The organism is Vibrio sp. McD22-P3, assembly GCF_021568915.1.
Lineage (GTDB): Bacteria > Pseudomonadota > Gammaproteobacteria > Enterobacterales > Vibrionaceae > Vibrio > Vibrio mediterranei.
Window position 1 is genome coordinate 1 of record NZ_JAKGTN010000018.1, and the last position, 57671, is coordinate 57671.

52 protein-coding genes and 7 tRNA genes (1 of these 59 running past the window's edge) are annotated in these 57671 nt (G+C 45.5%); 37 read left to right on the forward strand and 22 right to left on the reverse strand.

The window, feature by feature from the left end; genetic code table 11:
- Window positions 1-11: 11 nt before the first annotated feature.
- Both L2W36_RS19595 and L2W36_RS19600 read left to right on the forward strand, forming a co-directional pair.
- Window positions 12-88: transfer RNA gene (locus tag L2W36_RS19595), tRNA-Asp, on the forward strand.
- An 89-nt stretch (window positions 89-177) separates the two neighbouring features.
- Window positions 178-254, forward strand: a tRNA-Trp gene (locus tag L2W36_RS19600).
- Window positions 255-416: 162 nt separating this feature from the next.
- Here L2W36_RS19600 and ilvY read toward each other — a convergent pair.
- Window positions 417-1307: an HTH-type transcriptional activator IlvY gene (ilvY, locus tag L2W36_RS19605; protein ID WP_124940473.1), complete on the reverse strand. Its 891-nt coding sequence runs from the start codon at window positions 1305-1307 to the stop codon at window positions 417-419.
- Between the two features lie 145 nt (window positions 1308-1452).
- On the opposite strand from ilvY, the gene ilvC reads away from it, so the two are divergent.
- On the forward strand, window positions 1453-2937 hold the full coding sequence (ilvC, locus tag L2W36_RS19610) for a ketol-acid reductoisomerase (protein ID WP_006075378.1): 1485 nt from the start codon (window positions 1453-1455) through the stop codon (window positions 2935-2937).
- A 123-nt stretch (window positions 2938-3060) separates the two neighbouring features.
- Here the strand turns inward: ilvC and ubiK are convergent, their stop codons facing one another.
- The 4 genes from ubiK to L2W36_RS19630 form a co-directional block, all read right to left on the reverse strand.
- Window positions 3061-3312, reverse strand: coding sequence for a ubiquinone biosynthesis accessory factor UbiK (gene ubiK / locus L2W36_RS19615; protein WP_006075379.1), 252 nt, complete (start codon window positions 3310-3312; stop codon window positions 3061-3063).
- Between the two features lie 113 nt (window positions 3313-3425).
- The gene (locus L2W36_RS19620; RefSeq protein ID WP_038228628.1) at window positions 3426-6542 is read right to left on the reverse strand and encodes a multidrug efflux RND transporter permease subunit; all 3117 of its coding nucleotides are present in this window, start codon (window positions 6540-6542) and stop codon (window positions 3426-3428) included.
- A gap of 11 nt (window positions 6543-6553) precedes the next feature.
- Window positions 6554-7660, reverse strand: coding sequence for an efflux RND transporter periplasmic adaptor subunit (locus L2W36_RS19625; RefSeq protein ID WP_006075383.1), 1107 nt, complete (start codon window positions 7658-7660; stop codon window positions 6554-6556).
- Between the two features lie 18 nt (window positions 7661-7678).
- Window positions 7679-8260 carry a TetR/AcrR family transcriptional regulator gene (locus tag L2W36_RS19630; protein WP_198558546.1) on the reverse strand — a complete coding sequence of 194 codons (582 nt, stop codon included), beginning with the start codon at window positions 8258-8260 and terminating at the stop codon, window positions 7679-7681.
- Between the two features lie 177 nt (window positions 8261-8437).
- Between L2W36_RS19630 and rep the strand changes: the two genes are divergently transcribed.
- On the forward strand, window positions 8438-10456 hold the full coding sequence (gene rep, locus L2W36_RS19635) for a DNA helicase Rep (protein ID WP_236111249.1): 2019 nt from the start codon (window positions 8438-8440) through the stop codon (window positions 10454-10456).
- Between the two features lie 53 nt (window positions 10457-10509).
- Here the strand turns inward: rep and L2W36_RS19640 are convergent, their stop codons facing one another.
- Window positions 10510-10923: a c-type cytochrome gene (locus L2W36_RS19640; protein WP_031493886.1), complete on the reverse strand. Its 414-nt coding sequence runs from the start codon at window positions 10921-10923 to the stop codon at window positions 10510-10512.
- A 295-nt stretch (window positions 10924-11218) separates the two neighbouring features.
- Here L2W36_RS19640 and L2W36_RS19645 point away from each other — a divergent pair.
- The 5 genes from L2W36_RS19645 to L2W36_RS19665 all read left to right on the forward strand — a co-directional run bounded on the left by L2W36_RS19645 (window position 11219) and on the right by L2W36_RS19665 (window position 11797).
- A tRNA-Arg gene (locus L2W36_RS19645) sits at window positions 11219-11295 on the forward strand.
- A 29-nt stretch (window positions 11296-11324) separates the two neighbouring features.
- Window positions 11325-11400: transfer RNA gene (locus tag L2W36_RS19650), tRNA-His, on the forward strand.
- Between the two features lie 68 nt (window positions 11401-11468).
- A tRNA-Pro gene (locus tag L2W36_RS19655) sits at window positions 11469-11545 on the forward strand.
- Window positions 11546-11589: 44 nt separating this feature from the next.
- A tRNA-His gene (locus L2W36_RS19660) sits at window positions 11590-11665 on the forward strand.
- 55 nt (window positions 11666-11720) lie between these two features.
- Window positions 11721-11797: transfer RNA gene (locus L2W36_RS19665), tRNA-Pro, on the forward strand.
- 276 nt (window positions 11798-12073) lie between these two features.
- Here the strand turns inward: L2W36_RS19665 and L2W36_RS19670 are convergent.
- The gene (locus tag L2W36_RS19670; protein ID WP_236111251.1) at window positions 12074-12664 is read right to left on the reverse strand and encodes a porin family protein; all 591 of its coding nucleotides are present in this window, start codon (window positions 12662-12664) and stop codon (window positions 12074-12076) included.
- Between the two features lie 118 nt (window positions 12665-12782).
- Window positions 12783-13637: a LysR family transcriptional regulator gene (locus tag L2W36_RS19675; protein WP_198558522.1), complete on the reverse strand. Its 855-nt coding sequence runs from the start codon at window positions 13635-13637 to the stop codon at window positions 12783-12785.
- A gap of 159 nt (window positions 13638-13796) precedes the next feature.
- Between L2W36_RS19675 and L2W36_RS19680 the strand changes: the two genes are divergently transcribed.
- The 11 genes from L2W36_RS19680 to L2W36_RS19730 all read left to right on the forward strand — a co-directional run bounded on the left by L2W36_RS19680 (window position 13797) and on the right by L2W36_RS19730 (window position 24871).
- On the forward strand, window positions 13797-14687 hold the full coding sequence (locus L2W36_RS19680; RefSeq protein ID WP_236111253.1) for a LysR family transcriptional regulator: 891 nt from the start codon (window positions 13797-13799) through the stop codon (window positions 14685-14687).
- Window positions 14677-14826, forward strand: a complete 150-nt coding sequence (locus tag L2W36_RS19685) for a LysR family transcriptional regulator (RefSeq protein WP_236111255.1) — start codon at window positions 14677-14679, stop codon at window positions 14824-14826. The genes L2W36_RS19680 and L2W36_RS19685 overlap by 11 nt, the downstream gene beginning before the upstream one ends.
- A 70-nt stretch (window positions 14827-14896) precedes the next feature.
- Window positions 14897-15505 (forward strand): hypothetical protein, encoded by a 609-nt coding sequence (locus tag L2W36_RS19690; RefSeq protein ID WP_236111257.1) that lies wholly within the window; start codon window positions 14897-14899, stop codon window positions 15503-15505.
- Between the two features lie 104 nt (window positions 15506-15609).
- Window positions 15610-16065, forward strand: a complete 456-nt coding sequence (locus tag L2W36_RS19695; protein ID WP_236111258.1) for a hypothetical protein — start codon at window positions 15610-15612, stop codon at window positions 16063-16065.
- A 60-nt stretch (window positions 16066-16125) separates the two neighbouring features.
- Window positions 16126-17151 (forward strand): dimethylarginine dimethylaminohydrolase family protein, encoded by a 1026-nt coding sequence (locus tag L2W36_RS19700; RefSeq protein WP_236111260.1) that lies wholly within the window; start codon window positions 16126-16128, stop codon window positions 17149-17151.
- Window positions 17152-17211: 60 nt separating this feature from the next.
- The gene (locus tag L2W36_RS19705; RefSeq protein WP_236111262.1) at window positions 17212-17730 is read left to right on the forward strand and encodes a hypothetical protein; all 519 of its coding nucleotides are present in this window, start codon (window positions 17212-17214) and stop codon (window positions 17728-17730) included.
- 663 nt (window positions 17731-18393) lie between these two features.
- Complete coding sequence (locus tag L2W36_RS19710; RefSeq protein ID WP_006072061.1) at window positions 18394-20112, forward strand: dipeptide ABC transporter ATP-binding protein; 1719 nt, start codon at window positions 18394-18396, stop codon at window positions 20110-20112.
- A gap of 85 nt (window positions 20113-20197) precedes the next feature.
- The gene (locus L2W36_RS19715; protein WP_236111263.1) at window positions 20198-21751 is read left to right on the forward strand and encodes an ABC transporter substrate-binding protein; all 1554 of its coding nucleotides are present in this window, start codon (window positions 20198-20200) and stop codon (window positions 21749-21751) included.
- A 144-nt stretch (window positions 21752-21895) separates the two neighbouring features.
- Complete coding sequence (locus L2W36_RS19720; protein WP_006072065.1) at window positions 21896-22873, forward strand: ABC transporter permease; 978 nt, start codon at window positions 21896-21898, stop codon at window positions 22871-22873.
- A gap of 2 nt (window positions 22874-22875) precedes the next feature.
- The gene (locus tag L2W36_RS19725; RefSeq protein WP_006072067.1) at window positions 22876-23820 is read left to right on the forward strand and encodes an ABC transporter permease; all 945 of its coding nucleotides are present in this window, start codon (window positions 22876-22878) and stop codon (window positions 23818-23820) included.
- 115 nt (window positions 23821-23935) lie between these two features.
- Window positions 23936-24871, forward strand: a complete 936-nt coding sequence (locus L2W36_RS19730) for an SPOR domain-containing protein (protein ID WP_236111265.1) — start codon at window positions 23936-23938, stop codon at window positions 24869-24871.
- A gap of 3 nt (window positions 24872-24874) precedes the next feature.
- On the opposite strand, the gene L2W36_RS19735 is transcribed toward L2W36_RS19730, so the two are convergent.
- The 5 genes from L2W36_RS19735 to L2W36_RS19755 all read right to left on the reverse strand — a co-directional run bounded on the left by L2W36_RS19735 (window position 24875) and on the right by L2W36_RS19755 (window position 31105).
- Window positions 24875-25891, reverse strand: a complete 1017-nt coding sequence (locus tag L2W36_RS19735; RefSeq protein ID WP_236111267.1) for an acyltransferase — start codon at window positions 25889-25891, stop codon at window positions 24875-24877.
- A 115-nt stretch (window positions 25892-26006) separates the two neighbouring features.
- Window positions 26007-27506, reverse strand: a complete 1500-nt coding sequence (locus L2W36_RS19740; RefSeq protein WP_236111268.1) for a glycoside hydrolase family 19 protein — start codon at window positions 27504-27506, stop codon at window positions 26007-26009.
- Window positions 27507-27773: 267 nt separating this feature from the next.
- Window positions 27774-29129: a glutathione-disulfide reductase gene (gene gorA / locus L2W36_RS19745; RefSeq protein ID WP_006072074.1), complete on the reverse strand. Its 1356-nt coding sequence runs from the start codon at window positions 29127-29129 to the stop codon at window positions 27774-27776.
- Between the two features lie 220 nt (window positions 29130-29349).
- Window positions 29350-30048 (reverse strand): glutathione S-transferase family protein, encoded by a 699-nt coding sequence (locus tag L2W36_RS19750; RefSeq protein ID WP_236111269.1) that lies wholly within the window; start codon window positions 30046-30048, stop codon window positions 29350-29352.
- A gap of 217 nt (window positions 30049-30265) precedes the next feature.
- The gene (locus L2W36_RS19755; RefSeq protein WP_006072078.1) at window positions 30266-31105 is read right to left on the reverse strand and encodes a 23S rRNA (adenine(2030)-N(6))-methyltransferase RlmJ; all 840 of its coding nucleotides are present in this window, start codon (window positions 31103-31105) and stop codon (window positions 30266-30268) included.
- A gap of 199 nt (window positions 31106-31304) precedes the next feature.
- On the opposite strand from L2W36_RS19755, the gene prlC reads away from it, so the two are divergent.
- Together prlC and L2W36_RS19765 are read left to right on the forward strand one after the other, a co-directional pair.
- On the forward strand, window positions 31305-33347 hold the full coding sequence (gene prlC, locus L2W36_RS19760; RefSeq protein ID WP_236111270.1) for an oligopeptidase A: 2043 nt from the start codon (window positions 31305-31307) through the stop codon (window positions 33345-33347).
- A gap of 549 nt (window positions 33348-33896) precedes the next feature.
- On the forward strand, window positions 33897-36650 hold the full coding sequence (locus L2W36_RS19765) for a cation-translocating P-type ATPase (protein ID WP_236111271.1): 2754 nt from the start codon (window positions 33897-33899) through the stop codon (window positions 36648-36650).
- Window positions 36651-36823: 173 nt separating this feature from the next.
- Here the strand turns inward: L2W36_RS19765 and asnC are convergent, their stop codons facing one another.
- Window positions 36824-37285, reverse strand: a complete 462-nt coding sequence (asnC, locus tag L2W36_RS19770) for a transcriptional regulator AsnC (RefSeq protein WP_006072083.1) — start codon at window positions 37283-37285, stop codon at window positions 36824-36826.
- 148 nt (window positions 37286-37433) lie between these two features.
- On the opposite strand from asnC, the gene L2W36_RS19775 reads away from it, so the two are divergent.
- Both L2W36_RS19775 and L2W36_RS19780 read left to right on the forward strand, forming a co-directional pair.
- Window positions 37434-38213, forward strand: a complete 780-nt coding sequence (locus L2W36_RS19775) for a class I SAM-dependent methyltransferase (RefSeq protein WP_236111272.1) — start codon at window positions 37434-37436, stop codon at window positions 38211-38213.
- Between the two features lie 131 nt (window positions 38214-38344).
- Entirely contained in the window at window positions 38345-38860 is a 516-nt protein-coding gene (locus tag L2W36_RS19780; RefSeq protein WP_006072086.1) for a hypothetical protein, read from the forward strand.
- 19 nt (window positions 38861-38879) lie between these two features.
- Here the strand turns inward: L2W36_RS19780 and L2W36_RS19785 are convergent, their stop codons facing one another.
- Window positions 38880-39758 (reverse strand): carboxylate/amino acid/amine transporter, encoded by an 879-nt coding sequence (locus tag L2W36_RS19785; protein WP_171390103.1) that lies wholly within the window; start codon window positions 39756-39758, stop codon window positions 38880-38882.
- 105 nt (window positions 39759-39863) lie between these two features.
- Complete coding sequence (gene uspA, locus L2W36_RS19790) at window positions 39864-40289, reverse strand: universal stress protein UspA (protein ID WP_006072089.1); 426 nt, start codon at window positions 40287-40289, stop codon at window positions 39864-39866.
- 365 nt (window positions 40290-40654) lie between these two features.
- Here uspA and ftnA point away from each other — a divergent pair, with 365 nt between their 5' ends.
- The 5 genes from ftnA (at window position 40655) to L2W36_RS19815 (ending at window position 46588) form a co-directional block, all read left to right on the forward strand.
- Entirely contained in the window at window positions 40655-41182 is a 528-nt protein-coding gene (gene ftnA / locus L2W36_RS19795) for a non-heme ferritin (protein WP_006072091.1), read from the forward strand.
- Window positions 41183-41251: 69 nt separating this feature from the next.
- The gene (gene uspB, locus L2W36_RS19800) at window positions 41252-41575 is read left to right on the forward strand and encodes a universal stress protein UspB (RefSeq protein WP_006072092.1); all 324 of its coding nucleotides are present in this window, start codon (window positions 41252-41254) and stop codon (window positions 41573-41575) included.
- Between the two features lie 192 nt (window positions 41576-41767).
- Window positions 41768-42955: an NAD(P)/FAD-dependent oxidoreductase gene (locus L2W36_RS19805; RefSeq protein ID WP_038228672.1), complete on the forward strand. Its 1188-nt coding sequence runs from the start codon at window positions 41768-41770 to the stop codon at window positions 42953-42955.
- Window positions 42956-43282: 327 nt separating this feature from the next.
- Window positions 43283-44569 (forward strand): L-cysteine desulfidase family protein, encoded by a 1287-nt coding sequence (locus tag L2W36_RS19810; RefSeq protein ID WP_006072096.1) that lies wholly within the window; start codon window positions 43283-43285, stop codon window positions 44567-44569.
- A 696-nt stretch (window positions 44570-45265) separates the two neighbouring features.
- Window positions 45266-46588, forward strand: coding sequence for an amino acid permease (locus L2W36_RS19815; protein WP_038228676.1), 1323 nt, complete (start codon window positions 45266-45268; stop codon window positions 46586-46588).
- Between the two features lie 63 nt (window positions 46589-46651).
- Here L2W36_RS19815 and L2W36_RS19820 read toward each other — a convergent pair whose 3' ends face one another.
- The 6 genes from L2W36_RS19820 to flgA all read right to left on the reverse strand — a co-directional run bounded on the left by L2W36_RS19820 (window position 46652) and on the right by flgA (window position 51585).
- Window positions 46652-47923 (reverse strand): NRAMP family divalent metal transporter, encoded by a 1272-nt coding sequence (locus L2W36_RS19820; protein ID WP_038228678.1) that lies wholly within the window; start codon window positions 47921-47923, stop codon window positions 46652-46654.
- Between the two features lie 327 nt (window positions 47924-48250).
- Window positions 48251-49135 carry a DMT family transporter gene (locus tag L2W36_RS19825; protein WP_006072101.1) on the reverse strand — a complete coding sequence of 295 codons (885 nt, stop codon included), beginning with the start codon at window positions 49133-49135 and terminating at the stop codon, window positions 48251-48253.
- A 91-nt stretch (window positions 49136-49226) separates the two neighbouring features.
- On the reverse strand, window positions 49227-49949 hold the full coding sequence (locus tag L2W36_RS19830; RefSeq protein WP_236111273.1) for a lytic transglycosylase domain-containing protein: 723 nt from the start codon (window positions 49947-49949) through the stop codon (window positions 49227-49229).
- A complete protein-coding gene (gene flgN / locus L2W36_RS19835; protein WP_006072104.1) occupies window positions 49939-50376 on the reverse strand; it encodes a flagellar export chaperone FlgN in 438 nt (145 codons plus the stop codon). Before flgN ends, L2W36_RS19830 begins: the two co-directional genes overlap by 11 nt.
- Window positions 50377-50417: 41 nt before the next feature.
- Window positions 50418-50702, reverse strand: a complete 285-nt coding sequence (gene flgM, locus L2W36_RS19840) for a flagellar biosynthesis anti-sigma factor FlgM (RefSeq protein ID WP_236111277.1) — start codon at window positions 50700-50702, stop codon at window positions 50418-50420.
- Window positions 50703-50862: 160 nt separating this feature from the next.
- Window positions 50863-51585, reverse strand: a complete 723-nt coding sequence (gene flgA / locus L2W36_RS19845) for a flagellar basal body P-ring formation chaperone FlgA (RefSeq protein ID WP_006072107.1) — start codon at window positions 51583-51585, stop codon at window positions 50863-50865.
- A gap of 133 nt (window positions 51586-51718) precedes the next feature.
- On the opposite strand from flgA, the gene flgB reads away from it, so the two are divergent.
- The 8 genes in view from flgB to L2W36_RS19885 are tightly spaced (at most 58 nt apart) and all read left to right on the forward strand, a layout consistent with a single transcriptional unit that may run on beyond the window.
- A complete protein-coding gene (flgB, locus tag L2W36_RS19850) occupies window positions 51719-52081 on the forward strand; it encodes a flagellar basal body rod protein FlgB (RefSeq protein ID WP_006072109.1) in 363 nt (120 codons plus the stop codon).
- A gap of 2 nt (window positions 52082-52083) precedes the next feature.
- Window positions 52084-52518: a flagellar basal body rod protein FlgC gene (gene flgC, locus L2W36_RS19855; protein WP_006072110.1), complete on the forward strand. Its 435-nt coding sequence runs from the start codon at window positions 52084-52086 to the stop codon at window positions 52516-52518.
- Window positions 52518-53195, forward strand: coding sequence for a flagellar hook assembly protein FlgD (gene flgD, locus L2W36_RS19860; protein ID WP_006072112.1), 678 nt, complete (start codon window positions 52518-52520; stop codon window positions 53193-53195). Before flgC ends, flgD begins: the two co-directional genes overlap by 1 nt.
- A gap of 58 nt (window positions 53196-53253) precedes the next feature.
- Window positions 53254-54450, forward strand: a complete 1197-nt coding sequence (gene flgE, locus L2W36_RS19865) for a flagellar hook protein FlgE (RefSeq protein WP_006072114.1) — start codon at window positions 53254-53256, stop codon at window positions 54448-54450.
- 10 nt (window positions 54451-54460) lie between these two features.
- Complete coding sequence (locus L2W36_RS19870; RefSeq protein WP_006072116.1) at window positions 54461-55192, forward strand: flagellar basal body rod protein FlgF; 732 nt, start codon at window positions 54461-54463, stop codon at window positions 55190-55192.
- 23 nt (window positions 55193-55215) lie between these two features.
- Complete coding sequence (gene flgG / locus L2W36_RS19875; protein ID WP_006072118.1) at window positions 55216-56001, forward strand: flagellar basal-body rod protein FlgG; 786 nt, start codon at window positions 55216-55218, stop codon at window positions 55999-56001.
- A gap of 40 nt (window positions 56002-56041) precedes the next feature.
- Entirely contained in the window at window positions 56042-56716 is a 675-nt protein-coding gene (gene flgH, locus L2W36_RS19880) for a flagellar basal body L-ring protein FlgH (protein ID WP_006072121.1), read from the forward strand.
- On the forward strand, window positions 56716-57671 hold the 5' portion of the coding sequence (locus tag L2W36_RS19885) for a flagellar basal body P-ring protein FlgI (RefSeq protein WP_006072123.1). The gene runs 166 nt beyond the window's last position; the window shows 956 of its 1122 coding nt (coding positions 1-956); the start codon lies at window positions 56716-56718; its stop codon lies beyond the right edge, outside the window. Before flgH ends, L2W36_RS19885 begins: the two co-directional genes overlap by 1 nt.

The window sequence follows — 57671 nt, forward strand, 5'->3', positions numbered from 1 at the left end:
TAGACCACTGCGGAGTGGTAGTTCAGTTGGTTAGAATACCGGCCTGTCACGCCGGGGGTCGCGGGTTCGAGTCCCGTCCACTCCGCCACTTATTAAAAAGCCTCGCTTATTGCGAGGCTTTTTTGAATCTAACATGTTGATTTAAGCGATTAAATAGCATAGATTAGATAGCACTTTAGGGGTGTAGCTCCAATTGGCAGAGCAGCGGATTCCAAATCCGCGTGTTGGGAGTTCGAATCTCTCCACCCCTGCCATATTTAAAGGCTCTGACTTAGGTCGGAGCTTTTTTGTTTTCGCTTTTTCAAAGCGATGTGTTGGGAGCTGGGTCGCCAGCCCGGTCAAATCTCTCCACCCCTGCCATATTTGAAGGCTCTGACTTAGGTCAGAGCCTTTTTCGTTTTTGATGATTATTAATGCTAAGGCTGGATATACACTTTCTCAGCCACTTTCCAGAAAGCTGAGAGCAATTGATTCTCTAGATTAGAGCGTTTACATACCACGCCAAGTTTGAATGGTTTAATAGGCTCTAGTTTTAGGCGTTGAATTTTATCTCGAACTGGGCTGTTTACGATAACCACTTCCGGAGCAATTCCAACGCCACATCCCAGTGCAACCATACTTACAATTGCCTCATGTCCTGATACTTGAGCGTATATATTGGGTTTAATGCGCATTTTTTTAAACCACGCATTTGCTCGCTCTCGTGCTGTTCCTGCTTCGGGGACAATGAATGGGATCTTGTTCCAATCAGGCAGCCCTTCGGCTAATTCCAAGCCAAAACTACTAACACCAACAGGGGCTATTACAGAGAGTGGTATGTCACTGATCGGCTCAAACTCTAATCGAGCAGGTAACAGTTCTGGTAATGCTGAGATGGCTATATCGGTTTCATCGCTGAGGACTTTATCTATAGCTTGTGCAGGATCGCCAGTAGAGAGTTCGAACTCGATATAAGGGTAAAGCAACCTAAACTCAGCAAGCAACTCTGGAAGGTGGCTGTAGCTCGCGGTAACGGAGCAAAACAGTCGAAGCTTACCTCTCAGCTCATTCTCGCCATGTTGGCTTTCTGATTGGAACTGTTGCCATTCACTAACGATATTTACAGCAACAGGGAGCAGTTTTTTTCCTGCTGGCGTGAGTTCGACAGAGCGGTTATCGCGCAAGAACAAGTTTTGATGAGTATCTTGTTCAAGCTTTTGGATCTGTCTACTGAGGGCTGACGCACTGATATGCATTGCCGTTGCGGTTTTATTGAAGCTTTTACTCTCACACAAATGGATAAAAGCTTGGAGACTTTTAATATTCATAGTACTAAAGATATCTGTTGTTGCATTATTTGCAATGACAAATTGTGAATATATCACTTTAAGCAATTTCGACTCTGCATTAGTATGAACTCATTCGATGATAACCATCGACACTACGGACAGAATTCAACAGGAGAGCCCCACTATGGCTAACTATTTCAATACTCTTAACTTGCGTGAGCAATTGGACCAACTAGGTCGTTGTCGTTTTATGGATCGTTCTGAATTTGCTTCAGAAGCGGATTACCTAAAAGGTAAGAAAGTAGTCATTGTTGGTTGTGGTGCTCAAGGCCTAAACCAAGGCTTGAACATGCGTGATTCTGGCCTAGACGTGTCGTACGCACTTCGTCAGGCAGCAATCGATGAGCAGCGTCAATCGTTCAAAAACGCAAAAGACAACGGCTTCGTTGTTGGTAGCTACGAAGACCTAATTCCTCAAGCTGACCTAGTTGTTAACCTAACTCCAGACAAACAGCACACTAACGTGGTAGAGACGGTAATGCCGCTAATGAAAGAAGGCGCATCTCTAGGTTACTCTCACGGCTTCAACATCGTTGAAGAAGGTATGCAAATCCGTAAAGACCTAACGGTTGTCATGGTTGCACCTAAGTGTCCAGGTACTGAGGTTCGTGAAGAATACAAGCGTGGCTTTGGTGTTCCGACTCTTATCGCAGTTCATCCAGAGAACGATCCTCAAGGTGATGGTCTTGAAATTGCTAAAGCATGGGCAGCAGCAACAGGCGGCCACCGTGCTGGTGTTCTAGAGTCTTCATTCGTTGCTGAAGTTAAGTCCGACCTAATGGGTGAGCAAACTATTCTTTGCGGCATGCTACAAGCTGGTTCAATCGTATGTTACGAGAAAATGATTGCTGACGGCATCGACCCAAGCTACGCAGGTAAACTACTTCAGTTCGGTTGGGAAACTATCACTGAAGCACTGAAATTCGGTGGCATCACACACATGATGGACCGTCTATCTAACCCAGCGAAAGTGAAAGCGTTTGACCTGTCTGAAGAGCTAAAAGACCTAATGCGTCCTCTTTACAATAAGCACATGGATGACATCATCCAAGGTGAGTTCTCAAGCACTATGATGGCTGACTGGGCAAATGATGACGTAAACCTTCTAGGCTGGCGTGCAGAGACGGCTGAAACTGCATTCGAAAACTACCCTGCGTCTGATGTAGAAATTTCAGAGCAAGAGTACTTCGACAACGGTATCCTAATGGTGGCTATGGTTCGCGCAGGTGTTGAGCTAGCGTTTGAAGCAATGACCGCATCTGGCATCATTGATGAGTCTGCATACTACGAGTCTCTACATGAGCTACCACTAATTGCAAACACGATTGCTCGTAAGCGTCTATACGAAATGAACGTAGTAATCTCAGATACAGCTGAGTACGGTAACTACCTATTCGCTAACGTAGCAACACCACTGCTTCGCGAGAAGTTCATGCCATCAGTCGGTACTGACGTAATCGGTAAAGGTCTAGGTGAGACATCTAATCAAGTAGATAACGGCAAACTAATCGAAGTAAACGACGTTATCCGCAATCACCCTGTTGAGTACATCGGTGAAGAGCTACGTGGTTACATGACAGACATGAAGCGTATCGCTGTAGGCGGCTAAGCCGACCAAATAAAAATCAGATAATAAAGTAAACACAACATAGCAAAGGGGGGCTACCAATTGGTAAGCCCCCCTTTTTTGTCTATGCAATTTGGCAATTTGCGAAGACCGCGAAAGAAGCGATTACTTATCCGCTAGCTTTTGCTCTAGATCTGCTAGTTTTTGTTCCATTTCTGTCAGCTTTTGACGAGTGCGCAGTAGCACTTGAGTTTGCACATCAAATTCTTCACGGCTAACGACGTCAAGCTTATTCAATTGGCCTTGAATGACTTGGCGTACTTTCTGATCAACATCCGCACCAAGTTCTTTCACTGGTTGAGGCATTGAGTCGTGAATTTGCTTAGCAATCTGTTCAAGTTTCTTTGGATCAAACATGTCTGGTAACTCCTTAAGTGATACTTCTTATTCTATGTAATCCGATAAAGAAAGTCGTTATTTGAGCTAATAAAAAAGGCCACATTGTGGCCTTTTTCTAATTAGTCATCACCTTAAGAGCGATTTTCTCGACAAGCTGCTGAAGCTTCGTCAACTCGAGCTATCTTCTCTAGGTCTTTGTCTTCAACAAAGACTGGTAGAGGTTTGTGCTTCTCTGCTAGGTAAGTATAAATTACCGGAAGAACAAACAGAGTAAACAGAGTACCAATAGCAAGACCCGCTACGATTACGATACCGATACTAAAGCGCTGAGCTGCACCAGCACCTGTGGCGTACATCAGTGGGATTAGACCTGCAATCATCGCCGCGGTTGTCATCAAGATAGGGCGAAGACGAACTTTCGCCGCTTCCATAACTGCTTCCATTCGGCTCTTCTTGTGGTTTAGCTGCTCTTCTTTTGCTACTTCACAGATAAGGATACCGTGTTTGGTGATAAGGCCGACCAAGGTAATCAGACCTACCTGCGAGTAGATATTCATGGTGGCTGCACCCCATGCCAGAGCAATCAGAGCACCACATATCGCCAGTGGTACGGATACCATGATAACGAATGGGTCTTTGATGGACTCGAACTGGATAGCAAGTACCAAGAAGATAATCGCCAAAGCTAGACCAAACGTTGCGTAAAGTGCGCTTCCTTCAGTTACGTATTGACGAGCTTCACCCATATAGTCATGGTTGTAACCACTTGGTAGTTTGTTCTCTGCTGTTGATTCAAACCAAGCAATCGCATCTCCCATCGCCACACCTGGAGCTGGAACTGCTCCTACGGTCGCAGAGTTTAACTGGTTGAAGTGAGGTAGAGAGCGAGGCTCTGCCACAACATCAATAGAGATTAAGCTGCCTAGCGGAATAGCTTGACCATCATCAGAACGAACAAAGTACATGTTCATCGATTCTGGGTTTAGACGATATTTACGCTCAACCTGAGGGATAACCTCATAAGAACGACCATTGAGGTCGATACGGTTAACATAACCATCTGCCATCATCGCACTCAGCGTGATACCAATATCTTGCATGGTCACGCCATAAGCGCCCGCCATATCTTTGTCGATATTGATTTTCATCGTCGCTGAATCGTAGTTTAGATCCAGTGTTGAATAAACAAACTGAGCATTCTTTTGTACGTCAGTCCAGATATCAGTCGCAATCGTAAACAAGCTTTCGAAGCTGTTAGGTGTGGTAATAACAAACTGAATCGGAAGACCTGAACCAGCGCCTGGTAGCTCTGGCATCTGGAATGCTGTTACAGCCATACCCGGTACATCAGCCACAAGACCACCTACGCGGTTAGCAACTTCTGCTTGGCTAGCTTCACGCTGGCTCCAAGGAACCATAGAAGCAATACCAAATGCTTGGTTTGAGTTAGGCACACCAGTGAACACCTGAGCGAACGCCACTTCTGGCTGATCAGTTAGGATTTTGTTTACGTCGTTCATGGTGTTTTGCAGGTAGTCTAAGTTTGCGTTAGACGGTCCTGTACCCATTAACATCACCACGCCTTTATCTTCCGATGGTGCCAGTTCACTTGGAATGAACTTAAACAGCATAGGTAGAGAAGCAAACACGATAACAGCAAACGCAATGATCACAGGACGGTGTTGCATTACCGCGCCAAGCATTTTTTCATAACGTGATGTCATGCCGTCTAGTACGTGATGTACTTTTTCCTCAAAGCGGTTTGGTGTCTCGTTGGCTTTAAGCAGCTTCGAACACATCATCGGTGATAGCGTTAATGCGATAATGCCTGATACAAATACCGACCCCGCCAGCGTTAATGCGAACTCCTTAAACAACGAACCAGTGATACCGCCCATTAACGCGATTGGCGCATATACCGCACCAAGCGTCAGCGTCATCGCAATAACTGGTACCGCAATTTCACGTGTACCAATAATGGCAGCACGGAATGGAGATTCACCAAGCTTGATATGACGGTCAACGTTCTCAAGAACAACGATTGCATCATCTACCACCAGACCGATAGCCAGTACCATAGCCAGTAGCGTCATTAGGTTCCAAGAAAAACCAATCGCCTGCATCACCATTGCCACACCGATCAACGATAGTGGAATGGTCACGATAGGGATCAATACCGCACGGAAAGAACCTAAGAACAGAGTGATAACCACAAGTACGATCAGTGCCGCTTCAAGAATGGTCTTAATAACCTCTTGAATCGACTCGTTGATCGCAACTGTAGAGTCATACATCACATTCATTTTGATGTTGCTAGGCAGGTTCTTCTCTAGTTGTGGAAGAAGCTGAAGCACATCTGCAGCAATGTTGATCGGGTTAGCACTAGGGGCCGCGTTGATCGCTGCTACTACCGCCTCTTGACCGTTAGCACTTGCACGGTAAACGTCATGACTCTTCTCTAAGGTGACCTTTGCGATATCACCTAGGCGAATCACTTGGCCGTCTTTAGAGCTCACCACAAGGTTTTTCAGCTCTTCAGTGTTTGATACCTGAGTATCAGCACTGCCGTTGTACAACACGAATTCTCCCGTAGCCTGACCAGTCGCTGACTGGTAGTTATTGGCATTAAGGACATTCATGATGTCAGAGGCTGTCATTTTAAGCGCGGCCATTTTTAGTGGGTCTAGCCATACGCGAAGCGCGTATTTCATGCCACCATACATGTCGACCTTAGATACACCGTTTACGGTGAACAGCTGCGGGTTAATTACACGCTCTAAATAGTCGGTAATCTGGCTCGAAGCTAGCTCGTCACTGGTAAAGCCGATATAAAGTACCGCCGTTGTTGAGCCAGTAGACATAGTCACCGTTGGGTCTTCTGCTTCTTTAGGAAGCTGAGAACGAACAGAGTTGGTTTTAGCCAATATGTCTGAAAGCGCCGCATTAGGGTCGGTATTTAGCTTCATGTTCACAGTGATGGTCGACTGACCAAGGACTGACTGTGACGTCATGTAGTCGATATTATCGGCTTGAGCAACGGCCTGCTCCAATGGCTGGGTAATAAAGCCCTGGATTAGGTCAGCACTCGCGCCGTAATAACTCGTGGTTACGGTAACCACGGTATTCGTCATTTCTGGGTATTCACGTACCTGCATTTTGAACACAGCTTGCAGACCAAGCAGTGCTATCAAAAAGCTGATCGATACCGCAAGAACAGGACGTTTTATGAAAACATCAGTAAAACGCATTTTGCCTCCAATTACAGCATCGGTGTCTCAGCCGGTGGTACTGTCGCATCGCTTTCTACCACTTTGACCTTGACGTCGTTACTTAGGCGAACTTGACCAGATGTAACGATGACATCATCTGCTTTCACGCCTTCTAGAATATGAGCGATATCGCCTGTGCGTTCACCCACTTTAACTACTTGCTGTTTAACGCGTTTCACACCATCAACATCTTCAACGACATAAACATTGTCACCATATAGGGTGAATGTAATCGCCGTTTGTGGAAGGGTTACTTGGTTTTCAAGTTTAGGTAGGATGATATTTGCACGTGCAAACATACCGCTACGCAGCTTACCGTCGTTGTTTGGAATGTCCGCTTGAACTTGAATCAGACCACTTTGGATGCTCACCGCAGGTTCAATCGCACTGATAGAGCCCTTAAACGCTTGGTTTGGATACGCATCAACGAAGATGTCTACATCTTGACCAATAGAAATACGAGAGAAGTCAGTTTGTGGAACCGTAAAGCGCAGTTTCATCAGGCTAGTATCTTCTAAGCGTACAATATGATCGCTTGGTTGAAGGTATTGACCCAAGAACACGTTACGAATACCAACAACACCACCAAATGGCGCTTTGATTTCACGACGGTCAATTTGAGCTTTCAAGCTTTCAATATCAGCAGATAGAGAGAAGTAACTAGCCTCCGCTTCATCATAAGATTCTTTTGAAATTGAACCTTTCTTATAAAGACCTTGGTAGCGCTTGTACTTTGCTTTTGCTGCAGGAAGGCGAGCTTCTGAGCTTTTAAGGTTGGCTTTCTCTACATCAGAATCAAGAGAAACAAGGAGTTGACCTTTTTCTACTTGAGAGCCTGACGCGAATGAGATATTGCTGATAACGCCACTGGTTTCAGAGGTTAACGTCACACCTTGGTTTGGTTCCACAAAACCAATAGCTTCGATAACCGGTACCCAATCAACAGGTTTCACGGTTGTTACGGTGACTGGAAACTCAGGCTCCGGGCGGTTTGCTAAATATTCAGCGATTTTCTGTTGCTTAAACAGATTGAAACCTATCACGCTGCCAAATAGCAGAACGGCGATAAGTAGCATGAAAAATGTCCACTTTTTCATTCTAACGAGAACTCCACATTAGTGTTTTATTATTGCATCCCAACTGGCTTCGATAGCTGCATCTAGCGCATCGTCATCCAGTTGATATAGACCCAGAGCATGCTTACGTGCAAGCGATACACTTGCTTCTAAGCTTAGTCCAGATAGGATTTCATTATCGAGGTTTTTAAAAACCCCTTGTTTCTTTCCTTCTGTGAATAGGTTGTCAACTTGGGCAAACATTTTTCGTTCTTGTTCCCTAGTTGTATAACAATTTTTCGAAGGAATAGAGTCATATTGAGCACGAGTTTTCAACGAATCGATGTTTGAAGCTGCGACGTGCCAGATATTGAGCCACATCTTACGATACTGCTCTTTCAATGGTTGGTCGGCTCCTACACCTGCTTGAACGGCTTTGGCCATGCGTGATACCACGTAAAGCCTCAATTCTTCTAACAGATGGTCTTTGTCATCGAAATATCGATATATTGTGCCAGCTGCAACACCGGCCTCATTGGCCAGTTTCTGCATTGATACGCCTTGAATCCCTTTTTCCGCCACCATTTTTTGTGCCGCTTCGAGGATTTGTAGTCGTTTATCACTGGTATTCATAGTCGTCATAGCCATCCGATAGATAGTGAATGAACGTTCATTCATTATAAAACAATTGAGGTATATTTACGCAACTTATTTTTAATCACTATTCTATAAAAGTTAAAAAATCCTACGGAGCGTGGCATTGTCAGCATTAGCAGTCTATTATGTGCGCGTTACAATTCGTGAGTAGTGAGCACACCAATGAAGCTAAATCCGCAGCAAGATATGGCGGTAAAATACGTCTCTGGTCCATGTCTGGTTCTTGCCGGTGCCGGGTCGGGCAAAACCCGCGTGATAACTAATAAGATAGCGTATCTAGTACAAAGCTGTGGTTATAAAGCGAGAAATATTGCTGCCGTAACGTTTACCAACAAGGCCGCGCGTGAAATGAAAGAGCGTGTAGGACAAACCTTAGGTAAAAATGAATCCAAAGGCCTTATGGTTTCCACCTTTCATACCATGGGACTCAATATCATACGTCGCGAGTATAATGCACTTGGACTCAAAGCTGGTTTCTCCTTGTTTGATGATCAGGACCAAATGGCGCTACTCAAAGAGTTGACCGAACAACAACTCGATGGTGATAAAGACCTGCTGCGTTCATTGCTTGGCGCTATTTCTAACTGGAAGAACGACATGCTGACTCCAGAGCAGGTAAAAGGCTCAGCTCGTTCAGAGCAAGAGCAGTTATTTGCGCACTGCTATGAAATGTATCAAGTACAAATGAAAGCGTATAACGCGCTCGACTTTGATGACTTAATTGCTCTGCCCGTTATTCTGCTAAAAACCAATGAAGAAGTTCGTACTCGTTGGCAAAAGCGCATTCAGTACCTGCTGGTCGATGAGTACCAAGATACCAACACTAGCCAATACGAATTGGTTAAGTTGCTGGTGGGAGAGCGTGCACGTTTTACTGTCGTAGGTGATGATGATCAATCAATCTACTCGTGGCGCGGCGCAAAGCCTCAAAACTTGATTCTCCTGAACAAAGACTTCCCTAGCCTCAAAGTTGTGATGCTTGAACAGAACTATCGTTCAACCAGTCGTATCTTGCGTGCGGCCAACATCTTGATTGCTAACAACCCACACGTGTTTGAGAAGTCATTATTCTCAGAGATCCCTGACGGTGAAAAGCTCAAAGTACTCAAAGCGAAAAATGAAGATCATGAAGCGGAGCGCGTGACGGGTGAACTAATTGCGCATCGATTCGTGAATCGAACTGAATATCGCGATTACGCTATCTTATATAGAGGCAACCACCAGTCACGACTTATCGAAAAAGTCTTGATGCAAAACCGTGTGCCTTACAAAATTTCCGGCGGTACTTCATTTTTTGGTCGTGCTGAAATCAAAGACATCATGGCCTACCTGAGAGTTTTGGTAAATCCTGATGACGATAATGCTTTCTTACGTATCGTTAATACGCCTCGTCGTGAGATTGGTCCTGCTACGTTGGAAAAACTAGGTAGCTACGCCAATATGCGTGGCAAAAGCTTGTTCGAAGCTAGCTTTGAGTTGGGTTTGGAGCAACACTTATCAGGGCGTGGCTTAGAGAACTTACGACGATTCACGCAGTGGGTTGTGACCATAGCTGATAACGCAGAGCGCGGTAATACAGTTGAAGCTGTGCGTTCATTAGTTCGCGACATCAACTATGAAGATTGGCTCTATGAGACCTCTTCCAGTGCTAAAGCCGCAGAAATGCGCATGAAGAACGTTTCTGATCTCTACTCATGGATTGTCGCAGATTTAGAAGGCGATAATTATGATAAGGAAGAGAAGTCATTAAAAGAGGTCGTTCAACGGCTCACGCTTCGAGATATGATGGAGCGCGGAGAAGATGAGGACGACAGTGATGCTGTTCAGCTAATGACACTGCATGCCTCGAAAGGTCTTGAGTTCCCTTATGTTTATCTTATTGGTTCTGAGGAAGGCATCCTGCCACATCAAACCAGCATAGATGAAGATAACGTAGAAGAAGAAAGGCGACTAATGTATGTAGGCATTACTCGTGCCCAAAAAGAACTCACCTTTACTATATGTAAAGAGCGAAGACAGTATGGCGAGCTGATTAAGCCAGAACATAGTCGATTCTTAGATGAATTGCCGTTTGATGATGTCGAATGGGAACAAGCAAAAAAAACGGTGTCTGCAGAAGAACGAATGCAAAAAGGTCAGGCACACATTGCTAATATTCGGGCAATGTTTAATAAGAAGTAAAAATAAACAAGGGGGCTGAATCAGCCCCCTTGTCGATCATTGAGTTCGTGACACTATAGTCCGGCAATCATATGCTCGATAGCATCAACGATTTCTTGATCAGAACAGTCCATACAAGAGCCTTTTGCTGGCATCGCGTTGAAGCCATTAATTGCATGGTCTTTAAGAACGTCTTTACCTTGAGCAATACGAGGTCCCCAATCGGCAGCGTCACCCGTTTTAGGTGCGCCACTAACGCCAATGGAGTGACAGGCAGTACAGAAGGTGTTGTAAACGGTAGCGCCATCACGTGGACCGGTAGGTTCAGCAACCACAGGCTCACTACCTGCTAAGTAAACATCACCCACTGGTTTAATACGCTCTGCGATAGCGTCATATTCTTCTTGGCTCACATCCGCTGCGAAAGAGGCAGTAGAAAAAGTTAGTGCAGCGAACAACACTGTTAAGATTCGACGAGACATATCCATTAAACTCACTTTACTATCCAACAAGGTAGCAAGTCGGTGCTTGCTATTCATTTATACGATTTATTCTGCTTGCTGACTTAACGACTGTTAAATCAATGTAAACATTGGGTGATTATATCCTGTTAACTTGTTGCAATAAACCACAACTTTTCAGCTTCACGGGGTGAATCACATCGTAAAGCCACTATTTATTGCTTCAAAGTGCTGAAAAAGACAACAAACGAGAAAAAAAGTTGAAAAAGTACTTTACGACATAGTGTGATATACGTATTATTCCCATCCGCCGATAGGGCATGCGCCCGTAGCTCAGCTGGATAGAGCGTTGGCCTCCGGAGCCAAAGGTCGAAGGTTCGAATCCTTTCGGGCGCGCCATCCGGATAAAATATTGGCAAAACATAATGGTGGCTATAGCTCAGTTGGTAGAGCCCTGGATTGTGATTCCGGTGGTCGCGAGTTCGAATCTCGTTAGCCACCCCATTATTTTGGTGACTTCGGTTTCCAGTTTTGATTTAATCGAAACGAAAACGTTCTGAAAAGAACATTGTCGGTGAATAGCGCAGCTTGGTAGCGCATCTGGTTTGGGACCAGAGGGTCGGGGGTTCGAATCCCTCTTCACCGACCACTATTTCAGTTATCGTTATAAACGGTAACAAAACAAAATTTGTGGTGGCTATAGCTCAGTTGGTAGAGCCCTGGATTGTGATTCCGGTGGTCGCGAGTTCGAATCTCGTTAGCCACCCCATTTATTTTGGTAGCGTTTGCTCCCCTTTACGAATTAACTCGTAATAAAACATCGTCGGTGAATAGCGCAGCTTGGTAGCGCATCTGGTTTGGGACCAGAGGGTCGGGGGTTCGAATCCCTCTTCACCGACCACCATCTAAAAGCCTCGTCTTTCGACGAGGCTTTTTTTCGTTTGAAATCTGGTTTATTGAACCGAAAGTTGGATGACAAGGTGCAATACACTTTCGTCTTTAGTAGCTTTGTTTGTTAAATATCTAGCTCAAGTAAGTCTTGTCATGTGCTGAGGATTTTTGCATTTTGGGATGGTAATAAATAGAGTGAAAGGTAAAGGCAGCCAAGAGAAGGCTTGGTGCTAAGTTGTAGTGGGCAAGTTGCATCCTTGCAAACTTGGTTAAGTTGTAGAGAGAATTAGAATTTGTAAGCTAGACCTAGGTTGATAGAGTGCGCATCAAACTGTTTGTGGTTAGACAGCTTCATTAGCTCTAAGTTTGCGCCTAGTGAGTTGGTAAAGTTGTATTGAGCTCCAACACCGTATGAGAAGGAATTGATGGTCTTTTTGCTGTCATTTTCCTTAAAACCAGCTTGTTTTAGGCGGATGTTATTTACACCAGCTAAGCCATACAGCTCAATGCTGTCTGATACATTGAATTTGATCTTTCCGTAAAGTCCGGTTTGACTGCCAACTTCTAAACCTTGACCATTTTTCTCTACCTTGCCACTGTCGCGACTGTGACGCATTTCCGCCCCAAACATCGAGTTAAAGTCGTAACCCGCTTTAAGTCCTAGTGAGCGAAAGTTGCTTTTAACATTTGTATCGTCAATGTTGCCTGGGTAGCTAGGTTGATTAATGGTGCCTTTGCCTGCGTCTGTGTTTGATGCTGACATCGCACCCATATACGTTCCCACATAAAACCCAGAATCGTCTGACGCCAAAGCAGGAGCCGAGATTGCGCTCACTAGAGCCAGTACGGTAACGGTTTTCAAAGTTGCTTTTTTCATATTTTCCTCGTTTTAAAGTTTGGTCTTGTGACCTTATTGTGTGTTTCGAAGCGCATAGTAATCAGGAGCGCGTTTTTGTAAAAATCAGACTCTGTCGATGTTTATGACAGAGGCGACGCTAGTGCGAGACGTGCTGACGAAGAACGTTATAGAGTACTTCTCGTATTCCATTAGCACAGTGTGAATCGCGGTAGCCAAGGCCAAACTTACTTCGCTGAATGGCTTCGCGGTGATTGATGATGACGAGCTCATTGTTGTTCAACTCATGTTTAATTGAGTCTTGATCGATACAGATCCATCCAATGCCATCTTTGGCGAGTTGTCTTGCGGTTGCCACGTTGTTGACCGACATGGTGTCGAACTTGTAACTACCCCATAAAGATTCATTTTGCTGCGTAATAGCGATAGCTAAATGCTGACTGAGCTGTTCTGTAGAGACTTCATCGAGTTGGGCGATAGAATGTTGAGGCGCGCAGACTGAAACGAATTGGCGCTGTGTGACATTCATAAACTCCCAGTGACCAATCCCGCTATAGGGATAGTGACTAATAATAAAGTCGTAATCGGTTGACGCTATGAGGTCATCACAAGGCGAAAATTCAATCTGCAGATCCATTTCAGCATCAATGTCGCGCAGCTGGTGGATAAGATGAGAAACAATTTTCGGGTCGATAAATGTCGTGATCCCAAGTCGGATGCAGCCTGCGCCCGAACCGTTTATTTTCTCGACGTGAGACGCTAACTTTTCAGACAGCTGTAGAATGGATGATGCTTTATCCAAGAGCGCTTGACCTTGTTCTGTTAACACGGGTTTGTGCCCAGCACGATCAAACAGCTCGATCCCCCAATCCAACTCAAGATTGGCGATCCACTGACTTACTTGGACCCGACCTTTGTTCATCGCTTTCGCAGCTGCGGAAATGGAGCCGAGCTCGGTAGTAATAACAAACGCTTTGATGGCATTGATATTCATAAAAACCTCATATAGACATTGGGTGAATGTGCTTGTCTTATCCCGCATTCCCTACATGATGTTGCAAGCCAAAATCAGTGCTTTCCCTAAAACGTGAGGCCATGTTAAATATCTTTGATAAACTAATATCTAGAGCTAATGGTTTAAAAAGGTTATCACTTGGCATCAATTGAGCAGTTAGAGAGCTTTGTCGCTGTTGCGAAAACAGGATCGGTGGTAGCGGCGGCTGAAAAGCTTGGCAAGACTCACGGCCCGGTAAGTCTGGCGATACAGAATTTGGAAAGCCGCTGGGGTGAGTTGTTTGTGGTTGGCACGGGCAAGAAACAGTTGTCGGAAAAAGGGGAGGCGATACTTCCTTGGGCAGAGGCTGTGATTGCTAGTTACTACGAGCTAAAAAACGCAGTGGCCGTTGAGTCACCAACACAGATGACACTCGGTGTTGATATCGCTTTACCCCGAGTCTGGCAACAAGAAATCTTAGCTTCTATCATCGATTTGGATATCAGTATTAGAGTCAATTGCTTGCCCAGTGATGAATTGATTGCCGCCTTTAATGCCCAGCGCCTAGATTGGATAGTGACACTGGTTGATTTACCTTGGCCCGAAACACCAAACTTTTTTTCACTTGGTACTGTGGATAGTTACTTGATAACCAGTAGTGAAGAGCTGTTAGAATCCAGCAACCAGTCGCCAATCGTTTTCGACAGTGGCCACCTTCTGACACTGCCTCAACTCTCTATTTCTCATGCTAAGCGAACTTCCGCTCCGATATACAAGCGCTTCGATTTCCCTTGTCCTTGGCAAATTCGAGTCACCGATCATCAACAAATAGCTGCCATTCTTTCGGAGTTACCGAGTCATACGTCTGCGGTATATAACAATATTGATCTAACAGACACTATGAAAATCGTAACAGAACCGCACCTTAAAGCGACTTGGGGAGTGTCGGTTTTCTGGGGAGAGCATTTAACAGGGAGTCAAGTGTTGCAATGTTTGACAGACTGGGCGATGAGTAAGTCAATGAGAGGTAGACAACAGGATGACTCTTGACCAAATCAAAACTTTTGTTGCTATTGCTCATCATGGCAGCGTGAGAAAAGCGGCACGAGCACTTGGCAAAAGTCAGCCAGCGCTTACGGCAACAGTGAAGTCGCTTGGAAGCTTCTCTTGGTTGCGAGCTGTTTATTAAAGGTACTCGGCCACTCAAACTCTCGTCTTTTGGTCTGAGGTTTTTACCGCGAGCAATGGAGTTTGATGATGTGCTGACCCTCACTCACACCTTCTCTAGCAAAGAGAATGTCAAAAGTCTGAGGGTTTGTTTTGATTACGGCATCGCACTGGATGAAGTGAATCAGCTCTCTCAGCTCATCATCGCTGACAATTCGCTTCGAAGCATAGATTTGTTTCGTACTGATACGGTAACCATTCATCAGTTACTGATAAAACAGCAATGTGACTTAGCGTTGACTCAACCGTTATCGCATTTACCTCCCTTTCTTGAAGCTCAACACTTAGGAGAGCGCGAGTTTGTCGAGGTACAAGCACCATTACAGGCAGGCAAACAGCATCGGATGATGTCTGTTCACAATGAAAGCGGACAGTCGTTGTGGGCTAACGGTACACAACAATACAAAGACCTTATTTCATTTAACCGACCGGCCGATATGCTTGAAGCCTTGATAAATTTTCATGGCAAAGGCTGGCTACCAAAAGGTGAGGTAATTATGGCTTTGAGCGAAGGCAAGGTAGAACTGACGGAAAAACCAAGCTATCAACGGCGCTTTAGCTTGGTCTGGCAGCAACAGCTAAGGGCAGAAGCTAAGTTGGTTAATCGCCTAGCTCGTCATAGTCAGCTGAACAGAAGCTAGTTGGTAACCAGTGCTGTATGGATTTACGTTCAGAGTTTAAGTTTCTTGCTGAACTTAACTCGACTACGCTGCTGTTCCGAAGAAAATGTGTAAAGGTGTTAGAAATGGATTGTTTACGAAAGCTATCCTTCATTTTGGTGTTAATCGCCGCTCCCTCTTTACGTGCAGCAGACTATGTCGCTGAATTGCAACTCAATGTTGTGAATGTGTTTAGTGGTGATGTCATCATTGGGTTGCGAGAAAGCAAGTTGATTAAGAAAGACAAGCATACTCGCGTGTTGCTGGTCAGCGAGTCGTCAGTGGCAAACAATATTGCCGACTTGCATTACACCATTATCGAGCAAAGTAATAGTGAGCCGTTAAACTCGAATCAGCTGCAATTGCCCAGTATATCAACTTATATTGGTAGTGAAGCGGGTGTTGAAGTTGAGGGGTTGGTTTCCTATCGAGTTGTGGTCAGGGCGCATTATCCTCCTGTTTCAGTTGTCTTCTTATATCCGCCCAAAGTGAAAGCCTTTCACTGCGCAGAGTGTTTTTTGCTCTTTAGCCGACTGGGTTAACCTCAAAGTGTTCATCGGAGAAAGGACTCTCTTTTTCTAACCCATTTGAGGAGTAATCCTATGTCGAAAATCACAACACAAAACCAAGTTTATGTACCAGCTGCAACCAAACACAGTTATGGGGAGTTCAACCTTTATGGGAAGCTTCTAGAGGTGATTGTGGGTTATAGCCAGAACTTCCGCCTGCCAGTACTAACAGAAGAGGTAAAAGCAACATATCAGAGTGTACTTCAGCCCGACTTATATGATCTCTGTGAAAAAGCGGGAGGACAGTTACTTTCTCATGCTTCTCCGTCATTTTCTGCGGCTCTAGAGCGTGAGAATGATGCGTTGGTCAAGGCGTTTCAGAGCTTTGGCGTAAAGGTTCATCAGGCTAGGGAAGTGCCTGAAGAAGAGATAACCGCGTGCCAAAGAACGAATGTCTTTACCCAAATCTTCGCTGCAGAACCTATTTGGGTTGTAGGTCGAAATGTTTTGGAGAATGTTTGGGCAAGCGATATGGGCTGGGCCTCTATTGCGCCAGTGCGAGAACTCCATCAGCCATTTATTGATGGTGATAACCACATTTTACATTACACGGCACCAAGGCCGACGTTAAGTCGAGATTATATTTATGAGGGGGGAGATGTACTCAACTTAGGCGATGGAAGAGTACTGGTGGCAACGGGCCCTTCATCAACTAACGCTCGTGGCGCTGAATGGGTTAAGCGCATGCTAGAACACGATGGTTACCAAGTATGCATAACAGAAGTGGAGGATACAGGAATCCATCATTTGTTCGCCGTTATGTGTGTAGCCGGCCCTAAACTTGTTATCGCCTATCGAGATGCCTTTCCAAAGGGCTTACCTGAATTTATGGATGACTTTGATGTGGTATGGGCAAACAGAGAAGAGGCGCTGGCAACCGGGCCTTGTGCAGTGATGCTTGATGAAAACCACATCTTAATGCCAGAAGAGACCCCAGCCCTCAATCGAAAACTGGAAGCAAAAGGGCTAACGGTTGTGACCGTTCCATTTGCTCATCACGCGAAGCTTTGTGGTGGAATACGCTGTAAGACCTCAGTGCTCCGCAGGGACATACACTAGTCGCTTTCCCCTTCTATCCTCCCCTTATTCTTATATGAGGGGTAACAGGGTGTTCGATAAATGAAATTAGATTTTGGCGTTTTGTTCCGCTCAGTATTAGCTTATTTGCGAGTTAGCTTGGGCATGGTGGCACTGTTGCTCGCTTTATCAAGTCCGTTACTAATTCCCTTGATTAGTTCAATGGAGATTTGCAGCAGTAAAAAAGCGCTACTTAGCGGTGCAATGATTTTTGGTGTACCTGAAGTGGCGACTATTGTCGCTCTGTGCTTGTTAGGCAAGGAGCGCCTGCAGCATATCAGAAATTGGTTTGTTAGACATTTACTGAAGCTCAAACCTAGCCGCCACTCGACAAGGCTTGGCTATTATGTGGGATTACTGCTGATGGTAGTGGCGGGCCCTGTTATGAATATTGTGCTGTTTTACTTTCCCACCTTTGGAGTGGACTGGATGGAATATCGAAAGGTAATAGCACTAGCTTGCGATATCACCTTTGTTGCGGCGATATTTATTGCGGGCGAACAATTGTGGAGGAAAATAGAAGCTATTTTCCGTTTTGAACCGACAACTACACCTCACTAAAACGTAATTACGGCGCTTGATGGGGGATTTGGACTGTTAAGTGCCATTGCTACGGCTAAATCTTCAGTGGTTCGTCTATGAGAACTGCCATTGAATAACATTTCCCCCATTCTTCATGAGTAAGAATTGGAGCTAAATTCTACCGATCGAACGATAGCCAGTATTTTGTTCAATATGCAGGATTGTGACTTGTTGTAAATCACAATAGCGGAAAATACTGTGTAATCGAATTATCAAAGTGATCAGTGTATTAAATGTGATGAAGATCTAGAGTTTGGTGCTGCACTCTGTCATGTTACAAAATTTATGTTTCTATAGTGTTAAAACTACATCAGAATAAATATGCGGGTGGCATTAGTCATAAATATTGCCGATAACGTGAAGTTCGGCGTTTTATGTTCGTTGTCTAGCACGAATTTCTGAGTGTACATCAACTTTTCATGCCACTTGTACCACTACTATATGTACTTAAACTGCATATATATTTATTTATACTGCTTTAGATTTGCTCAATTTCGAATTTTTATCCTATTTTTGTTGCTTTTCTGTGAAAGATTTGCCAAATTGATGCCCTTATAAATAGTCAGCAGAAAATGCTGCCTAAGAATGGATTCAATTTTTCAGACAGGGGCAGAAAGCTGCCAAAGCAGTAGAGGTCTGGTAATGTCACTATTAGAAGTAAAAGATCTTCGTATCGAATACCCATCACGCCATGGGGTACATGCCGCGGTTAAATCTTTGTCGTTCAATATTGAACGCGGCGAAATAGTTGGTGTGGTTGGGGAGTCCGGCGCGGGCAAATCAACGGTAGGTAACGCAGTTATCGATTTGCTTTCACCTCCTGGCGTTATTGCTGGTGGTGAGGTTTTCCTAGATGGAGAAAAAGTCTCTGGTTTAACGCCAGAAGCGATGCGCAAAGTTCGTGGCTCAAAAATCGGGTTTATATTCCAAGACCCAATGACCTCTCTCAACCCACTATTCACTGTTGAGCAACAATTAAAAGAAACCATCCATGCCAATATGAAGGTATCGGATGATGAAGCGTATCAACGCGCGCTCAATCTTATGAATCAAGTGGGTATCCCACAACCAGAAAACCGCTTGAAGCAATATCCTCACCAATTCTCTGGTGGTATGCGTCAGCGTGTGGTGATCGCTATCGCGCTTGCCGGCGAACCGGACCTGATCATTGCGGATGAACCTACGACAGCACTTGATGTATCGATTCAGGATCAAATTTTAGGTTTGATTCGCGACCTGTGCATCAAGAACAATGTTGGTTGTATGTTGGTGACGCACGATATGGGTGTGGTTTCTAACGTAACGGATCGCGTGGCGGTAATGTACCGTGGTGACTTGGTAGAGTTTGGGCCAACGGCAAAAGTACTGGGTGAACCTGATCACCCATACACACGTAGCCTGATTTCTGCAGTACCGCGTTCAGACATGAAACTCGATCGTTTCCCTCTTGTGAGCTACATAGAAGAAGCACATGAGATGGAACCGTTGGATGTTAAGAACCACTGGTTGGGTCAAAGCCAAGATCACCGTGATTATACTGGTCCGCTTCTTAACGTAGAAAACGTCAACCTACGCTTCGTTACTAAAGATTCGCTATTTGAAAGCCGACGTGAGTATGTTCAAGCATCAAACAACGTTAGCTTTGAAGTACATGAAGGTGAAACGTTTGGATTAGTGGGTGAATCGGGATCGGGTAAATCGACCATTGCACGTGTGATTGCAGGTCTCTATGCCCCTAACTCTGGCAAAGTCACGTTTGAAGGTATTGACCTTACGTCGCTGAAGTCTGAGAAAGAGCGTCGCCCGATGCGTCGCCAGATGCAGATGGTGTTCCAGAACCCGTACACGTCGATGAACCCTCGTATGAAAATCTACGACATCATTGCAGAGCCGATTCGATTCCATAAACTGACGGCAAACGAAAGCGAAACTAAGCAAATCGTCGAAGACCTGCTTGAGCACGTAGGCCTAGGAAAAATGGCGGGAGTGAAGTACCCACATGAATTCTCAGGTGGTCAGCGTCAGCGTATTTCTATCGCACGTGCACTAGCAACGCGTCCTCGTTTGTTGATTTGTGATGAACCAACGTCGGCACTTGATGTATCGGTTCAGGCTCAAATACTTAACCTACTCAAAGATCTACAACAAGAACTTAATCTGACCATGCTGTTCATCAGTCATGACTTGCCGGTAATTCGTCAAATGTGTGACCGAGTGGGTGTGATGCAAATGGGTACTCTATTGGAAGTGGCACCGACGGAGCAGTTGTTTACTGATCCGCAGCATGAATACAGTCAGCACCTAATTTCCTTAATGCCTGAATTCAAAGGCTTAAGAGATGATGTAGCAAAAACGGCGTAAGCCATACAATTCCCTATTGGGACTCGATAACAGAAGCAAACACAACAACAAGGGATCCGGATCCCCGCATGAAGGAGTTATGCAAATGAGAACCATGAAAAGCAAATTAGCAGTGGCGCTAATGGCAGCGGGCCTAAGTTTTAATACTCTGGCAGCAGATATCAAAGTTGGCTATGCAGCTGACCCAGTATCTCTAGACCCGCATGAGCAGTTGTCTGGTGGCACATTGCAAATGTCACACATGGTATTTGACCCACTCGTTCGTTTCACCCAAGAAATGGACTTCGAACCTCGTCTAGCTGAAAGCTGGGAACGTGTGAATGACACGACGGTTCGTTTTAAGCTACGTGAAGGCGTTAAGTTCCACTCTGGTAATGACCTAACAGCAGACGATGTTGTTTGGACATTTAACCGTCTTCAAAGCTCTCCTGACTTTAAAGCTATCTTCGACCCGTATGAGAAAATCGTTAAGGTTGATGACTACACGTTTGACCTAGTGACTAAAGGTCCTTACCCACTTGTACTGCAAACAGCGACGTACATCTTCCCTATGGATAGCAAGTTTTACTCAGGTAAAACGGCAGATGGCAAAGACAAATCTGAGCTAGTTAAGCACGGTAACTCTTTTGCATCGACGCATGTTTCTGGTACTGGTCCATTCATCGTAACGGCTCGTGAGCAAGGCGTTAAGGTTGAATTTGAGCGTTTCGCTGATTACTGGGACAAAGAATCTAAAGGTAACGTAGACAAGCTAACACTAGTACCAATCAAAGAAGATGCAACGCGTGTAGCAGCACTTCTTTCTGGCGGTGTTGACATGATTCACCCAGTTGCGCCAAACGACCACAAGCGTGTAGCTAGCGCTGAAGGTGTTGATCTAGTGACGCTACCTGGTACGCGTATCATCACATTCCAAATGAACCAAGAAAGCAACGAAGCACTGAAAGATGTTCGCGTTCGTCAGGCGATTGTTCACGCAATCAACAACGAAGGTATCGTGAAGAAAATCATGAAAGGCTTCGCAACAGCTGCTGGCCAGCAAAGCCCAGCAGGCTACGTTGGTCACAACGATGCGCTTGTTCCACGTTACGACGTGAAAAAAGCGAAAGAGTTGATGAAAGAAGCTGGCTATGAAAATGGCTTCACGCTAACGATGATGGCACCTAACAACCGTTATGTGAACGACGCGAAAGTAGCGCAAGCAGCGGCAGCGATGCTGTCTAAGATCGGCATCAAAGTAGATCTTAAGACAATGCCTAAAGCGCAATACTGGCCAGAGTTTGATGTGTGTGCAGCAGACATGATGATGATTGGTTGGCACTCAGATACTGAAGATTCAGCGAACTTCAACGAGTTCCTAACAATGACTCGTAACGAAGAAACGGGTCGTGGTCAGTACAACTGTGGTCACTACTCAAACCCAGAAATGGATGCGATTGTTGAAGCAGCAAACGTAGAAACGGATCCTGCTAAGCGTGCTGAAATGCTGAAAGACGTTGAGGCGACACTATACAACGACGCAGCATTCGTACCGCTACACTGGCAAAGTGAGGCGTGGGGCGCGAAGTCTAACGTGAAAGCAGCAGCAATTGTTAACCCAATGGTAATGCCTTACTTTGGCGACCTAGTGGTTGAATAATCACAAGTGATTGTGATGTAGGAGGGGAGTGTTCCCCTCCTCAATTCTCTCTACTCAGCTCAGTTTATTTCAGTCGGATTGAGTGGTTATTAAGACTGAATGTTTCTCTCTCAATGAGATCTATGGATAGTTAAGGGGCAAGGAATGTTTTCGTTTCTGGTCAAGCGCCTGTTTCAGGCACTGATAGTGATGTTTGTGATCAGTTTGGTGGCGTTTGCCATTCAGGATAACCTGGGTGACCCGCTGCGTGAGCTTGTAGGTCAGTCGGTTTCGGAAGCAGAGCGTCAAGCACTGCGTGATGAGTTGGGCCTCAACGATCCTTTCGTAACAAAATACACTCGTTTTATTGGTGCAGCGCTGCAAGGCGATCTTGGCACTTCATACTTTTTCAAACGTCCTGCCGTTGAGGTTATTCTCGATAAGCTGGTGGCAACACTAGAGCTGGTATTCGGCGCGACGCTTATTATTATTTGTTTATCGATACCACTCGGTGTGTACTCGGCAATTCACCCAAAGAGTTTCTTTACCAAGCTGGTGATGGCCGGCAGTAGTATTGGTATCTCGATTCCGGTTTTCCTAACGGCGATCATGCTGATGTATGTATTCTCTATTGAGTTAGGCTGGCTACCGTCTTTCGGGCGTGGTGAAACTGCGAACGTGCTCGGTTGGGAGTCAGGATTCTTCACAATTGATGGTATTAAGCACCTTATCTTGCCATGTATCGCATTGGCATCGATTATGTTGCCACTTTTCATTCGCTTGGTTCGTTCTGAAATGTTAGAAGTACTGAGCTCGGAATACATCAAGTTTGCGAAAGCAAAAGGGCTACCTCTTAAAAAAATCTACTATCAACATGCCCTTAAAAACACGATGTTACCTGTTTTGACCGTTGGTGGTGTTCAGATCGGTACTATGGTGGCGTATACCATCCTGACTGAAACCGTCTTCCAGTGGCCTGGCACAGGCTTCCTTTTCCTTGAAGCGATTAACCGTGTAGATACACCATTGATTACCGCTTACGTTATTTTCGTTGGCCTTATCTTCGTGGTGACGAACACTATCGTTGACTTGTTGTACGGCTTGATTAACCCAACCGTAAACCTAACTGGAAAAGGAGCATAACCATGAGCCAAGCAAATGTAGCTGCTGCTCCTTCAGCGTGGGAGCGTTTTAAAAACTCGGACTTCTTGTATTACTTCAAGCGCGACAAAGTCGCTATGGCAAGTTTTACGGTCTTCATGATGTTCTTGGTGTTAGCACTAGCTGCGCCTGTCATCGCCCCTACTGACCCATATGATTTATCGTCTATCGATATTATGGACTCGGAGCTGCCGCCATCTTGGATGGAAGACGGTGACGAGAACTTCGTATTAGGCACCGATGACCAAGGTCGTGATATTTTATCCACCATTCTTTATGGTTCTCGACTGTCTCTGACCATTGGTTTCCTAGCGGTAGGTTTACAGTTATTCCTAGGTATTGTGATTGGGCTATCAGCGGGTTACTTCGGTGGTCGTATCGATAGCTTCTTGATGCGTTTTGCTGATGTTCAGTTGTCGTTTTCAACCATGATGGTTGCGATCATAGTCTCTGCTATCTTTAAGGCCAGCTTCGGCACTGAGTTCTATAGCCAATATGCCGTGACAATGCTGGTCGTGATAATTGGTGTGGCGGAATGGCCGCAGTATGCACGTACTATCCGTGCCTCGGTTCTTGCAGAGAAAAAGAAAGAGTATGTAGAAGCAGCGCGAGTGATGGGCTTTAGAGCGCCACGTATCATGTTCCGTCATATTCTGCCTAACTGTTTGTCGCCAATTTTGGTTATCTCAACGGTACAGGTTGCGAATGCAATCATGTCCGAAGCGGCGCTGTCGTTCTTAGGTCTTGGTCTGCCAGTAGACCAGCCATCATTGGGCTCTTTGATCAGTATCGGTTTTAACTACATTTTCTCTGGTTCGTGGTGGATTACCGTGTTCCCAGGCATTGTTCTGATTACCTTAGTGTTGGTTATTAACCTATTAGGTGACTGGCTACGTGATGTATTCAACCCGAAAATCTACAAAGGGTGATCCAGAGTGATTGATTTTTAATCCCGATCGTCACTACACTAAGAGTCGCAGATAATTGCGGCTCTTTTTATTTGTGCCGCTGATAACAATAGCCAAGAGTGTTCAGAGGATGTTTATGAGCTCTTTAAATGGTGTTAAGGGATTAGGTTGTTTTTCGTTTAGTGCTTTGTTGGGCACCTTGTTGTTAACCAGTAGTGTGGTTCCTTTACCAGTTTATGCTGAGGATGCGTTGTGTGACGCTTCCCAGCCCTCCACCAATGAACTGCCGGTTTTAGATAAATCCTGTCCGATTGGAAATGGGATTTGGAGCAATGACGTTCCTGTGAGCGCAACATCGCTTTATTGGATTCAGTGCGGCATTCTTGATGCACCCATGGCACTAACTCAAGCGAAAACCTTGTACGCCAAAATCACCACCGATGTTTGGATGCTGCCTCAGAAAAATAGCTATCGTTGTCTGATTGGTCCATACAGCGATGCTGAGATCGCCAAGCAAGAGCTTGTTCAAGTCAAAGCCTTATCTGGTTATCGTGATGCTTTTATCCGCCAAGTGGAACGCAACGCTTCTGCCAATACACCTCAACGTACTGCCAAAGTGACGCAGCAAGTTCCCGCTAAAACGGCTAAGCCGCTGACATCCAAGCCAGTAGCAAAAGCGATTGAGAAGCCAGTAAGGAAAGCAGAGAAGATAACGCCTCTTGCGACCAGCGCTAAGGCTTCATTGAGTGTTCGGTTAAATGCGGAAGTTAATGGACAGCGTTATAGCGTGCCTTATATCGCTAATAGTAGTCATCAGTTCTATATGGAACATGATAAAGCGTGGAACCGCTTGAGTTATCAGTCTGCCATAAAGGTATGCAGTGACCTTGATATGCATTTGGCGAGTAATGAAGACTGGCAAGCCTTGGTAAAATCACAAGTGATGCAGAAAAATCGCTGGCCACTACAAATGCCGTATTGGGGAGATGGTCAGAAAGGGCTGTTTACTAATGGCAAAGTATCACCGTTAAAAGGCAATACTTTGCTCAATGTAGTGTGTGTGGGTAAATAACCTTTAAGGCAATAACCAACGAGTCTTACTGCTGAGTGACAGCAACCAACTGGTTGCTAATGCCAAACTGCCGCTGACAATAACCCAAAATGGAATCATATAGATTGGGTGACCTTGATGTAGGCCGAGTTCGTTCATCGGCCACAGGAATAGCGGGTGAAGAATATAAATACCCAAGCTGTATTTACTAATAAAGCTCACCACTTTCTTTGCTCTTGGCCAAAGCTTGTCGGCGTAGGCTTTGCAAACAATAAATATCATACTGGCCGCTAGGACGGTATTTAGAGTCTTGTAAGAGAACCAGCGTCCAACATAATAACGACCTTCGTCAATACTTCCGTGAACTACCATATAACTGCTCAGCGCCATCGCGCCAATACCCAGAATAATGGACACAGTAACCACGCCTCGGCTCGCTGGCAGCTTTTGATACAGGATATAGCCCAGAGGTAATAAGCCCATATAAAGCCAGAACTGCTCGCTCCAAGGACCATCAACTCTTAATAAGAACAACAGCGTAGTGAGTAACCAAAGGCCGGTAAATGCGTAAAGTGCGCTGTCATCAAACTTGCGAACGAACACCTGCAAGAACGGGATCGCCACATAAAGCGGAATAAAGTAGTAAAAGAACCCAAGATGGTAATAGGTCTGATGGTGATAGCTCTCAGATAAGACTTCTTTAACCGTATTGCCGTTAAAGCCTTCAATGGTCCATCCGGATAAGTAAGCGTAGAAAAGTGACCATGCGATAAATGGAATCAGCACTTTGCCGAGACGACGAGACAGATAATATTTCATATCAAACGGTCGTTTGTCGTTGAGCATGAGAGCGCCGGTTATCAAAATAAACACCGGGACTGCCCAGCGACTGAATCCATTAAAGGTGATAGCGGTAACCCATTCGCCCATAGGGATCTGTCCGAGTTCATGACGGTAAGGGCCTAGCGCATGAATAATGATGACAGCGAGTGCCGCCACACAGCGCATGGCATCGAAGAAAAATATGTGCTTTTTATCCATTAATAACTCCTTACAGTCTTTAGAAACTATAAGAAATATAATCAGGTGCGGGAAGAGTACTTAGATAAAAGTTGTGTAAAAACTGCTCCATACAGAGCAGCTTTTACTGGTTTGATCACGCTGAAGGGCAAACGACTTCACCCCAGAACCAGTTTGATTGTGTGGGTGACTCCCAAACACCAGGGTTGTTCTTAGCAATAAAACACTTTCCTTGGTAGCTTACGGTATCGCCATTGCTGACAGATGTACTACCCGGAACCCAAGTAACTAGATTAATTTCAGGTGACGTGGTGGCGCTTCCACCACTATTCCCGTCGCCAGTACCTCCATTGCCGTTATCTGTTGAGGGAAGAGTGTCCACAATCCGCACTTCTGGCCAATTGGCGTGGGAGCCATAAAAGTTGGTGACGCATTTTTCATAGTCATCGGGTACGAGAGCAGAGTAAGCAGTTTGGTAACCGACCAAGTTACATTCAAAAGAGACGCCTTCAGGACGGTCAGCATGATAAGCCCAACTGGCTTCCCAGTTAGTGTAAAGTACATCTGTTGCGCCGTTTAAGTTCAAGCTTCCATAAGGGGTTTGTTGCCAACACGTATTGGTCTCGTCGGCTTCAATGGGAATCTGATAGTGTGCAGCGAGCCCTTCCCAGTAACGAATTCGGTTAATTGGCTGCCCTTTGTTTTTATTCTGCTCCCCACATTCAATACCACCATTGATGATGTTGATGGTGGTACCAAACCCATAGCCAATACCAGCCTCTACTTCTCGCTGAGATGGGACCCAAGTTCTATCAATAACATGCAACATGGCGGGCTTTGGTGCTTGTGGCGTTAAGAAAAACCAGATAGCAGAGGCGAGGTTTAACCACGAGTCAGCCACAAGCGCTGGGCTATCGAGTAACACCGTTGCATCACCATCAAACATCACTTCAGAAAAAGGACCATAGTTGAAGTGGTAAGAGAGTTGTTTAGCGCCACGACCAAAATAGCCTTGGTTGGCGGCGCAAGGCCAACGTTTGTTTTGCCAATCATTCTGACCACACCCCGTGGTATAGCCTGGCTGTCCTTCGGACCAACCCATTTCGCGCACATGAACCAGTGCTTGCTGCCATTCTTCGAGAGCTAAAGGGTTATCCCAAGAGTTATCCTTGGCGATGTGACCTCCGGTTTCTTGGGCAAAATGGGCGAAGGCGGTCACGATGGAACGCTTACAAATAGCATCGGCATCTCGATTGTCGCTATAGTCACCACAAAACGCTGGAAATTTACCAATAGCCTGTAAAAAGCGCTGATAGGTGTACTCTGGCGCAGCCATATGAGTGAGAAAGTCCCATTCATCACGTGGGAAGACTCGCTCAGCCCGTTTTACGTTACTTGGGTTGGTTGCTAAGCCTGCATCAATCGAATCCACGACAGAGTTTGAGGCTGTCTGCAATGCCTCAGCCCACACTCTGTACATTGGGCTGCTAGTTTTGCTTGCTTCACTATTTTGTATGTCGCTACGGGCAATAATATACCCGGTTGGATTTTGTGGATCAGGGTGCGGGTTTACCGCAAGGGTAGGTAAGCTTAAGCAGGTAGTGCTTGCTGCCATAAGCCATCGAGAGGTTTTCATCTGACGTTCCTTTTCAATATTATTTATCTAGGCTAGATAGATTCACCTGTAGTGAGAAGGCGTTACTTTCTAGCGCAACAAACTATAGAAAAGGCCATGGAAGAGTGATCGTGAAACCCATGAATTTCGTGCTTGATGCTTTCTCTATGCGAGGCATTTCAAACCTTACTTGAGTGGCTAAGGTGAAACTCTCGTTGAAGTGTGCAATGACTCTAAAACAAAAAAGCCCAGCATGAGGTGCTGGGCTTTGAAAATAGAGTGTATGCGTTAGCGCATCGTCACGAATTCCTCGGAACCCGTTGGGTGAATTGCCACGACAGAGTCGAAGTCTGCTTTGGTCGCGCCCATCTTCATCGCAACGCCAAAACCTTGAATCATTTCATCAACAGTAAAGCCGATGCCGTGCAAGCCAACAACCGTCTCTTCTGGGCCAGCACAAACCAGTTTCATCTTACATGGCTGGCGATGCTTGGTTACTGCTGTGTACATAGCAGTGAAGCCAGAGGTGTAGACTTTGATGTTATCTTTGCCGTACTTCTCTTCCGCTTGTTGTGTGGTTAGGCCGATGGTGCCGATAGGTGGATGACTGAATACCACAGTTGGTACTAGGTCGTAGTCCATCTTCGCATCTGGTTTGTTGTTAAATAGGCGCTCAGAAAGCTGACGACCTGCTTTAACGGCAACTGGAGTGAGCTCAATGCCGCCTTCCATGATGTCACCAACACAGTAAATACCATCTACATTCGTGGTTTGGTACTCATCGACTTTGATGTAGCCACGATCGTTGGTTGCCACACCTGTAGCACCAAGATTAATTGCATCTGTCGCTGGGTGACGACCGATTGCCCAAATCAACGTATCAACATTTTGGCTCTCACCGTTTTCAAGATGTAGCGTTAGGCTACCGTCCGCCTCTTTAACCACTTCTTTAGGCACGGAGTGGGTGTGCAGCGTTGGACCTTCGGTATTCATTACTTCAACCAACGTCTCGATGATCATTGGGTCAAAGCTACGTAGAGGTGATTCTTTACGGCAGAATAGGTGAGTTTCTGTACCTAGTGCGTGTAGTACACCTGCGATTTCTACTGCAATGTAGCCTGCGCCGATAACTGCAACGCGTTTTGGCTGCTCGCTTAGCTCAAAGAAACCATTAGAATCGATGCCGTATTCTGCGCCTGGAATATTTGGAATGGTTGGACGACCACCAACGGCAATAAGGATGTGATCAGCTGTGTAGTGCTCGCCGTTCACTTCGACAGTTTTCGCATCAACAAACTTAGCAAAACCACGAATGACATTAACTTTGTTGTTGCCAAGCACGCGATCGTAAGATTGGTGAATACGGCCAATGTATGCTTGGCGGCTCTCAACCAGTTTGCTCCAATCGAAGCCTTTAACGTCGACATCAAAACCATAGTCTTCTGCGTACAGGTTCATCGCTTCAGCAACTTGTGCACCGTGCCACATGACTTTCTTTGGCACACAGCCAACGTTTACACAGGTACCGCCAAGATCTTGAGCTTCAATCAGCGCGACCTTCGCGCCGTACATTGCCGCACGGTTAGCAGATGCGATACCGCCGCTGCCACCACCAATACAGATATAGTCAAAATGCGTTGCCATTACGTTCTCCGAGAGCTTATTAATTTTATGATTGCTAGTAACAGATACATTGGGGTGAAGAGTAGGGAACTCAATATCATCGCAATGTTTTGTTAAGAATCGCTATCCATACTATAAATCGAGTCTAGCAACTTTCTCCAATGGGAAAAAGCAGAGTTAATTATGAGTAATAACGATTAATGACGAGATAAGAGGGCATTACGCCCTCTATAAAAGTCGCTTAGCCACAACAGCTTGATGTTGAGCAATCTTGTTTAGCCTGTACGTCTTTTCCAGTAGCAAGGTAAGTATTAGTTAGGTAGAAATCAGCAAACCGCGTTTCAAAGTCGCTAGAGACGGTCTTCTCGACCAATCCTGATTCCATGATGTTGCGTTGCCACGCTTGCATTTTTGGCAGTCCGCAGAAAAAATCATAACCTGAATGCGCTTTAACAATCGCAGCGCGATGCAAGAGTGGTAACCACGCCATATCAACATTGCTGAAGGTGTCCGACTTGAAGAACTTGGTGTTGCCAGATAGCTGGTTCTCTGCCTTTTGGAATGCTTTAATCAGCTTTTCCGCACGTTCTTTAAAGGTCTCTTTATCTTTGCTGCTCATTGTGCCGCATTGCGCAAGGTAGTGTTTAGAGCCTAAATAACTCCATGCACGATCGAGTGCGCGCTGTTCGTTACTTACGCCTTGCTCAATCGGGCCGTATTCATCTTCGATGTATTCAATGATGGCGTCTGATTCAAACAAAGCAGTCCCTGATTCCGTGATCATCACGGGTACCTGACCATTGGGTGAGATATCTAGGAACCATTGTGGTTTGTATTTTAAACTGATGTATTCAATCTCGTACGGTATCTGCTTTGCTTCCAGTGCCGCCGTGACACGTTGAACAAAAGGACAAATCTTAAAGCTAACCATCTTAATCATCTGAGTTTTCCTCACTAGGCTATTAGGGTGTACACATTGCACTTGGCTTCGGTACTTTCACTAGTAAGACGCGGGAGGAGAAAGAAAGACGAAAATAATTTCAAAAAAGTCGAAATATTTTCTTGAGAGCTAAAATAAGCGCAATTAAAAAAGGCGCAATATTGCTTTAAAACAATTGATTACGCCTTTTCTTGAGATTGAATGTGTTTCCCCAAAATTATTCTGGGACAATCCATTCCACTTTAAAGTGGCCTGTTGCTGGAGCGATCTTGTCTTTAAGGTACGGCAAAATGGCATTCATTTGCTGCTCTAGCTTCCACGGAGGGTTGATGACAATCATGCCCGAAGCTGTCATTCCGCGTTCGTTAGTATCTGGTGAGACACCAAGTTCGATTTGCAAAATCTTGCGAATACCAAGACCTTCTAAGCCTTCAATCATATCGTCGATATCATAGCGATTGACCACAGGGTACCAAATCGCATAAATACCCGTTGCCCAGCGTTTATAACTTTGGGCAATGGCCGTCACGACATCACGATATTCACGAGCGAGTTCATAAGGTGGATCGATCAAGACCAAACCACGGCGTTCTGCTGGTGGCAAGCTGCCTTTTAAGCGCTTAAAACCGTCTTCTTTAAAGATTTTGACTTGACGGTCACGATGGAATTCTTGCTCAAGTAATGGAAAGTCGCTTGGGTGTAATTCTGTTAATACCATACGGTCTTGAGGACGCAAATGAGCACGCGCCACACGAGGAGAACCTGGGTAATAACGCAGTGTGTCGCTGTTGTTCAGTGTCTCTATCGATTCAATGTAGCTGGCGATATCTTCAGGAATGTCGGCATTTCCCCAAATACGACCGATGCCTTGCTTATATTCACCAGTTTTCTCAGACCATTCGTGGGTAAGGTCATAACGGCCTACGCCCGAATGAGTATCGTGATAAACGAATGGCTTTTCCTTGTTTTTTAGTGAATTAAGGATAAGACTTTGTACTATGTGTTTAACCACATCGGCATGGTTACCCGCGTGAAAACTGTGACGATAGCTCAGCAAAATAAAGACTCTGTTTAACAATAATGGACGGATTATAACCTCTTCTGACGAGAAGCGGCAGAGGAGTTGGTGTTTTGAATCACCGTAATTGAATCTCGAAGGATTGAAATTTCTCTTTCGAGACTACATTTATCTATTAATTACGCTCACTTGCCTTCCAATGAAGTGAGGGAATCCAATAACTAAAAAGGGACGCTGCATGGCAAATCCACTACTGACGTTTACCGACTTACCTCCTTTCTCTCAAATTAAGCCTGAGCATGTGAAGCCAGCTGTTGAACAAGCGATTGAGGCATGCCGAGCTAAAATAGATGAAGTGCTTGAAGGTAACACCAACCCGACTTGGGACAATGTCGTTGCGCCAATCGAGCAGATTGATGACAAGCTTAGCCGCTTATGGTCACCTGTGAGCCATATGAACTCAGTGATGAACAGTGATGAATTGCGTGAAGCGTATGAAAGCTGCCTACCAATTCTTTCTGAATACGGCACTTGGGTGGGGCAGCACAAGGGGCTGTATGAAGCGTACAAAGCGATCAAAGCCAGTGACGCGTTTAACACGCTTTCCCAAGCGCAACAGAAAACCATCAAAGATTCACTGCGTGATTTTGAGCTGTCTGGTATTGGTCTGCCAGCCGATGAGCAGCATCGCTATGGTGAAATCAGCAAGCGTATGTCTGAGCTAGGCTCGCAATTCTCTAATAATGTCCTAGATGCCACCATGGGTTGGACTAAGCACATTACTGATGAGAAAGAGCTAGCCGGTATGCCAGAATCGGCACTCGCGGCGACAAAAGCGGCAGCTGAGGCGAAAGAATTAGAAGGTTATCTACTGACATTGGATATTCCGTCTTACCTTCCTGTTCTTACCTACTGTGATAACCAAGAGCTACGTAAAGAGCTATACGAAGCCTACGTGACGCGCGCTTCTGATCGCGGTCCAAATGCGGGTAAATGGGACAACACTGAGATTATCGCTGAGCAACTTAAGCTGCGCCATGAAATCGCGCGCTTGCTTGGTTTTGGTACTTATAGTGAAAAGTCACTGGCGACCAAGATGGCAGAAAGCCCTGCTCAAGTGCTTGGTTTCCTGAATGATCTTGCGACTAAAGCTAAACCTCAAGGTGAGCGTGAAGTAGAAGAGCTACGCCAGTTTGCTGAAAAAGAGTTCGGCGTGACTGAGCTAAACCTTTGGGATATTGCTTACTACAGTGAGAAGCAAAAACAGCACCTGTTCCAATTCTCTAATGAGGAGCTGCGCCCTTACTTCCCAGAATCAAAAGTGGTCAGCGGGCTGTTTGAAGTGCTAAACCGCGTCTTCGGGATGCAGATTAAAGAGCGTGAAGGGGTGGACACTTGGCATGAGTCAGTACGCTTCTTCGATATTTTTGATAGCACTGACACACTGCGCGGTAGCTTCTATCTTGATCTGTATGCGCGTGAGCACAAACGTGGCGGTGCGTGGATGGATGAGTGTCGTGTACGACGCACCGATCTTGACGGTGAACTGCAAACACCAGTGGCGTATCTAACGTGTAACTTCAATAAGCCAGTCGGCGGTAAACCTGCCATGTTCACTCATGATGAAGTCGTGACTTTGTTCCACGAAACAGGTCATGGTATTCATCATATGTTGACGAAGATTGATACGGGGGCGGTGTCAGGCATTAACGGTGTTCCTTGGGATGCAGTTGAGCTGCCAAGTCAGTTCCTAGAGAACTGGTGCTGGGAAGAAGAGGCACTTGCGTTTATCTCAGGCCACTATGAGACAGGCGAACCGCTACCTAAAGAGATGCTCGACAAAATGCTAGCGGCGAAAAACTTCCAATCTGCGATGTTTATTTTACGTCAGCTTGAGTTTGGTTTGTTCGATTTCACGCTGCACACGGAATACGATCCAGACATCGGTGCACGCGTGCTAGAGACCTTGGCAGAAGTGAAGTCGAAAGTGGCCGTACTTCCAAGTCTTGAATGGAACCGTTTCTCACACAGCTTTGGTCATATCTTTGCGGGAGGTTATAGCGCGGGTTACTACAGCTACTTGTGGGCAGAAGTGTTGTCTTCCGATGCCTATTCACGTTTTGAGGAAGAAGGCATCTTCAATAAAGAAACCGGACAAAGCTTCTTGAATAACATCCTTGAAATGGGTGGCAGTGAAGAACCAATGGAGCTATTTAAGCGCTTCCGTGGTCGTGAGCCGGAGATCGATGCTCTATTACGTCATTCTGGCATCAGTGCGTAGTATCTAATTGAAGTAATATTTGGAGCCCTTAATCTTTGATTGAGGGCTTTTTTATTATGTTGAGAAAGCGAATTTTACCGGCTGAGCCAATAGTTAAGTGGGTAGAAAAAACCGTTAAGATGATATATCTCCCCAATTGAATAACTATTGAATAGCGATTAATAATCGATAATTCGTCATCAAAACCTTCCGACCTTGAACAAGGTCCGTCGTGTAAACAAGTTTCAATATTCGAAAAAACAGAAGTGTTATTTCAGTGAAAATTAGGTGTTATTAAAATCTGCTTACAATGAATAATTAGTTCTAAGCTCTGAATAAAAAACTAGTTTGTTTTAAGTCAAAGAATCGTCCTAGAGTGCATGTAAGCGCTCCGAAAGTTAATTACAAGCCTATTTGGTTTCGGGTAATTTATTTTTACTCATCGCTTACGCATTAATTGTTAATAAACATGCAAACGGCGTTGAGATTTTAAAAATTTATATTCAGCGATTGCTTTTTATCGGTTTGCCATTCTACCGGTGTCGACTGAATTTATTCGGAGTATCCCCTATGACTAAAAAGTGGTTCACTGAAACCGTTGAGAATACCCAGCAGATGATGGGTGTAGCGCCAGAGCAAGGTTTGTCTTCACAAGAAGCGGCGGAGCGTCAATCTCAGTACGGTAAAAACGAACTTCAAGAAAAGGCAGGAAAATCTGCGCTTGAACTCTTTGCTCATCAATTTAAAAACCCACTGATCTTCATTCTAGGTGTGGGTGCCATTGTTTCCTATTTCACCGGACACTTAGTGGATGCTATCGCGATTACCGCGATCATCTTTATCAATGCGCTTATCGCATTCTGGCAAGAATTCAAAGCTCAGAAAGGGATGGAAGCGCTGCGCCAAATGGCCGCACCGTCTGCACAAGTGAAGCGTGATGGTGAATGGATTGATATTCCAGCAAGCGACATCGTGCCTGGTGATATCTTAAAAATCAGCACAGGTGACATCCTAGCGGCTGACGTTCGTATCTTAGAAGCTAATCGTCTATCTATCGACGAAGCGGCACTGACTGGTGAATCTGAGCCGGTAGATAAAACGGCTAAAGTGATTGACGACGAAACGGTAGGTCTTGGTGACCAGTTAAACATGGGCTTTATGACTACCATGGTTACGTCGGGCACGGGTCTAGGTTTAGTTGTGGCGACAGGTATGCAGACCGAAGTAGGTCACATTGCCGACCTGATGGCGAACACTGAAGAAACTAAGACACCAATGCAAGAGCGTATGGATACCATCGCCAAGACTTTGATGCTAGTTGCGCTTGGCGTAGTAGCAGTAGTGTGTGCGATTGGTCTTTATTATGGCATGCCTTGGCTAGAGATCTTAAATACAGGTATCTCACTGTCGGTAGCCGCTATTCCTGAAGGTCTTCCTACGGTTATCACTATTGTTCTGACCATGGGTTCTACTCGTATGGTGAAGAATAATGCTCTGGCTAAGCAGTTGGCGGCGATAGAGACTTTAGGTTCTACCACAGTTATCTGTTCAGATAAAACAGGTACGCTCACCCAAAACCAAATGCAGGTAATGAAGGCGTATGATGCAAGCGGTCGTTACTGGGAAGTAAGTGGTAAAGGCTTCAGCCCTGAAGGTCAATTTAAGCCGCTATCGCACAGCACAGATGCAAAGCAAAGCCCAGAAATGATGAAAGGGCTAGTGGTTGCAACATTATGTAATGACTCTGAATACATCATGGATGGCGACAAGTCGACGGTTCGTGGTAATCCAACAGAGGGTGCCCTGATTGTGGCGGCGGCGAAGGCGGGTCTTAACCAATCTGAGATGCTGACTTCAGGCGGCTATTCAATTGTTGAGAAGTTCCCATTCGACTCTTCTCGTAAGATGGCATCAGTGATTGTTAAAGATCCAGAGGGTAACCATTTCCTAGCGATTAAAGGTGCACCAGATGTGATTCTTCGCAATGCTGCAGGCTTTATGGTTGATGGTATGCCAGTAGACCACACACCAACCGCGACAGACGGCAACTTAGCGCTAGCGGCAAGCCCGAGCGAAGAGATTGTGGCGAACTATGAAGCGGCGATTGAGAACTTTGCTCAAGATGCATTACGTACGCTAGCGGTTGGCTATAAAGCGTTATCTGAAGCTGACCTTGAGCGTGACCATAGCGAGCTTGAGAAAGACATTACTGTGCTTGGCCTATACGGCATCATGGATCCACCGCGTCCTGAAGTACGCGATGCCATTGAAAGCTGCTGCCAAGCAGGGGTAAGAACGGTAATGATCACCGGTGACCACGCGCTAACTGCCGCGGCGATTGCTCGTGATATCGGTATCATCCGCAGTGAGAAAGACTTGGTTGTGACGGGTGCAGAGCTCGATGAGATGGATGATGATAAGCTTCGTCAAATCTGTCCAGAAGTTGCGGTATTTGCCCGTGTAACGCCAGAGCACAAGTTACGTATCGTTCAAGCTCAACAGTTCAACAACGAAGTGGCTGCGATGACAGGTGATGGTGTGAATGATGCGCCAGCACTGCGCCGCGCAGACATTGGCGTTGCCATGGGTATTACTGGTACGTCGGTTGCGAAAGACTCAGGTGACCTTATCTTACTGGATGACAACTTCAGCACTATCGTGAAAGCGGTACGCCAAGGTCGTCAAATCTTCGATAACCTTCGTAAGTTCATCCGTCAGGCTCTGACAGCGAACGTTGGTGAAGTATCGGTAATTCTGTTCGCATTCTTAATGATGGGCCCAGAGGCTATCTTGCCACTAACACCGCTAATGATTCTATGGATCAACTTGGTATCGGACGGTCTACCAGCACTAGCGCTAGGTGTTGAGCCAGAAGAGAAAGATCTGATGGAGCGTAAGCCTCGCAAACGTAACGAGAGCTTCTTCAGTGACCATCTAGGTACTCGTATCCTGACTCGTGGTCTGGCACTAGGTGGCATGAGCTACATGGCGTTTAACTGGGCACTGACGAACGGTTTCTCAGCGAACTACGCACAGACAATGGCATTTGCGATGCTGGTGTTTGCTCAGCTATGGCACCTATTTGACTCACGTACCTTTACGTCGCTATACCGCAGAAACCCATTCACTAACCCGTATCTACTAGGTGCGGTAGCGGTGTCAGCGATTCTATCGCTAGGGGTTATTTATACCGGTCTAGGTCAGCTAATCTTCAACACGGAAGCACTAGCAGCAGGTCACTTATTCGGTGTCGTTATGGCAGCATCACTACCGACGCTGGTTATGTCTGCAGTGAAAGAAGCAACGAAGACTAAGTGGGTTTAATCCTTCACTTGGGATAGTAAAAAGGCGCTCTAAAGAGCGCCTTTTTTTGGGTTGGTGGGGCTTTGGAGTAGATCCCTGCCTGCGCAGGGGGGACGGACTTAAAAGTATATTTCCTCAAAATGTTCCGTCATTCCGCTAGCTTCGCAGGAATCTACATACGGCGCACACAACCCTTAAGGATTCACATTGCGACTAATCGGGTTCTGCAACGAGATCAATGTCTCCGTCGATTGTACTTCTTCAATCGCTTGCAGTTTATCGATTAACACGTGCTGCAACTCCTCAATTGAGCGACACATCAGCTTCACGAAGATGTTATATGCCCCTGTGGTGTAGTAGGCTTCAACCACTTCATCCAAGGCATTTAGTTTCTCTAGTGCAGAATGGTAGTCACGCGCAGCGTAAAGGTTAATACCGATAAAACAGCACACGTCGTAGCCGAGTTTTTTGGTATTCACGACCACTTCGGTACCTTCGATAATTCCAGCGGCTTTCATCTTTTCAATGCGCACATGGATAGTGGCAGGGCTGACATCGAATTGCTTCGCCATCTCTGCATAGGGGCGACGGGCATCTTCCATCAGTGTTTTTAGGATCGCTTTGTCGAGGTCATCAAGTCCATTAGTGGCATGCATATCGAGTCCTAGGTTATGGTCGTATTGATGGGGCTAAAGCTTATCACTATTTCCATCTGGTCGTCTTAGTGCGGATCACGGTTATTGGTCACCGTTGCGACTTGAGGTAAACTTGCGCGCTATACCTTAGCCTTATTCGGAGCCTATCTTGCAAATCCAACTTATCTGCGAACATGAGCCACGCCAACAACAGCTACTGGATCTTGCCAGTCGTTGGGGCTTAACGGCGTGCCAATCGTCTGAGTTCGCTCTGGTTTTAACTGAAGAAAGGCTAGAACTACGCAAGTTGGATGAGCCTAAACTAGGCGCTATCTTTGTTGATCTTGCTGGTGGTGCGGTGGCTCATCGTCGTAAGTTTGGAGGTGGCAAGGGACAGGCTATTGCTAAAGCGGCAGGGTTAAATAAAGGTGCGACCCCCACCGTTCTTGATGGAACAGCAGGTCTGGGCCGCGATGCTTTTGTACTAGCTTCTCTGGGCTGTAAAGTACAAATGGTAGAAAGACACCCGGTAGTGGCCGCTTTACTTGATGACGGTCTTTCACGTGCCAAGCAGGATGAAGAAATCGGAGAGTGGGTCAGCGAGCGAATGTCTCTGTTGCACGCATCAAGCTTGGAAGCTTTGGATTCCCTCGCCGATGACAGCCAGTTTGAACGCCCCGATGTCGTTTACCTTGACCCGATGTACCCGCATCCAGAAAACAAGAAAAAATCTGCTCTGGTAAAAAAAGAGATGCGAGTTTTCCAGTCTTTGGTCGGCGCTGATACAGATGCCGATGGGTTACTGGATCCAGCTCTGAAGCTTGCGACTAAGCGGGTTGTGGTGAAACGTCCTGATTACGCCAATTGGCTGGATGAGAAAAAACCGACAATGGCGATTGAAACCAAAAAAAACCGTTTTGATGTTTATGTCAATGCATCAATGAGTTAACGCTCTTCATTTGTTTATTTGAGTAATTTGCTCGTTGTAACTGGAGCAAGTTACTTGAAACTGCCCGCATTAGACGTTATATCTAACTAAGAATCATTCCTGTTTTCGTTGTCTGGGTGTTGGAGAGTGGTATGAGTAAGCGTCTGTGTAAGTTAAATCGTCGTGATATTAGCGACAACCTCGGTGAAATACACCGATTAGTCACTGAGCCTAAATACCTATGCCGCTCCTGTTCCCGATCTTCTGTGGACAAATCAACGCTGTGCAAGCCTGCAGCGATTCCTCCTGCCTCTTGTCAAAATAAGCCAGTTCACGAGCAACAGCAATGTGGTGTTCTTGCTGAAGCTTTGCCTCAAATTCGCCCTGCTAAGTTGGAAAAGCTCTCAGAGAAAAAAGTCAGCAAAACATCAGTGTTAGAGGCAAATTTGATTGATTCAGAGATGATGGACGTCGTGGACAAAAAAGCGGTAAAACGAGCCAAGAAGGCCCTAAAGGCACAGAAAAAAGCTCAGAAGAAGTTGCTGAAAGTACTCAAGAAGAGCCAAAAGCTCGCTCGTAAACAGAGTAAGTTGGAACAGAAGTATCAGCTCGCGGCTAATGTGGTTGAGAAGCAGGTTGTTAAAGTGCAGCCAGAACAGCTGCACTAGTTTTCTCTAGATGGAAGTCCTAAGCGTTATTGAACTGGGCTTCCGCTCTCGGTTTCACCCACAGTTCGTTGACCACTAACGACAGCAGAATGATTCCGCCTCCAATCGACAGTTTTACTAAATCCACATCGCGATTCCAAATCACAATATTGACGATAAGCCCGGCAGGAACCAATAAGTTATTCATCACGGCTAGCGCCCCTGCATTGACCAGACACGCCCCTCTGTTCCAAATGAAATACCCCAAGCCCGATGCAATTACACCCAAGTAAATCAGCACGCCCCATTGCAGGCTGGTGGTCGGCATCTTGTCAAAACTGCCAAACAGCGCAAAGGCGATCGTTGCCACGATGGTTGCTCCAAAGTAGAAGTAACCAAACACACTATGCTGTGGCAGTTCAATGTCTGCTTGCTCCATCACATATTTATAACCAACCTGTCCAATAGCAAAACAGAGGTTGGCTCCCTGTACCACGAGAAAGCCCGTGATGAAGTTGTCGTTGATACCTGCAAATTTGATAAAGGCAGCGCCAGCCACCGCAATCGCGGCAGTGATAAAATACCAAGGAGAAAAGCGTCCTTTTAGGAAATCATAGAAAAGTGTTACGTAAATGGGAGTAAAAACAGTGAACAGCAACACTTCAGGTACGGATAGCAATAAGAAGGACTGATAGTAGAAGCAATACATCAAGCCTAGTTGGATACCACCAATGGCCATCAGCTTGGCTTTTAAGGCTCCTGGCACTTGTCTAAAGTTAGTAAAAGGCAAAAAGACTAACGCGGCTAGCACCACACGCATTAGAACTGAGAACCACGAATCCACCTGACCCGCTAGATAGACCCCGATTAGGCTAAAAGAAAAAGCCCAAAGCAGAGTGACAGAATAAAGATAACCCATTGCTTAAACATGTTGTTAATGTGAACGATGGAGCTATTGTAACATCTTTGTGAATCAATACAGATCGGATCAAAAAAGGCTCCTTTCGAAGCCTTTTACTGCAAGTTAGTCCTTAATCGGAACCACTAACATATCGACAGGTGAGGTATTGATAAGCTGGCGAGTCGAAGACAGGATTTTACTCCAGAAATCTTGGTGATGACCACATACCACAAGGTCGACATTGTATTCACCAATGGTATCGCGCAGCTCGTTACTTAAATCACCACTACCTACTAATGAATGCTTAATTGGGTAACCTGCGTATTCTGCGAAATCTCTTAATTGAGTCATCGAGGCTTCCATCGCCTGATGTTGTGTCTCGGCCATGTTTAAATCAATCAGCCCGGTGTACAGCTCGGCATAATTGACATCAATATGGATAAATGAAACCTCTGCATCCAGTGGCTTCGCGAGAGAGACCGCCTTGTCTATGAGCATTTTGCTTTCTTCTGAGAGATCTAATGCGACCATAATATGTTTATAACTCATAACGCACTCCTCCTGACGTTAGTACTATGGAAAACATAGCATTTTCCTCCTTAAAATTATGTTGATGTGATCTCAAATCGTTATCCAAAGTACAAATTACAGGCGGTCATTCGTGATCCTGTAAAAATATATCGCGTTTGAACAGAGAGCCTGTTTTGCGCCAGCTAGAGATGAAAAAGTGGAGTCCATAAAGTTAATTCTCAGCAACAAGACAATAAATTGTGAGCAAAGTCGCCAAAGTTTTCTAGAATCAAAAGTAGCGATTGAGTATCCAGCAGGTTGCGAGTTTGGGTTTGAGATCAGAGACTCCTCAATAAGTTATGTTATAGTGGCGTTAACTTTTGAAATAAAATTAGGAGTCTAGAATGCTTTCTCCAGCAATGGTTCAGCATCTGAATGAGCAAATTAACCTCGAATTCTTCTCATCCAATCTATACTTACAAATGAGTGCTTGGTGTGAAGACAAAGGTTTTGAAGGCGCGGCGCTATTTCTTCGTAAACACGCTGACGAAGAAATGCAGCACATGCACAGACTGTTTACTTATGTGAGTGAGACTGGTGCGTTACCGATTTTAGGTAGCATCGAAGCTCCAAGACATGATTTCGAAAGTCTAGGCGATGTGTTCCGTGAAACTTACAAGCATGAGCAGATGATTACTGAAAGAATCAACAAGCTTGCTCATGTGGCGTTCACCGCTCAGGACTACTCAACGTTTAACTTTCTTCAGTGGTATGTTGCGGAGCAACATGAAGAAGAAAAATTGTTTAAAGGGATCTTAGATAAGCTAGAACTCGTAGGTGAGAATGGTCAGGCGCTATTCTTTATCGACAAAGATTTAGCAGTGTTAGCAAAAGAGGGTTCTTCTTCCATTATGGACGCCCCAGCTGAGTAATCTCAGCGTCTAAAAGTCGACTGTTCGTCTTTTTCTCTTGGGTGTCTAGGAAGATGTAGGGAGGAAAAGATGATCAGTGGAGACACTATTCTATTAGCATTGATGCTCATTACCTCAGTCAATATGGCGAGGTATCTGACAGCACTACGCGCACTTATATTCATCATGCGTGAAGCGCATCCGTTGCTCTATCAGCAAGTGGATGGACGAGGCTTCTTTACGGCGCACGGCAATATGTCGAAGCAAGTGAGACTGTATCACTATCTCAAAACTAAAGAATACCTCCACCACCACGATCCAGTGTTTACCGGAAAGTGCGACAGAGTGCGTGAGCTGTTTGTACTTTGCTGTGCGCTTATTGGTGTCACCTTGTTTGCTGGATTTTTGCTTTAACGACAAAGCATTACGGCACCTTTTATAAGGTGAGATTGAGGTAACACAAGGATAAGGCGTTGTCGCGAACCGGGCTAATGGCTCCGGGGAGTTGGCTTTATTTAATGAAGTCGCTAAAATAGCGCCAAATTGTCGAAAGGATGTGCAATCAGCACATCCTTTTTTTATTGAAATTCTTGTCGGAACGTCGTGATGAGTCAAAAAGTAGATGTGGTTGTTATTGGTGCTGGTGCTGCAGGTTTAATGTGTGCAGCAGAAGCGGGAAAACGTGGGCGTAGTGTGCTCGTGCTTGATCACGCCAAAAAACCAGGTCGAAAAATTCTTATCTCTGGTGGTGGTAAATGTAATTTCACCAACTACGACGTTTCTGCCAGTAACTATCTGTGTAGCAATCCACACTTTGTGAAATCGGCCCTGTCTCAGTATACCAACTGGGATTTTATTGCCATGGTGAGCAAATACGGCATTGAGTTTGAAGAGCGCGATCACGGCCAACTGTTCTGTTTAGAGTCGGCAAAAGATATCGTCAAGATGCTGCTGTCAGAATGTGAAACACCGAATATTCGCTTCGGCTATCAAACCGACGTACACAGTATTGAGAAGACGGAGTCCGGTTTCTCTTTGCACGCTGATACTGATGTTATCGAATGTGAATCATTGGTTGTCGCTACTGGTGGGTTATCGATGCCTAAACTGGGGGCAACCCCGTTTGGTTATAAGATTGCTGAGCAGTTTGGTCTCGAAGTAAAACCTACAACTGCGGGTTTAGTGCCATTTACTCTGCACAAGGAAGACAAAGAGGATTTCGCGGAGCTATCGGGTATTGCGGTACCTGCGGAGATTACCGCTAATGACGGCACTTTGTTTAAAGAAGCCTTGCTGTTTACTCACCGTGGTCTGTCTGGACCGTCAGTGCTACAGATTTCTTCTTTCTGGAAGCCGGGTCAAAGTGTGTCGGTTAACCTAGTTCCAGAAGCGGATATTGATGAACTGCTTGCTCGTTCGTTGGAAAAGCATCCAAATCAAAGCTTGAAGAATACTCTGGCACGTGTGCTTCCTAAACGTTTAGTGGAAGTGCTTATTGAGCGCAAAGTATTTGCAGACAAACCATTGAAGCAGTACCACGCCAAAGAGTTGGTGGCAATTCGCGAAGCATTAGAGCACTGGAAAATCGCACCGAATGGCACTGAAGGGTATCGAACGGCTGAGGTGACGCTTGGCGGTGTGAATACCGATCATCTCTCTTCTAAAACGATGGAATGCAAATCGATCCAAGGTTTGTTCTTTATTGGCGAAGTCATGGACGTCACAGGCTGGCTTGGTGGCTACAACTTCCAGTGGTGCTGGTCTTCCGGTTTTGTAGCTGGTCAGCATGTTTAATTAACCATCCTTATTCAGCATTCTCTCTCGTTGGGCTTCTACACATTTAGAGAAGCCCATCGTGTACTAACTCTCATCTTCAACTCTCTTTATCCTATCTAAAAATGTGATGCACTTAAAAGACCTTACTTTTAAAGAGGTAATTGGAGAAAATAATTCTCCAATTTTGGTTTTTGATAGTAAATAAGGTAAAAAAAATCTCTAACAAAGCTCGTATAGTGTACCTATTCGCTTAAAAGCATATCAGCCTGAAACGCTTGTTGAACGGGTTGAGATTCATAATTTTCGGTCTTGGAATTCTGAGGCTTGGTGAGTATAGGTGTATTTATGAGAACTGAACTTTGGGATGGTTTTACCCGCTTAATTAAAAAAGAAGTCGTACCTGCATTGGGTTGTACTGAGCCAGTATCGGTTGCACTAGCGAGTGCGATTGCCGCTCAAAAGCTTGCTGGAGATATCCAGATGATCTCGGTCCATGTTTCTCCTAACTTAATGAAAAATGGTATGGGTGTTGGTGTTCCAGGTACTGGAATGGTTGGGTTGTCGATCGCGGCGGCTATCGGTGCCGTGGCTGGTGAGCCAGAGGCTGGGCTTGAAGTTCTCAAAAATATTACGCCGGAAGATGTGACTCAAGCGAAATCATTGCAAAGTGCAGTGACGGTCGAAGTAGCCGACGTGCTCAACATTATTTATGCCAAAGTCGTGGTCAGTGATGGTGAACATCGCGTCGCTGTGACCATTGCAGACAGCCATACTAATGTAGTGTCGATTGAAGAGGATGGCTTAACCACTTACATCAATACACAAGAGCAAGAGGCAGAAACAGCTTCTGAGCCAACAGAAAGTCCAATGAAAGATGCTTGTGCACAGGACATTTTTGACTTTGCTCTGAATGCGCCGTTAGAAAGCATCAGCTTTATTGAGCAAGCCTATCAGCTGAACAATGACCTATCCCATGAAGGGTTAAGCCAAGACTATGGTTTGCAAGTTGGCGCTACATTTAAGCGTAATGTCGACAAAGGTTTGCTTGCTAAAAGCTTGATGACGGACGTACTTTGTCGAACTTCGGCTGCGTCGGATGCTCGTATGGATGGTGCGATGAAGCCTGCGATGAGTAATTCGGGTTCGGGAAATCAAGGTATTTCCGCAACAATGCCTGTTGTGGTAGTAGCTGAGCATGTGCATGCTGACCGAGAAACCATGATTCGAGCACTGATGTTATCTCATTTAATGGCAGTCTATATTAAGAGCTATCAACATAAATTGTCGGCACTATGCGGAGCGACAACCGCTTCGATGGGAGCTGCGGCCGGAATGACATGGCTTCTCGGTGGTAACTTCAAGCAAATTAGCGATGCGATATGCAGTATGATTGGTGACGTGGCAGGCATGATTTGCGATGGTGCGAAAACCAGTTGCGCTATGAAGGTCTCATCCTCTGCTGGTGCTGCTTTTAAGGCGACATTGATGGCGTTGGATGGTATTCGCGTAACAGGAAACGAAGGCATTGTCTCAGAAAATGTGGATGAGTCTATTCGTAATCTTTCTAGTCTTGCAAATGGTGCGATGACTCAGACTGATGTTCAAATTCTAGAGATCATGGTGAACAAGTAACGCTCTTTGGTGCCCAAATTGTTCTATGTGTTGACAGGTAAAAATAAGCTAAATTGAATACAATAAAAGGCCAATGCTTCATTGGCCTTTTTTACTTTTCTTGTAGGGTTGTTTTCTTCAGCCTAAAACCACCTTCTTTCCTCTCTTTATGGAGCGTATATTCGTGCTTAATAGCATGTTAGTAATATTTGTTATTAACGTTATTTTCTGTGTAATTGTTGAATTTATATTGCAAAGAAATACCTATAAGTAGATTTTAGAACAAATTTCATAAAAGGGTTTATTATTCTTATTTGAAATAAAAGGCTTTTTATATATTGTTATTTATTATTAGTGCAGATATAAAATAAGAGGGAATTGGTTCGGTTATTTATTTTTGGTTATTTTATTTCTTATTGTGTGATCTTGTTCAACTTGAAGGACATATTAGTTAACGTTTTTATTGTTGTTAAATGTTGTGCTATGTCACAAATATGCATTGTTTAAAGGTGGGTTTTATTGATTGTAATCAAAGTGAGAAATTGTTTTTGTGCGGTGTCTCTATGAGTAGAATTATATTCTAATTATCTATTTTAATTTAAGAAAAGGAAAAAATTTTTCTCATATTGTTAATGTACTCTCTAAAAATCATCTAAGTTCCACTTAGAAAATAACAAAAAAATAGAACAATAATTAATTCCAAAACGGAGACGTACAATGACACAGATTAGTGATGGCATCGAGCTAAGAGAGCAAGAAACGCCTTACGAAAAAGCAGGAATGTCGCTGCAAGAATGGCAAAAAGCCATTAAATTCGATAGCGTAGATATTGGTTGGATTGTGATGAGTATCGGTATGGCTATTGGTGCTGGTATCGTATTTCTTCCGGTTCAAGTCGGGGTAATGGGACTTTGGGTTTTCTTACTCTCTTCGGTTATTGGTTACCCTGCCATGTACTTATTCCAAAAGCTGTTCATTAATACATTGGCTGAATCAAAAGAATGTACTGACTATCCGGGAGTCATTACTGGCTATTTAGGCAAGAACTGGGGTATGGCTTTAGGTGCATTATATTTCATCATGCTAGTTATCTGGGTGTTAGTTTATTCCCTAGCAGTGACTAATGACAGTGCATCATACCTGCATTCATTTGGAGTGACAGAAACGAAGTTAAGCGATAATGTTTTTTATGGATTAGCACTTATTTGTGTGCTTTCTTTTATCGGCTCTAAAGGTGAAAAGCTGTTGTTTAAACTGTCTGGGTTTATGGCAGTAACGGTCCTCTCACTGGTTGCACTAATGGGTGTGCTTTTGGTTGCAAGATGGGATTTTAATAATATTCCAGCGGTGGGCAATATAGGCCCTATGATTAAAGATGCCATTATTACTCTACCATTTACGCTGACCTCAATTTTATTCATCCAGTCTCTTAGCCCGATGGTGATTTCTTATCGCTCTCACGAGAAGTCTATCGAAGTTGCGCGTTATAAAGCGACCCGTGCGATGAAGATTGCCTTTGCGATTCTCTTTGTTATCGTATTCTTCTTTGCTGTTTCCTTTACGTTTGCTATCAGCCAAGACCAAGCGGCTGATGCAATGAACCAAAACATTTCTGCGTTAGCGATTATTGCTAAATACTTCCCAGGCAGCTGGGCGACCATTGCTGGTATCGTAATCAATATCTTTGCTGTTGTGACGTCTTTCTTCGGCGTATTCTTGGCATTCAAGGAAGCGTGTACTGGTTTGGCTATGAATGTGATTCTACGTAAATACGATGAGTCTCAAGTAGATGCTAAATTGATCAGCAAGTTGGTTACTGTTTTCATTATTTTACTTGCTTGGGGTGCTATCGCCATCAATGCTCCAATCCTATCATTTACTTCGATTTGTAGCCCTGTGTTTGGTTTGGTTGGCTGTTTGATTCCAGCGTACTTGGTGTATCAAGTCCCGCATTTAGCGAAGTATAAAGGCATGGCGACCAATATGATTATCGTAACGGGTATCCTGCTTTGTATCTCTCCGTTCTTAGCGTTCTTGTAATCAAATACATAATTATACGCTAGCCTAAAAAAACGCCGAGCATTGAGCTCGGCGTTGCTGTTTTTACATTATCCATTTCCACCAAATGAATAAGGCGAGGAAACCGAACAAATAGATTAAGCCTAGAATTGACAGTGCTTTTAGCTTACTGCCCATTTGGAGAGCTGTCGGTAGCTCCGTTTTAGAGACAAGAATGTAGTTCAAAAGAGCAAAAATAGGCGTCGTCACAAAGGCCATGATCATCGCAAAGTTGAGCATTGGCATTAGCGCTTGAGCAAAGAAGGCGATGATAGAGATCGCGACAATAGAAACCACGATGACCCAGGCTTGATAAGTCTTCGGATTCTCTTCCGTTTGATTTTGTAGCAGACGTTGTGACTCCGCGATTGCGCGTGAATAACCGTCGATCACCGTGATAGTACTACCAAAGATACAGAAGAAGGCGATGACCGCAATTAGATAACGAGACCATTCACCGATGGTCGAAGCATACATGCTCACCAACTGATGGGAAAATCCTACGCCTGATGCTGAAAGCTCAGTACCAGAGCCATGAATTACCAAAGCACCTAAGGCGACAAAAACAATCGCCAATACTGCTGTACCAATATAACCGACGTTGAAATCAAACAGAGCAGACTCAGCAGTTACTTTTTGTTTCTTACACTGACTCTTGAGCCACATAGATGTGATGCTAGAAATCTCAATTGGAGCAGGCATCCAACCCATGGTAACCACAATGAAGCCAATGGCGGCAATCGTCCAAGGAGAAGGGGATTGATAATCTGCCGGAGCTACACTGCCGTTAGAAGCGGCGATAACGACAGCTGTAACCGTCGCAACGGTGAGTGTTGCCATGATGGCTTTTGACAGCCCATCCAATGCCCTGTAGTGCCCTGCAAACAGAATTGCTACACAAGTCACTAAGACCACGCCACATAGAGCTAACGAAGGTAGTTCAAAAGGTAGGAAATAACCAAGTAGGCTGGCACTGAATAGTAGAAGCGCTGCGGTGTTTACCACTGCAGAAATAACATTGAGAATCGTGAAGACCCAAAGGTAGCCGCGACCAAGTCCCGCGTAGCCTTGAATAAGGCTATCACCAGTACCTACGGTATATTGAACACCTGCTCGGAAGAATGGGTATTTAAATAGGTTTACGAGCAGAATGAGTGCAGCTAATTGCCAACCATAAATAGCACCTGCTTTGGTTGAAGCGACGAGATGTGAACCGCCAACGGCGGCGGCAGCCATCATAATGCCGGGGCCAAGTGAACGAATTAATTGAGAGATGCCGGGACGAGCGGCACTGGATGAAGGAATGGAGTTATCCATAAAGCATTTCCTTTGTCATTATTATCCGTAGAGGGAGTGTTGGGCTGTATCTAAATATTTACACTTTGATTATTAATTTATTTAGTGCGCTTACATTTCTACAGGTTTTTTAGAGTGATGCAATGTCAAAAAGGCCATGTCATTTTCCAATTTGGAGTTAATGATTATTTTGGTGGTTTTTTCTGGAGTTTTGTGCTGATAAAGAGAGGGGCGGAAAAGGTTCGTTTTTGAGATCTAGGTAAAAAAAGTATGAAAAAAACGGCTGATGATGCAGTAAACCAAACGTTTTAAACGCTTGGTTTACTGCAGTTGATAAGCGGAGTGAAGTTATGCTTTGCGTTTGATTTGCTGAACAACTAGTCCGATAACAATCAGTACTAAGCCAACTAACGTGGATGGATGTATTTCTTCGCCGATAACATATGCTAGCAACATCAAAGAAATAAACGGTGATGCAAATATAAGGTTACTAATACGAGCGGTGTTCTGCGTTAGTTTCAGCGCACTTAGCCATAAGACAAAGGTTATGCCCATCTCAAATAGACCCACATAAGACACCGCCAGCCAACCTTTGATGCTGATGGTTGACCACGCTGCGCCTTCATAAAGTGCGACGGCAAAGGCAAACGGTAGTGCGACTAAAAAACCGAGTAACACACCAACAACAGGGTCGGCGGTATTGCGAGTATTTAAGATCCAATAACCCGCCCAAAGTAGAGTAGAAAGCAGAGCTAAACCGACGCCAGCAGGACTATCGAACTGTAATCCCAGTACATCGCCTTTGGTGGCGATAACCACAACACCTAAATAGCCCAACGCACATGCAAACCAGTCTTGAGGGCGAATTTTCTGCTTTAGAAAAACCGCGGCCATTAAGGTCAAGGTAATGGCCCAACTGTAGTTGATGGGCTGAGCTTGCGAAGCCGGTAGCAAGTCGTAAGCTTTGAACAAAATTAGGTAATACGCTAGCGGGTTAATCAAACCAAGTAGCAGATAATAAAATGGGTTTGAGACAAAGGTGGTCTTTACTTGCGACAAGGTACCTTGAAATGCGCAGACTGCGACTAAGGCAAGGGTTGAGGCGAATGAGGCTGCTGCGACCATTTGTGCTGGTGTGAATTCAGCTAAAGTCAATTTAAATGCCGTCGCGACTGTTGACCACAGGAGGACAGCGGACAATCCGAAGATGATTGCCTTGCGTTCGTTATGCATGAAAGTGAGTCTGGGTGAATAGGTTAGAATGTCAGCATCTTACCAGTGAATAAGGTGATGGGAACAAGCAATTTTTAGATTGTTAGCTTAGTCACAGCGAAATCAAGGGGGGCAGTGGTGTTAAGTCGATAAGCGGTGCTTGTTGCCAATGGGTTTCGCTGGCAAACAGCCACATTGTCGTCACGCGATCTTGTCTTAGTGAATTCACGTCGACTAATGCCAATAGAGCATAAAACCGGTGAACGTAGTGTGTGGTCTCAGTGGGTAATCGTAAATCTGAAAATTGCCGACTACCCGCTCTTTTGATGGCTCGCTGTACACGCCCTTCACCTGCGTTGTAGGCGGCGAGAGTCAGGTTAATATCACCGTCAAACTTGTTATACAGAAAGTCGAGATATTGCATCGCCGCATGTGTGCTCGGCGCTATCTCAAAACGTTGGTCGTGCTGCTGAGTCACTGTGAGCCCAAAACGTTTCGCAGTAGCCGGCATTAGCTGCCAAAGCCCGGCTGCTTTTGCAGGCGAAATAGCTTTAGGGTTATAGGAGGACTCAAGCATGGGAACTAAAACTAAACTGTCTGGCAGAGAACGCTTAGAGAGCTGTTTGAAGATCTCATTGACCAAAGGATTGAATTCTTCAAACTTCTTCATGATCTGTTTTTGGTAAGGCTTTAGAGTGTCTAAATGGGGCTGGATTGCACTCTCTGGCGGCTGACTATTCGCATGACTAGGACGAAACCAGAGACACGCAAAGATAATTCCCACCCATAATAGTAAGTGGTAACAGTAGATGTTGCGGTTCAGGTTACCTGACATGTTCCCCATAACAGTGTTGTTCTTGCCCTGTTAACTCCCCGAGTAACTCATGGAAAGCGGCCGAACTTTGTCCATTGTCATGATTGTACTTTTGACACTCTTTAATCAGCGCCTCTAGAATTTGCCATTGCTTGGCAATACTATCGGACAGCTTGGCTGGCAGAGCGCGAATGAGCTTTTTAGCTCCGTTTTCAGAACATGGTAGTTGCAGTTGTTGCAACGTGTGGCTGCGTTTACTGGCATTGCTTCCTAGTTGCTTGAGAACTGGCAGTTGGTTATGAATATTGTTACTCAATGCTTCACCATCAAACTTTAAGTACAGCGCTTTTTGATGCTGTAGCAGTGCCAATAGCTTGCGATAAAGCTTGATGTCTTCAGAGATTGAAAGTACAAATTGCTGGACTAGCTCTGTCCTTGTTGCTGCCATTTAGTATTCCTCTTGCTGAGACATAGCCCATTAAATAACGGCTAAGACTCATGTCCTGTATGAAAACGCATTACTGCTTGTGATAACGCTTTGACGTCTAGTCCCAACTCACCTTTCGCCAGTGCATTACGAACCGCCTCAACCTTTGCCATATCGACATTCGGCATTGCGGCAAGTTCGGCTTGGGCTTTATCCAATGCTGCTGTATTGGCATTAAACGCCGACTCAGAAACGGTCTTGCGCGTCGGAGCTTCAGTGATCTGTGTTTTAGATTGATTAAAGTTGGTTTGAGGGACGTGCCCACCGGACACCTTGTCGATTTTCATTGCTATGTTGTCCTGTCGCTGTGTCGTTAACAGTATAGGGCGGCAAAAGTGAAGGCAGTATTAAATCTGCCTTGATGAATTTGGGTCTTTTTATTTTTTACAGCAGAAATCCGATTTGACTCGAGCACTAAAATCAAAAATTGTTATCTTGAGCCAGAAATTAGAATTGAGTGTGAACTTGGTTCAAACCTGTTACCACAGCTCGAATTACTTTCTTAGATTGGCTATTTTGCACCTCGATTTGCTCCCCAGCTCCACCGGTTTCCAACGCAATGCCTTTCGTGCTGGCATTGAATTTTCCTTTTGCTGCAATGATGACGACTTCATTACCCTTCTCGACGAGCGGGGGCTTGACCACGAAGCTGGCATCAATGATTTGCCCTGTTCGCATACGGCGAGAGACTTGGTTGCCAATGATTTGTGATAAATCGGCAACGAAATGAACGGCGCGATTGAGAGTGCGAGTTTCCAGTTGTACTGATGCAGCAGTGATCTGAGTGTCTCGATTTAATGTTTGACTGGCGACGGCCACAGGCAGCGATAAGGTCACTTTGGCGCTGGTATTGATGCGCCAATCGTTGTGACCATCTTGGCATTGCACACTGCGTCTTAAGTTGCCTACAGGCAGTGCCTGACTATCTCGGCTTGTGATAATCAATGGTGCTTGGCATTTCGCTAAATGTTTTGCTGACTCTGGAACGAACATCACCAGATTGGTTTCGTAGTGTTGCCAGTTTTGTCTCTGGGCGGTGCGTTCGATCTCCGCCAAGACGGACTGTTGTACTGCCACTTCCACGTCTTGTGGCGTCATTTTTTGCTGAATTTCGGCCTGTGAAGGTAAAGTAAGCAGCAGCAAAAAAGCACTTCCTAGCCACTTCCTCATCCCACGTCTTGCTTCCGTAAAACGGAAGTTCCATTTCCTGATAAATATGTAAGTCATTGTTTTTGTTTTATAAAAAAATTGGCACATATCTTGTTATTTCCCTTGGTACTTCGCCCATTTAAGGACAAGAGACATGGCAATCAGTTTTGATAGTGCATTGGGGGTTCACCCACAAGCACTCAACTTTCGGGTTCAGCGTACCAAGGTGCTTGCTAGTAACTTAGCAAATGTCGATACCCCTGGATACCTAGCCAAAGACTTGAGTTTTACCACCGTGATGAAGCAAGCCAATCCAAATGGTGTGCATACGCCAACACCAAAATTGGACATTGCGACGCAATACTCAGTGCCTTACCAAAACAGTAAAGACGGCAATACCGTTGAGCTCGGTGTAGAGCAAGCCAAGTTCACCCAAAACAACATGGATTTCCAAACCAGTCTGACCTTTATGAATATGAAATTCAGTGGTTTGGCTAAAGCGATAGAGGGACGCTAATCATGTCATTCACTGATATCTATTCCATCGCAGGCTCTGCGATGACGGCGCAAACTGTGCGATTGAACACAGTGGCAAGTAACTTGGCAAACGCTGATGCCGTGTCGGCTAACCCAGATGATGCTTACAAAGCGTTAAAGCCAGTATTTGCCACGGTATACAGTCAAACTCAACTTGCCGCGGGACAAAATGTGTATCCGAATGCGGAAGTACGCATTGTTGATGTGGTGCAAAGTGATGCCAAAGCCGATCAGCGTTTTGAACCGAATAACCCGCTGGCAAATGAAGAAGGCTATGTGTACTACCCTGGTGTCGATGTGGTGGCGGAAATGGCCGATATGATGTCGGCAACTCGAAGCTTTGAAACCAACGTTGAAGTGCTGGCTAATGTGAAAAGCATGCAGCAAGGCTTGTTGAGACTAGGAGAAGGACGCTAATGAGTATCGCGCAATTTACCGCTCTGGATACGGACACGCCGGTTGCGAGTCAAAGTAATGCTGGTATCGCGGCCAACCCACAAGACATGAACAGCGCAACGTCACTGCAAAATGAGTTTATCACCTTGATGGTGGCGCAGATTCAAAACCAAGACCCACTGAACCCACTAGACGGCACTGAGTATGTCAGCCAATTAGCACAGTTCTCACAGGTACAGAGTACCGAGAATATGTCGATGCTGATGCAAAACAGTATGGTACTGCTGGATAACATGCAGGTGCTTTCAACGGCAGGGCTAGTGGGGCAAACCGTGTATGTCAGTGGTAATGAAGTGGAGTTATCGGACGGGATACAAAACGGCCGCGTTGAGCTGGCGCATTCATCCAATCAAGTGACCTTAGTTGTAGAAGACGAGTTCGGTCAGAAAACCAAAGTACCGCTTGGCGCACACCCTGCGGGAGACGTGGATTTTTCAATCAACCCTGAAGAGTTGGGTCTTAAGCCCGGTAAGTACTCGCTATCGGTAGAGGTTCAAGAAGGTCAGGCGGACCCTAACTTATTGCTTGCCGGTGAAGTGAAGCAAGTACGAATTCCAAGTAACGGAGGCGCAGCCATGGTGAATATCGCTGGTGTTGGCAATGTGCCTTTCTATCAAATCAGTCAGTTTGGTGCCTAGCGCCTACGCTCATCGCACAACAACGTGCTGAGACACATTATCAGAATTAGAGGACATTATGAGCTTTGATATCGCATTAAGTGGCTTGGACGCTACTAACACTCAGCTTAATACCATCAGCCACAATATCGCTAACGCATCGACTTACGGTTTTAAAGAAGCGCGCACAGAATTCTCTGCGGTGTATAACGGTATGCAAGCCGGAGGGGTAGAAGTCGCATCCATCTCGCAAAACTTTGATAAGAACGGTTCGGTTTCGGGAACAGGTCGTGCTATGGACTTAGCCATCAATGGTAATGGCTTCTTCGTCACTAAAGACCATATGGGGCAAACGCTGTATACCCGTGCGGGCGTATTTGGTACCGATAAAGACAACTATGTGGTTGGTAATACGGGAGCGAAACTGCAAGGTTATGGTGTTGATAGCAACAATAATCTACTGACGGGTTCAGTGGGTGATCTGAAGATCAGTACTTCATCACTAGCCGCACAAGCGACTGATAAGTTGGACTTCGTGGCTAACTTTGACGCCAGCTCAAAAATCGTCGATCAAACGGTGAATCCTTTTGACCCAGCAGATCCAGATTCTTTCAACTCATCATATACCTCCAAAGTTTATGACTCATTAGGCAACTCGCATACGGTGACTCAGTACTTCACTAAGACTGCAGACAATACTTGGGAAGTGAATGTTCAGGTTGACGGTGGCAGTACGCCAGCACAAACGGTTCCGGTTACCTTCAATCCGGATGGCACACTAGCCTCGCCAACGGGCAGCTTTAACGTTGCGTTTCCTGCGGCAGGTGCGAATGCCATGAGCATCGATATTAGCCTCGAAGGCAGCACTCAGTTTGGAGCGGCATTTGGTGTGAGTACCAACAATCCCAACGGTTACACCTCTGGTGAATTAGCAGGTGTACGCGTTGAAGATAACGGCATGGTGTTTGCGACCTACACCAATGGTCAATCTCAACTGCAAGGACAAGTGGTGTTAGCCAACTTTGCCAACCCTCAAGGGCTTGCGAAAACCAATGGTACCGCATGGACTCAAAGCTATGGCTCAGGGGCACCAGTCATGGGTACCCCTGGCTCTGGTGTGTTAGGCGACCTAACGCCGGGTGCATTGGAAGGCTCGAACGTTGACCTGACCTCTGAGCTTGTGAACTTGATGACAGCACAGCGCAACTATCAAGCTAACGCTAAAACCATCTCAACGTCTGACAAGCTCACGCAAGCTCTGTTTAACGCAGTATAAGGTGTAGAGCATGGATAGCTTGTTATTCACAGCAACCACAGGGGCGAGCCGAGTACTCAAAGCGCAACACGTTCGCTCCAACAACTTATCGAACGCGGACACTGCAGGTTTTCGCGCAGATATGGAACGCGTTAAAAGCATTCCCCTACAAGGTTCTGGTTTTGATGGCCGCACTATGGTGGTCACCAACTCGGCAGCGACACGCTTTGATGCTGGCGATGTGGTGAAAACGGGCCGAGCGCTAGACATTGCCATCATGGGTGAAGGCTACATCAGTGTACAAACCCCTACCGGCAATGAGGCATACACTCGTGCCGGTAACATCAAAGTCGATGAACTGGGTGCGATGAGCATCAATGGTTTTGCCGTGGTTGGTGATAATGGCCCGATGGTACTGCCTGAGTTCCAAAAGGTAGAGATCAGTGAACGTGGTCGTGTTTCGGTGATTCCTCCAGGCGGTGGTGCCGAAGTGGAAGTAGGCACATTGAAGTTGGTCAAACCGGATATGAATCAACTGCAAAAGGAAAGCGATAGTTTGCTGCATAGCCTTGATGGTCAACCTTTTGCCGCTGATCCAACGGTAAACCTTGCCCCGGAACATATCGAAGGCAGTAACGTGTCAGCCATTGATGAACTGCTTAGCGTTATGTCACTTACCAGAAACTTTGAGATGCAAATCCGCATGATGAAAACGGCGGAAACCCTTGCGCAATCCGGCAACAAATTAATGAGTGCGAGCTAATCGCTCGCGCCAAGGAGTAAACCATGCATTCAGCATTATGGGTCAGTAAAACAGGGATGGCCGCCCAAGATACAAAAATGACGGCGATTTCCAATAACCTTGCCAACGTTAATACCGTAGGCTTCAAACGCGATCGAGTGGTGTTTGAAGACTTATTTTATAGCATTCAGCGCCAGCCAGGCGCGCAAGTCGACCAAGTGAACCAACTACCGACTGGGGTTCAGTTAGGTAGTGGTGTGCGTGTGGTGGGCACTCAAAAAGTCTTTACTCAAGGCAGCGCGCAAAACACAGGGCAAGACCTAGACCTAGCTGTGATGGGACAAGGCTTTTTCCAGATTGAAAACTCTGATGGCCAGATCATGTATACCCGAAATGGTCAGTTCCATGTCAATTCAGAAGGTCTGATGGTAAACAGCCAAGGTTTGCCATTGGAGCCTCAAATTCAGATTCCCGATAACGCTTTGACACTCTCTGTTGGTGTTGATGGCACGGTGACTGCGACCACGGCAGACGGTCCTGCGCCACAGGATCTAGGACAAATCACCCTAGCGAAATTTGTTAACCCAGCAGGTCTAGAAGCCATTGGCGGCAACTTGTTTAAAGAGACCGAAGCCAGTGGGCAAGCAGAAGAGCTGATTGCCGGTGAAGAAGGGGCGGGCAGTATCAAGCAAGGCGCATTAGAAGGCTCAAACGTGCAAGTAGTGGAAGAGATGGTCGATATGATCACCACCCAACGTGCTTATGAAATGAACGCCAAGGTGGTCTCGGCTGCCGATGACATGCTGAAGTTCGTCGCACAAGCGGTGTAGGTTAGTAAAGTTGGGAATTAACGGAAAAGGGATAAGTGGTATGAAATGGCTTTCTCGCTGGGGAGTGGTAATTGGGCTACTCGTGCTTACTGGCTGTGCAGCTCGACCAGAGTTTGTACCACCAGAGCCGGATGAACAAAAGTATGCGCCGCCTGAGCTCAATTACGCGCTGCCACAAGCAACGGGAGGAAGCCTCTATCGCCATCAATATAACTTAACCTTATTCCAAGACCGTCGAGCGTACCGAGTGGGTGATGTACTGACGATTTTGCTGGTGGAAGAAACGCAATCGAGCAAGAAAGCGGATACCAAATTCGGCAAGACGTCTAAAGTGGATTTTGGTGCGGCAACCGTTGGTGGAAACACCTTTGACGAGACGGCGGTGGGTCTTAATGGCAGCCGAGCTTTTGATGGCAGTGCCGCTAGCTCCCAAGGTAATAAGTTAGAAGGCGCTATTACGGTCACGGTACATGAAGTGATGCCCAATGGCGTACTTAAAATTAGCGGTGAGAAATGGATTCGTCTTAACCAAGGCGATGAATTTATTCGCGTCACGGGCATTATTCGTGCCGACGATGTGGACCGTTACAACCAAGTGTTTTCTCATCGCATAGGGGATGCGCGCATCACCTACTCTGGACGTGGTGCTTTAGCTGACAGCAACTCTGCTGGTTGGCTCACTCAGTTCTTTACCAGCCCATGGATGCCGTTCTAATGACTCAACAACGCTATTTCTTTACTTCAATTCTACTGGCATTTGCTCTCGGTATGATGTCATCAGCCAGAGCCGAGGTAGAAATCCCAATTATGGATCTGGTGGACGTACAGGGTGTGCGCACTAACCAGCTTGTTGGTTATGGTTTGGTTGTGGGTCTTGACGGCCAAGGGGACCGAAACCAAGTGAAGTTTACCGCTCAGTCTATCACCAATATGCTGCGCCAATTTGGGGTACAAATCGGTGATGATGCGAATCCAAAATTGCGTAACGTCGCCTCGGTGAGTGTCACTGCTTCGGTGGACCCGATGGCAGGCCCAGGGCAAATGTTGGATATAGTGGTCTCGTCAATTGGTGATGCCAAGAGTTTACGTGGAGGCACGTTACTCTTAACGCCATTGCGAGGTGTGGATGGTGAAGTCTACGCAGTCGCTCAGGGTAATGTGGTGGTTGGAGGAGTGTCTGCTGAAGGACGCAGCGGTTCTAAAATCGCAGTAAATACGCCCACCGCGGGACGAGTGCCTAATGGCGCAACCTTGGAACGTGAGATCCCGTCGGACTTTAACTCTCGTTCTCAAATCACGTTGAATCTGCGTAAAGCCAGCTTCACCACGGCAAAAAATATCGCTCGTGAAATCAATGGTACGTTTGGTCCAGATGTGGCCATTGCCATCAACAAAGTGCGTGTCGATATGCGCGCGCCAAAAGATACTCAGCAGCGTGTGACCATGATGTCGATGCTAGAAGAAATGAGTGTTGTAGAGGGACGCAAACCTGCTCGAATCGTCTTTAACTCGCGTACCGGCACGGTTGTCGTAGGACAAAACGTAAAAGTGACAGAAGCAGCGGTAAGCCATGGCAACCTAACGGTATCGATTACTGAGTCTCAACAAGTGAGCCAACCGAATGCTTTCGCTGACGGTGACACGGTTGTGGTCGATCAATCGAAAATTGA

Excerpts from the sequence above, each read along its gene's own strand:
- ilvY (WP_124940473.1), bottom strand. The coding sequence starts at position 1,307 with ATGAATATTAAAAGTCTCCAAGCTTTTATCCATTTGTGTGAGAGTAAA.
- ilvC (WP_006075378.1), top strand. The coding sequence starts at position 1,453 with ATGGCTAACTATTTCAATACTCTTAACTTGCGTGAGCAATTGGACCAA.
- ubiK (WP_006075379.1), bottom strand. The coding sequence starts at position 3,312 with ATGTTTGATCCAAAGAAACTTGAACAGATTGCTAAGCAAATTCACGAC.
- L2W36_RS19620 (WP_038228628.1), bottom strand. The coding sequence starts at position 6,542 with ATGCGTTTTACTGATGTTTTCATAAAACGTCCTGTTCTTGCGGTATCG.
- L2W36_RS19625 (WP_006075383.1), bottom strand. The coding sequence starts at position 7,660 with ATGAAAAAGTGGACATTTTTCATGCTACTTATCGCCGTTCTGCTATTT.
- L2W36_RS19630 (WP_198558546.1), bottom strand. The coding sequence starts at position 8,260 with ATGACGACTATGAATACCAGTGATAAACGACTACAAATCCTCGAAGCG.
- rep (WP_236111249.1), top strand. The coding sequence starts at position 8,438 with ATGAAGCTAAATCCGCAGCAAGATATGGCGGTAAAATACGTCTCTGGT.
- L2W36_RS19640 (WP_031493886.1), bottom strand. The coding sequence starts at position 10,923 with ATGGATATGTCTCGTCGAATCTTAACAGTGTTGTTCGCTGCACTAACT.
- L2W36_RS19670 (WP_236111251.1), bottom strand. The coding sequence starts at position 12,664 with ATGAAAAAAGCAACTTTGAAAACCGTTACCGTACTGGCTCTAGTGAGC.
- L2W36_RS19675 (WP_198558522.1), bottom strand. The coding sequence starts at position 13,637 with ATGAATATCAATGCCATCAAAGCGTTTGTTATTACTACCGAGCTCGGC.
- L2W36_RS19685 (WP_236111255.1), top strand. The coding sequence starts at position 14,677 with ATGACTCTTGACCAAATCAAAACTTTTGTTGCTATTGCTCATCATGGC.
- L2W36_RS19695 (WP_236111258.1), top strand. The coding sequence starts at position 15,610 with ATGGATTGTTTACGAAAGCTATCCTTCATTTTGGTGTTAATCGCCGCT.
- L2W36_RS19700 (WP_236111260.1), top strand. The coding sequence starts at position 16,126 with ATGTCGAAAATCACAACACAAAACCAAGTTTATGTACCAGCTGCAACC.
- L2W36_RS19705 (WP_236111262.1), top strand. The coding sequence starts at position 17,212 with ATGAAATTAGATTTTGGCGTTTTGTTCCGCTCAGTATTAGCTTATTTG.
- L2W36_RS19710 (WP_006072061.1), top strand. The coding sequence starts at position 18,394 with ATGTCACTATTAGAAGTAAAAGATCTTCGTATCGAATACCCATCACGC.
- L2W36_RS19715 (WP_236111263.1), top strand. The coding sequence starts at position 20,198 with ATGAGAACCATGAAAAGCAAATTAGCAGTGGCGCTAATGGCAGCGGGC.
- L2W36_RS19720 (WP_006072065.1), top strand. The coding sequence starts at position 21,896 with ATGTTTTCGTTTCTGGTCAAGCGCCTGTTTCAGGCACTGATAGTGATG.
- L2W36_RS19725 (WP_006072067.1), top strand. The coding sequence starts at position 22,876 with ATGAGCCAAGCAAATGTAGCTGCTGCTCCTTCAGCGTGGGAGCGTTTT.
- L2W36_RS19730 (WP_236111265.1), top strand. The coding sequence starts at position 23,936 with ATGAGCTCTTTAAATGGTGTTAAGGGATTAGGTTGTTTTTCGTTTAGT.
- L2W36_RS19735 (WP_236111267.1), bottom strand. The coding sequence starts at position 25,891 with ATGGATAAAAAGCACATATTTTTCTTCGATGCCATGCGCTGTGTGGCG.
- L2W36_RS19740 (WP_236111268.1), bottom strand. The coding sequence starts at position 27,506 with ATGAAAACCTCTCGATGGCTTATGGCAGCAAGCACTACCTGCTTAAGC.
- gorA (WP_006072074.1), bottom strand. The coding sequence starts at position 29,129 with ATGGCAACGCATTTTGACTATATCTGTATTGGTGGTGGCAGCGGCGGT.
- L2W36_RS19750 (WP_236111269.1), bottom strand. The coding sequence starts at position 30,048 with ATGATTAAGATGGTTAGCTTTAAGATTTGTCCTTTTGTTCAACGTGTC.
- prlC (WP_236111270.1), top strand. The coding sequence starts at position 31,305 with ATGGCAAATCCACTACTGACGTTTACCGACTTACCTCCTTTCTCTCAA.
- L2W36_RS19765 (WP_236111271.1), top strand. The coding sequence starts at position 33,897 with ATGACTAAAAAGTGGTTCACTGAAACCGTTGAGAATACCCAGCAGATG.
- asnC (WP_006072083.1), bottom strand. The coding sequence starts at position 37,285 with ATGCATGCCACTAATGGACTTGATGACCTCGACAAAGCGATCCTAAAA.
- L2W36_RS19780 (WP_006072086.1), top strand. The coding sequence starts at position 38,345 with ATGAGTAAGCGTCTGTGTAAGTTAAATCGTCGTGATATTAGCGACAAC.
- L2W36_RS19785 (WP_171390103.1), bottom strand. The coding sequence starts at position 39,758 with ATGGGTTATCTTTATTCTGTCACTCTGCTTTGGGCTTTTTCTTTTAGC.
- uspA (WP_006072089.1), bottom strand. The coding sequence starts at position 40,289 with ATGAGTTATAAACATATTATGGTCGCATTAGATCTCTCAGAAGAAAGC.
- ftnA (WP_006072091.1), top strand. The coding sequence starts at position 40,655 with ATGCTTTCTCCAGCAATGGTTCAGCATCTGAATGAGCAAATTAACCTC.
- uspB (WP_006072092.1), top strand. The coding sequence starts at position 41,252 with ATGATCAGTGGAGACACTATTCTATTAGCATTGATGCTCATTACCTCA.
- L2W36_RS19805 (WP_038228672.1), top strand. The coding sequence starts at position 41,768 with ATGAGTCAAAAAGTAGATGTGGTTGTTATTGGTGCTGGTGCTGCAGGT.
- L2W36_RS19810 (WP_006072096.1), top strand. The coding sequence starts at position 43,283 with ATGAGAACTGAACTTTGGGATGGTTTTACCCGCTTAATTAAAAAAGAA.
- L2W36_RS19815 (WP_038228676.1), top strand. The coding sequence starts at position 45,266 with ATGACACAGATTAGTGATGGCATCGAGCTAAGAGAGCAAGAAACGCCT.
- L2W36_RS19820 (WP_038228678.1), bottom strand. The coding sequence starts at position 47,923 with ATGGATAACTCCATTCCTTCATCCAGTGCCGCTCGTCCCGGCATCTCT.
- L2W36_RS19825 (WP_006072101.1), bottom strand. The coding sequence starts at position 49,135 with ATGCATAACGAACGCAAGGCAATCATCTTCGGATTGTCCGCTGTCCTC.
- L2W36_RS19830 (WP_236111273.1), bottom strand. The coding sequence starts at position 49,949 with ATGTCAGGTAACCTGAACCGCAACATCTACTGTTACCACTTACTATTA.
- flgN (WP_006072104.1), bottom strand. The coding sequence starts at position 50,376 with ATGGCAGCAACAAGGACAGAGCTAGTCCAGCAATTTGTACTTTCAATC.
- flgM (WP_236111277.1), bottom strand. The coding sequence starts at position 50,702 with ATGAAAATCGACAAGGTGTCCGGTGGGCACGTCCCTCAAACCAACTTT.
- flgA (WP_006072107.1), bottom strand. The coding sequence starts at position 51,585 with ATGAGGAAGTGGCTAGGAAGTGCTTTTTTGCTGCTGCTTACTTTACCT.
- flgB (WP_006072109.1), top strand. The coding sequence starts at position 51,719 with ATGGCAATCAGTTTTGATAGTGCATTGGGGGTTCACCCACAAGCACTC.
- flgC (WP_006072110.1), top strand. The coding sequence starts at position 52,084 with ATGTCATTCACTGATATCTATTCCATCGCAGGCTCTGCGATGACGGCG.
- flgD (WP_006072112.1), top strand. The coding sequence starts at position 52,518 with ATGAGTATCGCGCAATTTACCGCTCTGGATACGGACACGCCGGTTGCG.
- flgE (WP_006072114.1), top strand. The coding sequence starts at position 53,254 with ATGAGCTTTGATATCGCATTAAGTGGCTTGGACGCTACTAACACTCAG.
- L2W36_RS19870 (WP_006072116.1), top strand. The coding sequence starts at position 54,461 with ATGGATAGCTTGTTATTCACAGCAACCACAGGGGCGAGCCGAGTACTC.
- flgG (WP_006072118.1), top strand. The coding sequence starts at position 55,216 with ATGCATTCAGCATTATGGGTCAGTAAAACAGGGATGGCCGCCCAAGAT.
- flgH (WP_006072121.1), top strand. The coding sequence starts at position 56,042 with ATGAAATGGCTTTCTCGCTGGGGAGTGGTAATTGGGCTACTCGTGCTT.